We start from the raw sequence: 57,671 nt of genomic DNA, 5'->3' as shown, positions 1-57,671 counted from the left end.
GCACTCAGATCTATAATCTTAGTCTTTGAAAGAATTTCGTCATTAACAAGTGATGCACATAAGCCCTGTGGAGTTGCTGTAAATATAACATCAACCTCATTGGCAAGCTGTTCCATATTGTCGTCCATACATTTTGCATCTACAAGCTTAAACATGTTTCTATATACATCTGAATAATTCTGATCTATGTAACTTCTCGAACCGAGCCATACAATCTCTGCATCCTTATGTCCTAATAATAATCTGACAAGCTCGTTACCTGCGTAACCTGTCGCACCGATAATGCCTACTTTAATCATAACTCCTCCTTGTTTTGCGAAGCAAAATGCATATATTCAAAATTTATGCATAAAATAACGCAAAATGTAAATTGATAACCTACATTATAGCAACTTTTTTTCTTATGTAAAGGATATTTTGAAGAAATTTTATATTTATACATTTTCATTGCATATTTGTGCATAATATGCATAATTTGTTGTTGCATTTTTAAATAAAGTAGTTTATTATAATCTGCAGGTGCATAGCATATGTGTTTTACTATGTAAACTTAATAATATACGGAGGAATATATAATGAAAGAAAAAGTTATTCTTGCTTATTCTGGCGGACTTGACACAACTGCCATCATCCCTTGGTTAAAGGAAACATACAACTATGATGTTGTCTGCGTATGTGCAGACTGTGGTCAGGAAGAGGAGTTGGACGGACTTGAGCAGAGAGCTCTCTCATGTGGTGCTGCTAAGTTATATATAGAAGATATCACTGATGAGTTCTGCGACAACTACATCGTTCCATGTGTTCAGGCACACGCTGTTTATGAAAATAAATATTTACTTGGTACATCAATGGCAAGACCTCTTATCGCTAAGAGACTTGTTGAGATTGCCCGTAAGGAAGGTGCTGTTGCTATCTGCCACGGTGCTACTGGTAAGGGTAATGACCAGATCAGATTCGAACTTACAATCAAGGCTTTAGCTCCAGATATCAAGATTATCGCTCCTTGGAGAGATTCTAACTGGAAGCTTCAGTCTCGTGAAGATGAGATTGAATACTGCAGACAGCATGGTATTCATCTTCCATTCAGCACAGACTGCAGCTACAGCCGTGACCGTAACATCTGGCATATCAGCATGAAGGTCTTGAGCTTGAAGACCCAGCTAACGAGCCTAACTACAAGCATTTATTAGTTCTTGGATGCACTCCTGAGGAAGCTCCGGATGAACCAGAATATGTTACTATGACATTTGAAAAAGGTGTTCCAAAGTCAGTTAACGGCAAGGCTATGAAGGTTTCTGATATTATCAGAGAGCTTAACAGACTTGGTGCTAAGCATGGTATCGGTATCATTGATATCGTTGAGAACCGTGTTGTAGGTATGAAGTCCCGTGGTGTATATGAGACTCCTGGTGGAACAATTCTTTACGAAGCTCATCAGCAGCTTGAGGAATTAGTTCTCGACAGAGACACAACAACATTCAAGATGGATGTTGGAAACAAGTTTGCACAGGTTGTTTACGAAGGAAAGTGGGAGACACCTCTTCGTGAAGCACTTCAGGCATTCGTTGAGAAGACTCAGGAATATGTAACAGGTGAAGTTAAGTTCAGACTTTACAAGGGTAACATCATCAAGGCTGGAACAACATCTCCATATTCACTTTACAATGAGTCAATTGCATCATTCAAGACAGGTGATATGTATGATCATCACGATGCTGACGGATTCATCAACCTCTTCGGTCTTTCACTTAAGGTAAGAGCTATGAAGAAGCTTGAGAACGAGAAGAAGAACAATAAGTAATTAAAGAATATAACAAAAACATCCCCGGCATGGTTATTAATCATGCCGGGGATGTTGCTTTTATAATCCATTATGATTTCCTATCAATTCATAAAAAATTCCCCGCTTATATGTTAATTTTGCAGCTTTTCCTATTCAATCTTATATAGAAAACCATTTTTTGACTGAATATTCCTATAGCGCTACTGATTTTTCTGACTTTATAGGTTAGTTTATTAACTATCATTATAGTCTCATGTGTTTTCGACCTATAAGACTTTCAAATATTCGACTACCTATAGGTATCATGTTGTCCAGATTAATTATATATCATGATAATCTGGCTGATTGGACTTTTTCTCTGCTTTCTCATATGCTAATGTCCAATAACTTATTAACTACAAGGCGGATTGGACACTACAAGCAGCTTATTCAGCAAAAAGTCCAATCTTTCCAGATTTCACAACAATTCTGGACCTTTTACCTCATTCTCTTGCTTGTAAGGTCCAATCCTCCACACTTTCTCACTCAATTTGGACTTCCACATGCCTCTTCACCACCACAGCGTCCAATCCGCCACCACAGTTCCACCACATATTACACTCCACCTGCCAATCCACCGCACAAAAGTCTTCCGTGAGAATGAAGTCAGGCGACTATACAACTCGTTTTCAAGCCGTTGCGAAGACGCCGGCATTTAGTAAGCTGGGACAGTTGGCTTAAAGCCAACAAATCCCAGCGAACTTAGTAGCGCTGCGTCGTAGAACGAGCGCAAGCGTGTTTGAAAATGATATATACAGCAGCCTGTCTCCCACATCCGCACAAAAACCTACCCCTGAAACTTCTCTCTGTCAATCTCCTTCTCTTCCACTTTCCTGTTGACATATGTCCGAAGCAGCGCATAACACACTGAGCTGATTGGAATAAATGTAAGCATACCCATTATACCAAACAGATTGCCACCGATTGTAACAGCAACAAGCACCCATATTCCCGGCAGTCCAACTGAACTTCCGACAACATGAGGATATATAAGATTTCCTTCAATCTGTTGTAATATAAGGAATACTCCCACAAATATAAGTGCCTTTAACGGGCTTGTCATCATTATAAGAATCACACCGACTATACATCCGATAAATGCACCGACAATCGGAATAAGTGCAGTAACCGCAATAATAATTCCTATAAGAAGTGCATAAGGCATTCTCAATATAGACAATGTAATAACAAACATCGTTCCAAGAATACATGCTTCAAGGCATTGTCCTGACAGGAAATTAGAGAATGTAGTGTTGGTAAGTCTTAACACTTCAATAATTTTATCTGCCCTGTTCTCAGGCATGCACACATACATAAGCTTCTTGCATTGCGCTGTAAGCCTCTCTTTCTGAAACAGCACATACACAGAAAAGACAAATCCAATAAAGAAATTAGTGACTCCTGAGAAAAATCCGCTTATTGCACCAATTCCTCCATTGATAATTCCTTTAGTTCCTATTGAAAGGAAATTCATAACATTTGAAAGAACAGAATCCCAGTTGATTGATATGCTGCTTAACTTTTCCTCATACTCAGGATATGCAGACAGCTTGACCTGCAGCCAGTTGATAAGATTATTAACTGCTGTCGGCACCTGTCCTATAAGGTCAGCTATTGTGTTCACCAGTTCAGGCACAACCACAAAAAGTACACCTGCAATAATAGCCAGTATCAAAATCAATGTAAGCATATAAGCAAGCACTCTTATAAGTCTGGGATGCTTCTTCTTACAACGCTTGTCAAACAGCCTGTTAAGTCCTTTTTCAATTGCTTTCATAGGTACATTGAATACAAATGCGATGACCGCGCCAATTATAAATGGCATTACAAGTCCTGCAAGATATGATATAGAATCAAGAATTCCAGTCACATTGTTAAGGGCAAGGTATATTACAATTAGCACTGCGCCTATCGTAATTCCCTTAACAACCTGACTGTCTTTAAAATGTCCTTTGTTCATACAACCCCTCCACTCTTTAAAGTTACTTCTAATATACTATACAGAAGTCCGGGATTCAAACATATTATATAAATTTAAGAATTGTAAAATGTTAGTTATACTGTGCATCAACCATACTCATCATCATTCGCATATTGAATGCTCCCATGAACTTCACTGATGGAAGATATACAAAATGCCTCTTCTGGATTACGCAGTCATCCTCATATTCATCATCATACACTTCAAGTCTCATAACTTCATTAACAAACTGTCCCTTACCCGGTTCAACATTGAATGCACCCTCAATAAATGGTGCGAAGCAGTCACGCTCACCACTCTGGTCAGGATCATATGCAATAAATGTATGAATCATACTTTCATATTTAGTAATAAACAGTCCATTATCTGCACCGCTTTCCTTTAGTGCATTTCTGTAATTGTCCATCTCTTCTTCATACACTGCTGACTGTTTGTTAATAATCTCTTCTAACTCACCCGCAGTCATAGGAATATTTTCTGCAAAGAAAAATGCGAGTGGCTGGATGCTTCCATATAATAAAAAGCAGCTCATATCCGAATTAAGAGTCTGTGATACCTCAAGCTTATCAGTGTCACCCATATACATAAGAACTGCAAAATTGCCCTTAGAAGTAAACTCCTTAAGCATATTAATAGCTGCCTTTAATTCTGTTCTAGAAAAATGTCTCATAATATCCAATTCCTTTTCATTTAAACTATCGTAGATTATATCACCTATGACTGATATTTTCACTTCCAAATTTTACTTTTCAGAAATTTTTCTCTTTCTGTCAGCAATAATAACTATCACAGAAACAAGTGTTGCTGCAGCAATTATTGAAACATACATTACCGCTTTCCGCATCACTGCTCTGTGCTATGCTAGATGTAGAACTCATAGTTGTCGGCTGCTCTGTCGATGGCTGATATGGATTCGTTGTATACAGTCCACTTATATTAAGATGTGCATTAAGAATATTTCTTACTTCCTTCATTCCAGCTTCAAGCGTGCCAGTCTTTTTATTCATATTTTGTGGGTTCATCTTTTTGGACCATTTCATGTCATTTCTCTGCTTTAACGTCCAATCCTAGATTCCTCGACTCCCATTTTGGACTTCAACATGCCTTCCCGCTACTCTAACGTCCAATCTGCCACTCCTTGGCTTCCTTTTTGGACTTCAACATGCCTTCCCACTACTCTAACGTCCAATCCGACACTCTCCAACTCCCATTTTGGACTTCAACATACCTTCTCTCCGCTTTAACGTCCAATCCGACACCATGAAAAACATAACATCCGGCACACAAGAAAACGGCAGCCGCCCTGTTAATCAAACAGGACGGCTGCCTCTATAAAAAGATTAGGAAAGTAAGAAAGCTTTATCACAGAGCGTCGTTACCGGTTTCACCGGTTCTTATCTTGACTGCTCCCTCAATATCCTTGATGAATATCTTACCATCACCAAAACTGTTAGTATTAAGTTCTTCCAATACCTTATTAATTATACCCTCAACTATCTCGTCTTTTACGACAGTTCTTACACTTAATTTAGGTAAAAGATTTATACCCGGAGTTTCATCTCTTGTATATACCTGACCTGCGCCCTTCTGGTGACCGTAACCAAATATTGTTGTAATCATTACACCTCTTGCACCCTCACTGTCAAGAATCCTTTTAAGATTCTCAAGCTTCTCAGGCTTTATAACTATCTCTAATTCTTTCATAATCCATAACCTCTCTTCTATGTTTTTATGATGCCATCTCATTATAGATTTCTTCATACGGCATCTTTGTCCTCTCTGTTTTCACACCCTAATATTCCTTATCACCATCAGGTGTCTTCATCCATACCTTTTCATGCTTCCACTTAATAAGAATCATATACAGCCAGAGGATAAGACCTACACCCATATATCCTGCAAATCCCAACCATGTTGCCTTTCCGATACCGATAGTACAGAAGAATGCGATAATTGCCATAATTATAAGAGAGGCTATCTTAAGTCCTGTTGCACATTTGTATGGTCTCTCCCATTCAGGATGCTTCTTTAAAAGCACCAGTGAAGATATTGAAGTAATCACATAACACAATGCACACGCGAATGCCATCAGGTCAAAGAATGCTGTAATGCTCTGCATTGCAATGAATCCAATACTTACAACAAGAATAAGTATGTTAGGAAGTGTTGGCTGGTTGTATTTATTAGTGTATGCGAACTGCTTTGGAAGGAAATTCTGACGACCCATAGCGTATATCATACGGACGCCTGAATACCAGAAACCAAGTACTGATGTACCAATTGGGAATACAACTCCAACAATACCCATTATAAGGACAAACCATGCAATCTTATCACCGAAGCAGTACTGTAATGCTTCAAATGTGATGAATGGGTGGCAGTCACCGCCATTAGTAAGCTCTGCCCAAGGCATTGCACCTGCAAGACAGAAGTAGAAAATTGTATATATAGCACCACATGTTATAACTGAACCAAGAATAGCTTTCTTCTGGTCCTTAATTGGGAAGTCGCCCTCCTCAACCATTGCCGGTACTGTCTCAAATCCGAAATATGGTGTTATCATAAATGAACAACCGACAACCCATGCAATACCGGTTGCAAAGTTACCACCCCACTGCTTTTCATTGCTGCTTGTAAAGAAATCTGCGAAATTAGCAATGCTCCAGTGTCCGCTGAACAGGAAAAGTAATGAACAGATAAGAATACCTGCGATACCTGCCATAAGCATGAATGACTGAACCTTGCCTGCTACAACATTTTTATAAAGACTGAGTACACACCAGAAGCACAGTACTAATGAACCGACAATAACTGCCTTGCCGCCTGTAAGTCCCAGACCAAACTGATGATTTAACCATTCGATAATTCCAAGTACACCTGCTGCAGGAACGGCTATCCATGCACACATAATAAGCCACGCTGACCAGAAACCTGCATGCTTGTTAATACCTACCGTATTGAATACCAGACACGAACCTGTACTTGGTAACATTGTCGAGAATTCAGCATACACAAATGCTGTCGGCAGTACTGCCAGTGTCATAAGTGCAAATGCCAAGAATGTTCCGGGACCTGTATATGACATGAATATACCATCCCAGTAACACATAAATGTAAATATTGCTCCCGTTGCCATCGCATATACATAAATCAGCTTCATTGATTTAGATAATGCATTTGTTTTCTTTTCGCCCATAATAGCTTCCTCCCTTATTGTTGTTCATGATTTGTTGTCACGAAGATTTCTTATGTGCCTAGCCGAATAATCTAAGATACCTTTCGGCTAATTCCATGGTTCCGTCCATCCAGCCAACACTTAATTCTGCTACCGGACCTGATTCCTGATGAGATGCAAGCCATGCAGTAAGCTGTAATCTTCTCATCATTATAAATGTGTCTATTTCTTCAAAATCCGTATCTGTGAACGGAAGAACCTTCTTATATCCTGCAAGCCATGCATTTACAAGCTTTGGAACAATTGGCTTGTCCTCAATAAAACTAAGTGCAGACGCAAGGTCATGTAAGTGCCATCCAAACCCGCAGTCATCAAAATCAATAACCTTAATCTGGTCGCCCTCAATAAGCAGATTGGCAAGTCGTAAGTCTGCATGGATGAGTCCGAAATTATTCTCATTAGTTCCATATCTTTCAAGTCTTCTCTTAATAATTCTTGAAACCTCTGACAGTATATTTTCAGCCTCCGGGGTCATCTCTGGAAACGCTCTCCAGTCACCCCATGCGGCATGCTCTCCTATTATTGTGTCGTAAGTCCATACCATACGGTCAAGCTTGTCTGTTCCGTTCCATATCTCTGTCTGACGGTGAAGATAAGCTGTTGTCTCGCCGAGATACCTGAACTGCTTTACCATCTGCTCCTCGTTATTCTCATCGGGTGCTTCTCCCGGAAGAAAATCACATATAACACAGAAATATACATTTCCATCCGGTCCTGTAATCTCCTGTATATTCTTACCATCAAGTCCTTTTATAGGATTAGCTACAAGAAGCGGTGTGTAGTCATTAATCTGTCTTAACCACTTCATCTCTGAATTAAGCTCATCCAATGTGTGATAACCCGGTCTGCTTATTCTAAGCACTCCCTCTTTTTCACCTGTTTCTTTGTTCTTGACCATGTAGGTTGCATTCTCCGACAGCACTATGAGTTTCGCCTCACATCTGTCCTGCCATCCGTATTTTTCAAGCGAAGCATTTGCAACCGCATCAAATAAATCAACATTTTCAAATGCCATGTCATTATCCTCCAATCAGAAAAGGCGTACACAAATCTATCCGATTCATGTACGCCTTTGTACTTTTCTTATATTTAATTACTGTCCCATAGATGTTGTTTCCGGCAATGTGCTTCCGCCATCAATAACTATCTGTGTTCCTGTTATGTAGCTTGATTCATAACATCCAAGGAATGCTGCAAGTTCTCCAACCTCCTCAGGGTCAGCCAGCCTCTTTAAAGGAACTGCATCTGCAATTGCCTGTATTGCTCTCTCCGGATTCTCCGGGTCTGACTGCTTTGCCATTCCTTCAACAAGCGGTGTCCTTACATATCCCGGACATATTGCATTAACTCTTATATTCTTATCTGCAAATTCTCTTGCAAGTGCCTTCGTAAATCCTACCAGTGCCGCCTTAGATGTTGCATATGCAACCTCTCCAGGATCAGCAACCATATCTCCTGTTACAGAGCTTGTAACTACGATTGCACCACCACCATTTGCTATCATGCTTGGAATAACAGCTTTTGCCACATTCCATGCACCTTTGACATTAATATCAAGATGTAAGTCCCTATTTTCAAATGTGTCATCTTCAAGAAAGTCTTCAAGAACACATACACCTGCGTTACATACAAGTACATCAATCTTTCCATATGTTTTCTCGGCAGTCTCAACAATTCTTTCAACACTCTTGTAATCAGATACATCAACCTGAACACCTGTTGCCTCATACCCTTCATTTCTTAACTGCTCTGCAAGTTCAAGCACCTTAGGACCTCTTGCTGCAAGCACACATTTTGCACCATACTTTGCATACACTTTGGCGATTCCTTCACCGATGCCTTTGGAAGCTCCGGTAATTACCGCTACTTTTCCTTCTAACTTTCCCATAACGCCACACACCTTTCTTAGTTCCTGAAATGTAAGAAAGGGGCACGAAAGCTTTTCACTTTCGTGCCCCTTTGCACTTCGACACTAACTATAGTCCCAAGTGCGTGAAATTGCAACAATAAAAATATGCGTTTTTCCCTTAATTCATAAGGTGATTTTCTAAAAATTTCTTTATTCGTAAAGTGGGTACTTATCTGTAAGTCCCTTAACAAGTTCCATTGCCTTAGCCTGGTTGGCATCTACATCATCAACAAGCATAGCAATTGCTTCTGCAACAACATCCATATCAGCCTCATTGAAGCCTCTTGTTGTAACGGCTGCTGTACCAAGTCTGATACCGCTTGTTACGAATGGAGAAGCCGGGTCATTAGGAATTGTATTCTTGTTACATGTAATATTAGCTGCATCAAGAAGCTTTTCAACTTCCTTACCAGTCTTGCCCTTGCTTAAGAGGTTAACAAGCATAAGATGGTTATCTGTACCACCAGATACGATATCAAAGCCTCTGTTCATAAGTCCATTAGCAAGTGCTGTTGCGTTCTTAACAACATTTTCAGCATACACCTTAAAGCTTGGGTCAAGTGCTTCCTTTAAGCATACTGCCTTACCGGCAATAACATGCATAAGAGGTCCGCCCTGAATTCCAGGGAATACAGACTTGTTAAGCTTGAACTTCTCTGCTGCCTCTGCTGAAGCAAGAATCATACCACCTCTTGGTCCACGGAGTGTCTTATGTGTTGTTGTTGTTGTCACATCTGCATAAGGAATTGGGCTTGGGTGTGCACCACCGGCTACAAGACCTGCAATATGCGCCATATCTACCATAAGTAATGCGCCAACTTCATCACAGATTTCTCTGAACTTCTTGAAATCGATTGTTCTTGCATAAGCAGAAGCTCCTGCAATAATCATCTTAGGCTTACATTCCTTGGCAATTCTTAATACTTCATCATAATCAATAAATCCGTCTGCTGTAACACCATAAGGAACGATGTTAAAGTATTTTCCAGAAATATTAACTGGTGAACCGTGTGATAAATGTCCACCACAGTCAAGGCTCATACCCATAACTGTATCTCCAGGATTAACAAGTGCGAAGAATACAGCTAAGTTAGCCTGTGCTCCTGAATGTGGCTGTACATTTGCATATTCACAGCCAAAAAGCTTCTTGGCTCTTTCAATTGCAAGTGTCTCAACAACATCGACATACTCACAACCACCGTAATATCTCTTTCCAGGATATCCTTCTGCATACTTATTAGTAAGAGGGCTTCCCATAGCAGCCATAACTGCCTTACTTACAAGGTTCTCAGAAGCGATAAGCTCGATGTGGCTTCTCTGTCTTCCAAGTTCATCATCCATAGCCTTAGCAAGGTCTGGATCATAGTTTAATACTTCATCAAATGAATACATATAACTTCCTCCCATTATACTTTAGTGAAACAAAGTGTCCCTAATTACTTATGATATAATTAAATTACGAATTAGTCAATTTAAAGTTATGAATTCCTGCTTTTTTTAATATTTGTTTCTGTATATCGACTGCAACTCCATATCCCTGCTCCTCAAGTTCATATGTTGATTGTTCAAGTGCCATCTCAAATTTTTCAACCATACTTAAAAAATGCTGCGTTGCTATTCCTTTTCCAAGACCAAGTTTCTTTGCCTCATTCTCAAACGACTTCTGATTTATATTCCTTATATCATATTCGCCATCTATGTTAAGCGACATTTTCTCTGTGCTGCTGTCATATATAACAGTACTTAATAAATCATATGCCGGAGCTAATCTTATTCCTTTTAAATCCTCACTATATAAAAGAGCAATATTTTTAACATGATTATCTGTATTACCTATAAGATAATTAAATATACATAAATCCCATAGCCTTATCTGATCTTCAATTGGATTGCTTGAATAATTTTTTATTAGTTCAAATGCATCTGCTAAATAATCTTTCCCGTTTTTCTCGTATTTTTGTGACGCTGTAATTCCAAGTGCCTGTGCAAAATCCTCCTGATGAAGTCTTAATGGAACTTTCTTCCCCATTAATTCTTTGGATGTATCTAAAATCTTTCTGTCATATCTTTCAGTTGCAAATAAAAAATCATTTTCTTTATCATTAAGATTAATAATAAAACTATCTGGTGTCCTAATTCCTAGTTTTCTTGCTGTCAGCAAACATAACTGTTCATTAGCAACAATCTTTTTTAACCTTACATGGCTCTGCTTTAATATATGTGTACTTGGTGCCAGTCCCGCTGGCTGATACCATTCATTATTATTCCTGTCATAATATAATCCGGTCTTTCCTGATGCCCCAGCCAATGATAAATGTGATTTAATAACCAGTTCCGCTGACTTAGTTGCACCTTCTCTTGCAAATTCCAGCAATTCTTCATGTGATAATAATCTGTAAGAAGATTCTGTTATATTCATATCACCTTCTACTATTCTTATTGCTCCCAGACACTCGCTTCCTAATTCTGAAAGAACTGATATATAATCATTTTCATCAACATGAAGCCAACCCGCAACACACCTTCTTGTATATCCTTCTGGTAAAAGACTTTCAAAAAAGCATCGTGTTCTTTCTGGTGAAAAGCTTCTTTCATCAAGCGGTAAACTGATTGATATTGCTCTTGAAGATTTATCTTCTATATATTCCTCTGAATATGAAAATACAGCATCGTCAGAATTATGCCCTGTAATACTGCCAACATTAATCATATTTCCATTACATTCAATATATACCTCTAAATTTCTCATTATCTCCCCCTTACATTAATATTAATATCAAGTCCCAGAATTGAAATTAACTGCATTACTTTGCCAATCTCAACAGTTGTTTTACCTCTTTCTACATCTGATATAAAACTTACACTAAGACCAGTATATTCTGACAAAAATGCCTGCGTATACTTTAATTCTTTTCTCCTGTTCCTGATTATATTTCCAAGCCCCTCAGAATCAGTTATTTTCATAATATTCACCTCAACGCAAAAAACAAGCCGTACGGCTTTATTATACATATTTTCTCACAAATAAAGCCGAGCGGCTTTGTTTTGATAAAAGCATTATAATATAAGCCGTACGCTTAGTCAATTTTCTTTTGTTACATAATTTCATTTTCTTGTAATAAAATAATATCCTGCGATTATTAATTTATATTGTGCCTTATGGGTATAGTATATATTTATCCAATCAGAACTTTTTGCCTTCAAACAAAAAACGAACCCACCCGAAGATGAGTCCGTTTCATAGTCTTAAACCGGCAGATTCTTCATACTCTCAAGACTTATAACAAGTGTTGATGTATTATGAAGAAGTGCTGAAGTTGTAGGCTGTATGACGCCCGTTACACCAAGTGCAATAAGTGCGGAATTGAATCCGACAATCACACGGTAATTTCTGTTAATCTTCTTAATCAGACTGTCACTTAATTTCTTAAGCATAAGTATCTGGTTAAGATCATCTGCGCCGACAGTGATATCTGCAATCTCTCTTGCAATCTCAGCACCATCACTTATGGCAATACCTACATCTGCTGCTGAAAGCGCTGGTGAGTCATTAATTCCATCACCAATCATAATTACCTTTCGTCCGGATGCCCGCTCTTTCTCTACGAACTTAGCCTTGTCTTCTGGAAGAACTTCTGAATAATATTCAGTAACTCCAACCTTTCTGGCAATAGAGGCGGCTGTTCTTTCACTGTCTCCGGTCATCATGACAACCTTTGATATTCCAGCCTTCTTAAGCCCTTCAATAACCTCCGGTGCTTCTTCTCTTAATGGATCAATTATGCATATAACTGCTGCAAGCTGACCGTTAATTGCCATATAAAGATGTGAGCAGTCATCTGGAAGACTGTCAAATAACTCCTGCTTTCCCGCTGGAATTACACATGCCTCATCCTCAAATACAAAGTGATGGCTTCCTATGATAACCTTGCTTGTATTGATAAATGTTGATATTCCATGTGCAACAATATATTCAACCTTAGAATGCATCTCTTCGTGCATAAGGTTTCTTCTGCCAGCTTCATTAACAACGGCCTTAGCCATTGAATGTGGAAAATGCTCCTCAAGACACGCAGCTATTCTTAACAGCTCATCTTCCGGCATTCCGTTAAATGAATATACCCTGCTTACTGTTGGCTTAGCCTTTGTAAGTGTACCTGTCTTATCAAAAACGATAGTATCCGCTTCAGCAATTGCCTCTAAGAACTTACCGCCCTTGACTGTTGCACTCGCCTGACTTGCCTGTCTTATTGCTGCAAGTACCGTAATAGGCATAGCAAGCTTCAATGCACATGAGAAATCAACCATAAGTATTGACAATGCCTTAGTAGTATTGCGTGTTAACAGATATGTAAGTGCAGTTCCGCCAAGTGAATAAGGTACAAGCTTATCTGCAAGATGCTCTGCTTTTGACTCAAGACCTGATTTTAACTTCTCAGATTCTTCAATCATCCTGACAATCTTGTCATATTTGCTTGAGCCTCCGGCACGCTTAACTCTGAATACTATCTCGCCCTCTTCTACTACAGTTCCTGCAAATACAGAAGTTCCCTCACCTCTTCTTATAGGCTCAGATTCTCCTGTAAGTGAAGCCTGATTAACCATAGCCTCACCACTGATAACAGTTCCATCAAATGGGATTACATTACCCATCCGGATTATTACATTATCTCCGTCCTTAACATCTTTCACAGATACCTGTACTTCTGCATCATCTGTCTTTAACCAGACCTTATTAACGTTAAGTGACATCGTTCTTGCCAGGTCGTCAACCGACTTCTTGTGTGTCCAGTCCTCTATTATCTCACCTATACCAAGAAGAAACATTACTGAACTAGCTGTATTAAAGTCTCTTCTTAAGATAGAAACTCCTATTGCAGTTGCATCAAGAACTGGCACTTCAAGCTTTCTGTCAAGCAGTGTCCTGATTCCTTTATAAATGTACTTCATTGAAGATACCGTTGTTAATACCGCACATACTGGTGCCGGAATAAACAATTTCTTAGTCATTCTCCATAATACCTGATCTGCTAACTTCTCAGTATAGTGTGAATTAATTGCCCTTCCTGATGTTGCAAGAACATCTTCAGGAACCTCTACATTGCTGTATCTGAACTTAGCAATAGCTTCAATCACAGCCTTTCTTGAACATCTGTACTCGACAACTGCATCAGCAGTTCTCTCATACACCTTGGCATTTGTAACGCCCTGCAGATTCTTAAGATAATACTGCAAAGTATCTGCCTGTGTAAAAGTCATGCCAGAAGCATCCATGTGAACGCGGATTCTTCCGGGCACATCATGCTTTATTGTGAATTTCATACTCTATTACGCTTCCTCATTTTCATCTACTGAATCAAGTACAACTTCTTCTGTGTTATACTTTGTCTCATTGATTGTCTTAGCATCAGCATATATATCCTCACAGTTTTCCTGAACAGTTGTAGCTGTCTTCATTATACATGATTTAGCTCTTAAAACTGCTGCTGTGCAGTTAGTATAAAGTTTCTTGGCGTCCTTGCTTGTAAGAATCTTAATTCCAGCTGTTCCAAATAATACACCTGCTGCAAAAAGTCCTGGTTTCTTTAAGTTATCAATTTTCATACTGTGCTCCTCTCTGTCCATATTGGACAATAAATGTTTCTTAAGTTTGACGGTTATTATATTACACATTATGTAACATTTCTACATAAATCCACTTATTGAGAAATCTTCTCAATATAGCAAAAGGAGAGATGAAACAGTTTCATCTCTCCCTTATTAGTAAATATTATTTATTAACTGAAACTGCCTTTTTCCTGTCAACTACACTTGTTATCTTCTGATTCTTAATGTATCCGCAGGCTTCTAGCCCTGACTCAATAATTTTACTCCATTTGCTTTCTGATAAATTAATTGACGAATCATCGTTTAATCTTACAGTATAACCGCCATTATCGTTTTCATCACAAGTTATTCTGTACATATTCTTACGGTTAATTGCACCTATCTCTTCAAGTGTATTAACCATACGATATACAGTAGCAGCTCCTATTTTAGGATCCTTCTTTATTGCCTTGTAATAAATCTCTTTACAGCTTGAGCAGTCCTCTTCAAGAATTACATCAAGAAGCATAAGCCTCTGTTTAGTTATCCTGCAACCCTGCTGCTTGAGACGAGAAATAATAATGTCTTTGTCTTTATCAGGATTTCTGACCACCCGTTACCTCCTTTTAATGGCAGTGTCCTTTGCATTTTCCGCAGTCACCACCACATGTGAACGATTTACCATTTTTCTTGTCGTGTACCATACTGCGTACAATAAGTGCAACTATAATCACCAATATTACTCCTACTATAATTGTTCCCAGCATAATTACACCTCCGATAATATATCATTTAATTACTTTGTTGCATTTAAAATCTTCTTAGAATCAACCTTTAATGTCTTACTTTCCTTATATGGTCTGAATAACAGATAAATGAAACCGACAATTATAAGAATAGCGATTACTGTGAATATGTTAAATGCTGTGTCGCCAGTAATAAGACCAGCAATCTGGTTAATTACAAGACCTACAAGGTAAGCATATCCACACTGGTATCCGATTGCAATCCAGAACCACTTAGTGTTGTTCATCTCTCTCTTAATAGCACCCATAGCTGCGAAGCAAGGAGCACAGAGAAGGTTGAATGCAAGGAATGCATATCCGCTTACTACTGTAAATGTAGCTGCCATGTTAGCATATACTGTTCCCTCACCTGCTGAGTAAAGGATACCCATTGTACCAACGATATTCTCCTTAGCAACAAGACCAGTAATAGAAGCAACAGTTGCCTGCCAGTTACCAAATCCTAAAGGAGCAAATATCCATGCGATTGCCTTACCAATCTGCCAAGAATAGAGAAGTCAATCTGATCATCTGCAAGCATTGTAAATGTTCCATCAACAAATCCGAAGTATGTTGTGAACCAGATAATGATTGTTGAAAGTGTGATGATTGTTCCGGCCTTCTTGATGAATGACCATCCACGCTCCCACATGCTTCTTAATACTGTACCAACTGTTGGAAGATGGTATGCTGGAAGCTCCATAACGAATGGTGCCGGATCTCCAACGAATAACTTTGTCTTCTTTAAGATGATACCTGAGCAGATAATTGAGAATATTCCAAGGAAATATGCTGATGGAGCAACCCATGGAGCACCATCAAAGATAGCACCAGCAACCATTGCTATGAATGGAAGCTTAGCTCCACAAGGAATAAATGTTGTTGTCATAATTGTCATCTTACGGTCTCTGTCGTTCTCAATTGTACGTGAAGCCATGATACCAGGAACACCACAACCTGAACCGATAAGCATTGGAATAAATGACTTACCTGAAAGACCGAACTTACGGAAAATTCTATCCATAATGAATGCTATACGTGCCATATAACCGCAAGACTCAAGGAATGCAAGGAATATGAATAATACAAGCATCTGTGGAACGAAGCCAAGTACTGCACCAACACCGGCTACAATACCATCAAGGATAAGGCCCTTTAACCAGTCTACACAACCGATTGCATCAAGTCCTGACTCAAGAAGCACTGGGATACCAGGAACCCATACACCATAATTAGCAGGATCTGGAGCTGCCCCATCATTATCTATGCACTGTTCAATAGCTTCCTTAACACCGGCTGCATCTGTTGTCTCTGTTGTTACACTAAGATTTTCCTCATCTTCTACATCATAATCTAATGTAAGATTAGCTGGAACTGTGTTTTCAAGTTTCTTTAATGCTGCTACTGCTGCATCTGAATCATAATCGTCTGCTTCTGTATCAATAGCATCTGCATACTCTTCACCTTTATCACCAAGCTGTCGATATATGCTGAGATAATTGCATCTGAATCACCATACTCATCAGCTACTTCTTCGTAAGCAGAAGTGCCGATTCCGAAGAGATGCCATCCATCACCAAACACACCATCGTTAGCCCAGTCTGTTGCCCATGTACCAACTGTTGTAACTGACACATAGTATACGATAACCATTACAACCGCAAATATTGGAAGTGCTAAGAATCTGTTAGTAACTATTCTATCAATCTTATCTGATGTAGAAAGCTTCTTCTCAGACTTCTTTGCAAAACATCCACTGATAATTGAAGATATATATGTATATCTTTCATTAGTGATAATACTCTCTGTATCATCATCAAATTCTTTTTCAAGAGTCTCAATCTCAGCTGAAACATCTGGAACATTCTTCATAAGAACTTTAATCTTATCATCCTTCTCAAGAAGCTTGATAGCAAAGAATCTCTTCTGTTCTTCAACAATATCAAGACCAAGTTTATCTTCTACCGCTGATATTGCTGCCTCAACCTTATCGTCAAACTTGTGAGCGATTGTATTGAGCTTCTTGCTCTCTGCAAGCTTAACAGCCTTTTCTGCTGCTTCCTTGATACCAGTTCCCTTAAGTGCTGATATCTCAACAGCTTCACAGCCAAGGTTCTTTCCTAACTTAGCAAGATCAACCTTGTCTCCGTTCTTTTCCATGATATCAACCATGTTAACAGCCATGATAACCGGAATACCCAGTTCCATAATCTGTGTTGAAAGATAAAGGTTTCTTTCAATATTAGTACCATCAACAATATTGATGATTGCATCAGGTCTTTCGTTAATAAGATAATTTCTTGCTACTACCTCCTCAAGGGTATAAGGAGAAAGTGAATAAATACCAGGTAAATCCATGATAGTGACATCTTTATGTCCCTTTAATTTACCTTCCTTTTTCTCAACTGTAACGCCTGGCCAGTTACCAACGAACTGATTAGATCCGGTCAAAGCATTAAACAATGTTGTTTTACCGCAGTTTGGATTACCTGCTAATGCAATTTTAATTGACATTTGACTACCTCATTTCTTTTATATAAATGTTTATGCATTTGCTAACAAATATTTGACAATTCTTACATTAATTAGATTATGCTAACCTGCATGTAAAAAAATCAGCCTACCTCTATCATCTCGGCATCGGCTTTACGAAGCGATAATTCATAGCCTCTTACTGTAATCTCTACAGGATCTCCCAAAGGTGCTACCTTTCTTACATAGACTTCAACTCCCTTAGTAATTCCCATATCCATAATTCTTCTCTTAACCGGACCATCACCATTTAACCTGGTAACTTTAACGGTCTGGCCTACAGATACATCTCTTAAAGTCATAGTTTATCTCCTTCTTATTTTAGTTTTATATAAGAACTGGCATATTCAGTCCTTTATACCATAATTTTATTAGCCATATCTTTTCCTATGGCAACTCTTGATTCCTTAATGTTAACAATGACATTACCGCCAGCTTTAGAAACAACTGTAACCACTGCTCCCGGAACGAATCCAAGATTCTCAAGAAAACGTCTTATTTCTTCCTTTCCACCAATCCGCTGGATTGTGTATGGAGTTCCTTCATCAATCATAGTTAATGGCATAAGCTCATCTCCTCTTTTTAGCATATTGATAATGTTTTTCATTACCACCTTGGTTAGTATATTCTAATGGTCATTAGATGTCAACAACTTTTGTTATAGTTTTATAATATTTTTTAGAACAGATTAACCCCTGATTGATATAACCAACCAGGGGCAAAATGTGCAATCTTTTCAATATATTACAGGCAATAAATAATTATGCTAATGCTGCCCCAAGTTTTTTGCAGTTTTCAACAGCATCATCATCTGGTGCTTCCTGACAGATTACGCTGTCTGTTGCAAGAACAACACCTGCAGCCTTGCTTCTTTCTTCCCAGTCAGCCATCCATTCGCCGCTTCCCCATCCATATGAACCGAAAAGTGCAATTTTCTTACCGCTAAGGCTTCCTTCTACCTCTGTGAACATTGGCTCAAACTCTGATTCTTCAAGATTCTCTGCTCCCATTGCCGGGCATCCGAATGCGATTCCATCATATTCAGCAACCTTTCCTGAATTAAAATCATTTGCCACAATTACATCAACCTCCGCTCCGGCTCCTTTAGCACCTTCTGCAACTGCGTTAGCCATTGTCTCTGTATTACCTGTTCCACTCCAATAAACTACTGCTACTTTACTCATTATCCAATCTCTCCTTTTTTACTTTTATATGCTTAAACCGTTAATGCAGATATGCTTCTGCCTCGGTCAAAGACTCTTAAATATACTTCTGTGCATTTTCTGTAACGTGCAAACATCTTCTGGCTGAATGCCTCATCACAATACACCTTCCATACCCCACAACATTTGTAATTGCAGCCCTTTTGTCTTATAAACTGGATTACATCTTCCACTGGGTAACTTAAGAACAGCCCTATTTCATGTGGAAAGCATGTGTTCTCCTCCACTCTCTGTTTAAGATGCTTGATGCTTGCTCCAACTTTATAATCTGTATATCCAAATGTTTTCAGTACATTTTGTACTCCTGGCTGTGACAAATCCTTCTCTAATCTGTCAGGTCTGAACACATATAAAAGTGCACTCTTTTCATTTCTCTTTAAAAATGTAACATACACGCCTTTGGCGTTAAGTTTTCTGTTAACACTTGCAAGCTCTCTCCTAAAATCAGATATATTATCATATCTGTAATTAAAAAGGTTGCCAGTCTTTAATCCGGCAAGCGTCGGAGAACACTCTTTTATAACTTCCCGCTCAATTCTTCCCAATACATCTGTACAGACCATTTTTCTTTTCCTTCCATATTGCACTTTATTGTCTTTTTATTAGCATGCCTTGCTTTCGCCTAAATATGCTTCTAAAACACTTGTAAGCGATGCCGCACTGCTTGAATGTGTTCTCACAATATCAACATCATTCTTCTTAGCCTCTGTAACAGCTGATAAAACCATCTTATGAGAAACCGTATTAGTAAACAGTATCATAAGATCCGGTGTTCCAATCTGCTTGGAAAATCCGCTTTTTTCCTTAACAAATACCTTCGCCTTGCAGCCGTGTTTCTTACATATCTGCTGATACTGGCGTTCCATACATTCATTTCCACCAATAATAACTACGCTCATATGCCTATCCTTTCATCTGACTTACTTTCGTTAGCTTTATCTAACCTATGTCTATAAAATAACGGGCACCCTAACTGGATACCCGTTACATCAGTTAGCTTTAACTAACTATTAAAATATCATCTTTGTATGTATCTGTCAATACGTTTTTATAAATTATCTGTCAAATGGTGCATCGTCATCATTATTGTCAAAGTCATCAATATCCGCATGACCATCTGAATGATCATGACCATCAATCATATTCTCTCTGTTGACAACTCTCTTGATATCTCTCTGCTTCTCCACAAGATCTGATAACAGCTCTTTAGTAGCCTTAGGCCTCTTGATATTCTTAATTTCAAAGTCACCCATCGTCTTGTCTCCAGAGCATACTTTAATAGTTCCTACTCCGACAAGTCTCTGCATGAATGAGCGCTCCAATGAAATATCCATAATCCGATACAGTCTTACCTCATCATCTTTAACACTGAAAAATCCTTTGCTTATAAAGAATCTGTCCTTAGATACACTGTATCTTGTAAATGACCATGGAAGTCCGAGGAAGAGAATTCTCTTCCTGTCCTTCCATAATATATCTGTGCTGACTTTATCTCTTGCCATAATATCCCCTCCAATTCTAATGGCACACTGCTGACATATTCTATGTATTACTTGAAGTACTTAACACCTGATTCGAATATCTTAATGTCCTGCTCACCATATATATTAATAGCAACACTGTCGCCGCGTCTCTCAGAATGTGCCATCTTACCGAGCATCTTCCGTCTGGGCTTGTGATACCTTCAATAGCCATGTATGAACCATTGATATTCCACTCTTCATCCATAGATACATTACCGTCAAGGTCACAGTACTGTGTAGCAACCTGTCCGTTAGCAAAGAGCTTATCAAGCCATTCCTTAGGAGCAACAAATCTTCCTTCACCATGTGAAGCTGGGTTGCAGTATACTCCGCCAAGTTCAGCATTAGCAAGCCATGGGCTTAAATTGCTGACAACCTTAGTATATACCATCTTAGATATATGACGGTTAATTGTATTAAATGTAAGTGTAGGTGACTGTGCATCCTGTCCTGTAATCTTACCATTAGGTACAAGACCAAGCTTGATAAGTGCCTGGAATCCATTACAGATACCAAGTGCAAGACCATCTCTCTCATTAAGTAGCTTCTCAACTGCTTCCTTCATCTTGGCATTACGGAATGCTGTCGCAAAGAACTTGGCAGAACCATCTGGTTCATCACCTGCTGAGAATCCACCAGGGAACATAATAATCTGTGCCTGGTTAATAGCCTTCTCAAATTCATCTACAGACTCTCTGATACTCTCAGCATCAAGGTTCTTGAATACCTTAACGATTGTATCAGCACCGGCTCTTTCAAATGCCTTGGCACTATCGTACTCACAGTTAGTTCCTGGGAATACCGGGATAAATACTGTTGGCTTGGCAACCTTATTCTTGCATACATGTACGCTTGGTGCTTCATATAACTTGCTTTCAACCGGTGTAGTTTCCTTAGAAGCCTTAGTTGGGAATACACCCTCAAGGGTATCAGCCCATACGCTTAATGCTTCTTCTACATTAATTGAAACTTCCTTGTATGTGAACTTACCATTATCCTTAACAGTACCAACCTTAGTATAGGCTGTAGTAATCTCTCCAAGCTTATCTGCTGGAACTTCTGCAACGATACAGCCATAAGCTGGTGCAAAGAGGTCATCTTCCTTAACATCTGCACTGATCTCGAATCCTAACTTGTTACCAAATGCCATCTTGCTGAGTGCTGGTACAAGTCCGTTAGCATCAAGAACATATGCAGACACGATTGCCTTCTTCTGGATAAGCTCATGTATTGCACTGTAAAGAGCCTTAACCTGTTCAAAATCCGGAAGGTCATACTGATCCTTCTTAATATCAAATCTGACTAATACATCACCATCATTCTTAAGTTCAGGAGTGATAATATCTCCTTCCTTAGCTACATCAATAGCGAATGAGCAGAGTGTTGGTGGAACATCAATATGTTCAAATGTTCCTGACATACTGTCCTTACCACCGATTGATGGAAGTCCGAATCCCATCTGTGCTTCATATGCACCAAGAAGTGCAGCAAATGGCTGGCTCCATCTTTCTGGATCTTCTGTCATTCTTCTAAAGTATTCCTGATATGTGAATCTTATCTTACTGAAATCACCACCGGCAGCAACAATCTTAGCTACAGAATCTGTTACAGCATAGATTGCTCCATGATATGGGCTCCATGATGAGAGATATGGATCAAATCCATAAGACATCATAGTTACTGTATCGCATGAACCCTTAAGCACTGGAAGCTTAGCAACCATGCTCTGTGTCTCTGTAAGCTGATATTTACCACCATATGGCATATATACTGAACCGGCTCCGATAGAACCATCAAATCTCTCAACAAGTCCCTTCTGTGAACATTCGTTAAGGTCTGCTAAAGTCTTTAACCACTTACCGCGTACATCTGTAACCTTAACCGGCTTAAGATAATCGTCTTCCTGTGAAGGAATATCAACTACAACCTTAGTCTCCTGATGAGCACCATTAGTATCAAGGAATGCTCTTGAAATATTAACGATATCTTTGCCTCTCCAGTTAAGAACAAGTCTTGGCTCTTCTGTTACAACAGCAACCTCAACTGCCTCTAAGTTCTCTTCAGCAGCATACTGAAGGAATTCCTTAACATCCTTAGGATCAACAACAACTGCCATTCTCTCCTGAGACTCTGATATAGCAAGCTCTGTTCCGTCAAGTCCTTCATACTTCTTAGGAACTTTATCAAGATCTACCTTAAGACCTGCTGCAAGCTCACCAATTGCAACGGATACACCACCTGCACCAAAGTCATTACATTTCTTAATAAGCTTAGTAACCTCTGGTCTTCTGAAGAGTCTCTGCATCTTACGCTCTGTAGGAGCATTACCCTTCTGAACCTCAGCACCACAATCCTCAATAGACTTCTCTGTATGAACCTTAGATGAACCTGTAGCTCCGCCACATCCATCTCGTCCTGTTCTTCCACCAAGAAGAATAATGATATCTCCCGGGTCAGAATTCTCTCTCTTAACTGCACTTCTTGGAGCAGCAGCTATAACTGCACCAATCTCCATTCTCTTGGCAACATAATCAGGATGATAGATTTCTTTAACATATCCTGTAGCAAGTCCGATCTGGTTACCATATGAACTGTATCCGTGAGCTGCACCTGTGACAAGCTTTCTCTGTGGAAGCTTTCCATGAATTGTCTCTGATACCGGAACAGTAGGGTCTGCTGCACCTGTAATTCTCATTGCCTGATATACATATGTACGTCCTGACAATGGATCTCTTATAGCACCACCTAGACAAGTTGCTGCGCCACCAAATGGCTCAATCTCTGTTGGATGGTTATGTGTCTCATTCTTAAAGTTAACAAGCCATTCCTCTGTCTTTCCATCGATCTCAACCGGAACAACAATTGAGCAGGCATTAATCTCATCAGATTCTTCCTGATCAGCTAACTTACCCTCAGCCTTTAACTTCTTAGCACCCATAAGTGCAAGATCCATAAGGCATACGAACTTGTCCTTACGGTCCTTATATATTTCTGCTCTGTCTGAAAGATACTTGTTATATGTAGCTTCCATAGGGGCTTTATAGAATCCGTCCTTAAACTTAACATCTGTAAGCTCTGTTGCAAATGTTGTGTGACGGCAATGATCTGACCAGTATGTATCAAGTACTCTGATTTCAGTCATAGAAGGATCACGCTTCTCAACACTAGCAAAATGTTCCTGAATGAACTTAAAATCCTTAAATGTCATGGCAAGTCCTAAAGAATCATATAATTCCTTTAACTTATCCTCTGGCATATCCTTGAATCCGTCAAAATATAAAACATCAGCAGGAGTCTTGAACTCAGTAACTAAAGTTTCTGGAATATCCTCTGCTGCCTGTCTTGAATCAACCGGGTTAATGCAGTGTTCCTTAATCCTGTTCTTCTCCTCATCAGTAACAGTTCCTGTCAATACATAAGTTACAGCAGTCTTAATAACCGGTGTCTCATTCTCGTTAAAGAACTTAACACACTGCTCTGCAGAATCAGCTCTCTGGTCGAACTGTCCTGGAAGATACTCTACAGAGAACACGAAATCGTCCTTTCCTGCTGGAAATGTTCCCTCATAAACATCATCTACCGGTGGCTCAGAAAAAACAGTAGTAAGTGCCTTCTTATATGTTTCTTCTGAAAGATTCTCAATATCATAACGGATAAGAACTCTTACATCTGTAATAGTCTTTATTCCAAGATATCCTCCTATCTCCTCAAGTAATTCTTTCGCATTAACTGCAAATGGTTTCTTTTTCTCGACAAAAACTCTCTTTACGCCGCTCATATCTTCCTCCTGAGATTAGTTATATTAATTATTAATATTTAATCATTGTATCACAATAAAACATATTTTCAAACAACTATTCATGCATTCTTCTTATTATCTTGTAAACAACCTGATTACCCATTACGGTAGGACCTGTATGTGCAAAGAAAACAATACCGTCTGTCTGTGATATTATCTCACTCTTAACAGTACCCTCGCATGGATCAAGAATCTGTGCTATAAGCTCACCATGATATACAGGGTCACCCGGCTCTTTAAGTCTCTTGTAAAATCCTGCATCATAAGTCTTGACTGCCATAAGGTCAAATTCGTTGATAACACTTGCAATATATCCACTGTGATTGTTGTACTTAAGAATACCCATTCTGGTTAAAAACCTGAGAACAGATGACACAGCCTGTCTTGCAGACTTCTCATCAATCATATCTGTGCTGTTAGTATATATTGAAAATGCATTAGTACCATTCATCTGCCAGTTATAATTAAGTGTCACTGTATCCATTGGCTTCGGCTTTCTAATAACAACGTACTGAAGTCCGAACAGATTGGCAAGACTCGCACTCTGGAATCCCGTATCCATCATCTTTACATGAGGAATAAAATCACCCGGCATATAAAAGCTTGCAAAATGTATGCCATAACTGTAACCCTTAATTCTGTCAAAAAGTGTTCCTGCTATCTGCTTGGTTGTATCTCCATTAACATCCCCAGGAAAAGCCCTGTTAATATCAGAATTATCTGTGGGCCAGAATCTCTTTCCAACATTCATGGAAAATCTGTTAACAGATGGGATAACAAGAATCTCATGATTGTGTGATATTGCGCCATGAGCCTCAAGCTCTTTAAGTGCTTTAACAAGCTGCGAACATATATACAACTGCTGTATCTCATTACCTCTTAATGCACCAACAATACATGCCGACTTCTCACCACCGCCGAATCTATAGCCTTCTATCTGATAATCTTCTCTATATATACCCTTTAACGAATAAATAATCTCTTTCTTCATTATCTGCCACCATAAACTCTTGCTATAAGAGCCCCCTTATGTACTACCGGATTCTCTCTTAATGTAAATATAATTCCGTCTGTAGGTGATTCAATTCTCTGGATTATCCTTCCCTCAATAGGCTCAATAATATCTCCTATATGAGTTCCTATTCCAATCCTTCCCATAGAATCAACTGCTGATACGAATATTCCGCTTTCCTTAGCAGTAAGAAATGTAACCTCACCCTCTGTAGAAATAATAGGTTCATTCACATTCTTTGGCTCATCATCCCATATTCCCATATGAGACATAAGGTTAAATATACCGTCAACAATATCCCTGCAATACTTAGGTGTAATTCTGTTCCCAACACCCATCTCCGTAACAAGAGTAGGCACACCAAGATGGTTAAGACTATAGGCAAGAGTTGCATCCAGCACAGTAATTGAAGAATATATCCACACAAATTGTGCATTCATCATCTTCGCATAAGGAAGAAGCTTTTCCTGCGTATCATCATTAATCCTTACCTGCGGCATTTCATTTACAAATATATTGCTTGAATGGATATCAATACACAGGTCACTTCCAATAATATCTTCAATAATGCCTGCTGCCACATATTCAGCCATCGCTCCATTATTATCGCCAGGAAAAACCCTGTTCATATCAAGGTCAAACATAGGAATTCCTCTTGAACCCGTATCAATACCAAGAGGGTTAATATCAGGATAAATGTCAACAATTCCTTTAAGCTTATCCTTTTCTCTCTCAATTCTTCTTATAATCTCATAACATATAAACTGGCCATCAAGCTCATCACCATGAGTACCTGTAACAATTGATATTCTTGGTGCGCTGTGGTTCTCATCTCTATTCATAAGTCTGTTCTTCCTGACTACCAGTCTTTCATGAACTGGAAGCTCAACAGAAACAACTTCTTCTATCATATCATTCTCCCATAATTCCCCGGATTATCAATATCCGGACCTTATTAATATCTGCTTGAATTTTATCACACATGAAATATGTCTACAAGTCTTGTTCGTCCCAGAAATCGCGTATACATCTGTCGGCATTGCCAAGTGTCACCGGATATATCCTGTTCCACTCCCTAGGATACATGCTCTCATACTCTCCAGTCATGAATCTGTCATCCAGAAGTGCAATAACGCCCTTATCTGTATCAGTTCTTATAACTCTTCCTGCTGCCTGAAGAACCTTGTTCATCCCCGGAATAACATAAGCGTAAGAATACCCATTTTTACCGAATTCATCAAAATAATTCCTTAAAATGTTACGTTCCCTGCACACCATTGGAAGCCCTGTTCCAACAATGACAGCTCCAATAAGGCTCTCATCCTTTAAGTCAATTCCTTCGGAAAATATTCCTCCAAGCACACAGAAGCCTGCAAGCGAAGCCCCTTCTGGAAGTTCCTCGTAAAATGCTGATAAGAAATTTTCCTTGTCAGCTTCCTTCATAAAACGTCCCTGTACAAGCACATTAACACAGCTTTCTGGTAAAAATGTATCTTCTCCACCACATTCGGTCACATTAACACCACTTTTCCACCTGAAGCACTCAAGAACACTCTCCATGTAAGAATATGACGGAAAGAACACCATATATCTGCCGCTTCTGCCAGAAATCATATGCATAATATAATCATGTATCTTGGCAAACTCCCTTGCATTTCTTCTTGTATAACGGCTTGTCACATCAGTGGCCACGACAATTCTCTTATTATCAGGTTCAAAAGACGAATGTGCATACACCGCCCTTTCTGACACATCACCAGAAAGCATTTCCTTAAAATAATTCACCGGAAGAAGTGTAGCTGAAAAGAATACCGTACTTCTGCCCTGTGAAAGTCTCTCACTTATGTTACCTGATGGGTCAACACAGTACAGATGAACAAGAAAGTTTCCATCGTTATCATGCTCATTATAGTATACATATTTTTCATCAGCACAGTCATACATATTAAGAAAATGTCTCAACACAAAGAAAAACTCGAGCAGCTCATTAGTCACTGGCTCGCCCTTATGTCTCTCCATGAACTTCTGCATAAGTCCCATGACACGTTCAAGGCTGGCTGGGAATGTGCCAAGACCGCTCACAACCATGAATGTATCACACTGTCTTTTATATTCGAGCAACTGCTTGTTACATCTGTCAAGTGCACCTGCAAGCCGCTTGTCCATCTCCTTGACAAGCTTCTTAGCCGCAAGAAAATCTTCTTTTTTCAACACTGCGCTGTACATTTCTCTTGCTCTGTCCACAAGGTTATGTGCTTCATCCACAAGAAACACATAATCACCCTTCGCACCATTGCCAAAATACCGCTTAAGCGACGCATCCGGGTCAAATACATAATTATAATCACATATAATTCCATCACACCAGTACGAAACATCAAGTGACATCTCAAACGGGCAGACCTTATGCCTGTTGGCATATTCCATGACATTATCCCTTACAATAACCATCTGGCTCGTTATTATGTCATACACAGCATCATTAATCCTGTCAAAATGTCCCTTGGCATACGGACATGCAACAGGGTTACAGTTACGCTCATCAAGTGGACATATTTTGTCCTTAGCTGTAAGAGTAACAGTTCTCATATGAAGCCCGTTATCCCTCAGAATAGCATAAGTATCCTCTGCAACAGTTCTCGTTATCGTCTTGGATGTCAGGTAAAATATCTTGTCTGCCATCTGCTGTCCTAACGCCTGCACAGCCGGGAACACAGTAGACAACGTCTTTCCGACACCTGTAGGTGCCTGAATATATAGATTGGTATTATCTTCAATAGCCCTGTATACACTCACGCACAGATTCTTCTGTCCCTCCCTGTATTCATAAGGAAACTTAAGTTCTCTGATTGATTCCGTCCTTTTTAGTCTTTCATCAAATGTATAATCAGTCCATCTCTTAAAGCCTGTAATCAGCTTATTAAACCACTCTTCAATACGTTCAAATGTGTACTCTTCCAGAAACTTGTTGATTGTCTCAGGCTCAGGAGTAACGTAAGTCATCTGGATTCCAATCTTTGACAGCTTCTTCTGGCTTGCATATATATAGCCATACACCAGTGCCTGGGCTTTATGCACATAGACCGGTTCTTTCAGCAGAGAAACATCTGTCTGCATAGTCTTTATCTCATCAATTATTACATCGCTCTCCGGCTCTTTATTGCCATTCTCATCATAATTAATATCTGCAATAATACCGTCAGCCCTGCCTTCCACCTGTAATACATACTCAATCCCTAAGTCAGATACAAGCGGTATCTCAATCTTTAAAGGCACTTCGGCATGATACATAGTGCCCATGCTGTGCTGGATTTTCCTGTGAATCCTTGCACCCTCCTGCATGATTTTCACATCATTGCTGCCGGTATTCCTGTTGTCAATATCACCTTCTGCACACATGAATTCCACAAGATTTCTTACAGATATTCGAAAGCAGTTTCCATTTACAGAGTACATACTATCTCCATTCAATAATGTTCTTCAATATCGTATATATAGCATTGCCTGTCTTTCCGACTCTTTTCACCTGTTCCATGTAATTAAGCATTGCAAGTACGCTGGCAGCAGTCTGCCTGTCAATATGAGCCGCATTTGCAAAATCTGCTGAAGTAAAGTTATTCTCAAGCCCTTCTGGTACAAACTGCATATAATCCTGCGGGCAGTCCAGCTCTATAACCTTTCTTATCCCCACCGGAATCCTGTCATAGCGCACACTCCCGCGCTTCTTATCGTAACTCCAGCCATTAAGAAGCTTATATTCTTCTATATCAATCAGCAGCAATGTAACCTTAAGATTTGGATTTTTTAAAAATGCTTTAATCTTATACAGCTCAAACATCGCGTCATACATGGAACACCGCTTCGGAGACTTTCTTCTTGAAGTAATATCCCCAGTCTCCGGCTCTATCCAGCTTAAATACTTCTCATAAGGCATAGGGTACACAACTCTTACCTGATATTCATTCAGGAACACTGACAACTTATCCCTTAACTTGTTAAGCTGCCTCGTCTGAATCTCAATTATCCCATGTTCATTATATATATCAGCATAATAACCGTCTATTGCAACCTCATGATTATCTTCATCTGGTTCATAATACATTTTTAATACCGCATGCAGTGTCTTTTCCGATAAAGTGCCTATCCCCTTGTCATTATGGCTCTTGCCGATTATCTTTTCCTTCGCTTCATCGAAAGCCCGGCTGTCTATATATTCTATTGGTTCATTGGAAGATTTCTTCTTCGGCATGGCTTATTCCTCATCACAACATATGTTCTATCATGTTATCAAGTATCTTACGATTGTCCGAAAAAATCAACCCTATGTGACAAATGCCCTGATATATTATAGAAATCCATTCTATAACCATCAGGGCATTAAGCATTTATTTACTTATCTTCATCGTCAATATCAAACAACTTTAATTCTTCAACATCATTCTTGCCGGATTTGTCATCACCGTAAGATTTGTATAGTGAATCATCTTCGTCAAAACCAGTATCCGCATCGAAGCCAGCGTCCTCGTCATCCTCACTGTCTTCATCATACTCTTCTATCTCTTTCTCAGTATACTCATCAAGGTCAACTCCATCTTTAGAAGCCATATTAAATACCTTCTTAACCTTAGAAAGCTTAGCAGCCAGTATAATTGTGACAATGATAAACGCTACGATTATCACACCAAGTATTGTAATTATTGTAAGCCAGAACCTGTTACCGCCAAATGTCTTATTATTATCAGCTTTGACAACTGTATCAGCATTTGTTGTCTTAACAACAGAATATGCCTGTATAGTTCCATCACTTACTCTGTATCTGAACCAGCCTTTCTCGCCAAGTGAGCTTACTCCGTAGAACAGGCAGTACTGTCTATCGGCATCCATAAGCACCTGTACCTCTTTACCGTTCATGGTAAACTTTGTAAGAGCATAGCCAGCCGGTTTCTCTAGCGAGTTCGTTATAGGCAGAACAACGTATGTTATCTCTGGTTCTGCAACAGTATTGTATGGTGAAAATGTTTTCGCAGTCTCATCATAGATGTAGAACCCGCCTTTTCCATCTTCACTTTCAAGATACATAAGGATAAGACCTGTCTTTATGCCTTTAACCGCATTTATCTTCTGACCATTATAATCATAGTCAATCTCCTGATATCCATCTGGAATTGTGATTCCTGAATAATCCTTTACAACCGAATATTTCTTTCCATCTATTGTAACTGTTCCATCGTCATTAACAGTCTGGGTTGATGTCTCAGTAACCTCTTCTGTCTTTGACTCAGCCTCTGTTGTTGCTTCCTGACCATCCTCAAGTCTTGTTGTATATATTATATATTTCTTAACTGAACCATCTTCTGCAATAACTGTAATTGTTGTTGTATTGCTTCCCGGGTCCATTCTTCTACCGCTTATGCTTATCTTGGCAGCATTGTCATTAGCGGCAGCACTTACAACAAGCTCTGTAACATCAGCATTAACAGTTGCATTGTATGTTGTCCTGTCTGGTGAAAATGCTGGTGAAAGCGTTCCCGGACTTATCTCCAGGGACTTAAGCGTGTTGTCTGATGAGTAGCTGGCTGGAGCCTTTGCTGTGACCTTTCCAGATGAGGAACTGCTGACTGTTGCACGTTCACCATTAACAGATATCTTTGCATCACCTGCAACACTAAGCGTCGTTGTTCCTGCTGCAATAACTTCAAAATTCTGCGAAATTGATACTGTAGATCCACTCGTCATCTCAAGAGCTGAAAACATCACAACTCCACTATTAGCTTTATCAACCGGACGAATTATAGAATTATCATAAGAAACATTAATTGTCGCTCCATCTATGTCTTTATCAGCAGATATAGTAACTGTTACTGTAACTTCACTTCCAACTGTACCACTTGCCGAACTAATAGATACAGAAACCTGCTCATCAGCCTTTGCATAATATGCAGGAACTAATGATATACCCATTATAAATATTCCTATAAAGGCAATTAATCTTTTTATATTTTTCATAGTAATCCTTTCATATGTTACTTACTGATTCACATCTCCTAAACCTAGAATATATCTCTTTATAACAACAAAATCGAATAAATCTATTTCTCCATCTTTATTACAATCTGCAGCCTTCCAATATATTCCGGATGGTTCTGAAATTCCCAATATAGACCTTTTAACAACTACAAAGTCAAACAAATCAACTTCTCCGTCACCATTAGCATCCCCATATAAAACAATCTCATATCTGCTGACCTCTTCGCCAGAAGAATTATATGTTATAAGAATATCTCCAGTACCGACTAATCCATCCTTCTCATTGCCATTCTTATTAAGTATCTTAGAATAAGCACCATTATAATTATCAATCTTATCAAGTACATCCTGGACATAACCTGATACAGTTAAACCACTTATGTATTTTTCATCTTCATCAACTGATAATGTTGTTGAAAATCCCGGATAAGCAACATCCGGTTCTGGATCTGGTTCCGGTGTTGGATCAGGTTCTTTATCCTGTCTTACAATAGTTATAGTATAGTCCTGATCATCGCCATTAGCTGCCGTAACAGTAATTGTAATATCATTACTTCCAACTGAAAGATCATGATACCCCAGTCCACTTACATCTGCAGAAGAATCAAGTGCTGAACCGCCAACATATACAGATGAAGTATCATAATCAACTATAAGACTATACTCTGTTGTATACAGACTAAATGTCGGTGTTAATGAATAACCTTCAACATATAAGTCAGATAATCTGTTATTAGGGCTGCCGTCTCCTGTTGGAATTTCACATACATTTTCAGGCATATTCTCATATACAGGTATTCTGAATATAAATGCTATATTGTTCTTATTACTGTCGCTATACCCCTGTGCGCTCTTAACTGATTCACTTCTTGGAGCAAGTACATTGGTCATATACTGATGACCTCTTCCAGTCATATCAAACTTTTCATAATAAAGAGTATTCTGACCTCTGTTTATATAACTTTTCCCAAGATATATTGCTCCACCAATAATAGATTTCATTCTTGTATTCCAAGGTCTTAATGTAGATGAATCTGGATAAGAAGCATATTTAAGTCCATTCTGGACTGCTGTCAATCCTCCACTAGCATATGCCCCTATATTGTAATAATTATAATAACCCCAGTAGTAGCCAGACTGTGTTCCTGATATGCTGCTTCCATATCCACTGTTACCCTGCTCCTGTAATATTCTTGAAGCAAGATGATATGGGCTTACCCCTGATTCCTGTCCTGCAAGCAGCAGACCGGTTATATATGTATAATTTCTTCCATCATATCTCAGGTCATGGCTTGAATTTTCCATAAATGTACCATCAACCATACTCTCAAGGCCGCTCTCATCCTGTAATGAACTGTCAAATGAAAGATTTTCAAACATAAATATATTATCTGCATTAAGGAAGTTTCTAGGGTCAAGTGCATATTCAACAAGTGCAGATGATGCCTGAACCCAGCCACCTGAATCAAGCTGTGTATACTTTCCTGATTCCCAGTCATAGCAGCCATCAGCAACCGATTTCCATGATGACTTTGCTGAACCATATGTAAGGCTTCGGCCAATCACATTCTGGTTTTCCAGAACATCAGACCAGTCTTTTCCATTATGGTCCGCCACAAACACCCAGTTAGGATACTGCGCATGAAGCTGTCTTAAACCATCCTTATAACTATCCGGGAATCCCTGTGAGTCAAGGTATTCCTCAAAATCCGCATCCGGCTTATAATCATTTCTTTTATCAACAGTTATGTAGCCACCATATATATAGCCTCTTTCATAGCTGCCATTAAGATAAAAACCTATGCCATACCATGTGTCGCCGTCATCGTCAGTTGTCTCTTCGTATATATCAAACTTAAAGCCACCATCCACCTTGGTAATGACTGAACCACTGACTGGTGATGTCCTTATACGAAGATCTGTAACATCATAATTAACATGCCCCTGACCAATAGCTTCCTCCGCCTTGGTATTAAGCACAGAAGTAACCGTAAGGCATGTCAGCACAAGCATACATAACATGACACCAATTGCGGCTATTCTTTTTGCACTACATTTGTATCCTGATTTCATGTAATCACCTGACTCCTGAATGTATAGTATTAGTTTCTTCCAAATTCTGAAAGCTTTAAGCCCTCATTTCTCTCAAGTACCATATTAACAGACCAGCTATTGGCAAATACCAGAAGCGGATTGCCCTTAAGGTCTTTAATCTTCTTCATATCTGATGTACCAACAATTCTGTTCACATCAATTTCCTCAGGATTCTCAATCCAGCGGATATGCTCGTATGGAAGCGGCTCAAGTCTGATATCAACACCGTATTCATTCTTAAGACGGTATTCGAGAACTTCAAACTGAAGGACACCAACAACTCCAACGATAATCTCTTCCATTCCTGTATTGAACTCCTGGAATATCTGAATCGCACCTTCCTGTGCAATCTGGTTGATACCCTTAATGAACTGTTTTCTCTTCATAGTATCAATCTGTCTTACTCTTGCAAAATGTTCCGGTGCAAATGTAGGTATACCCTCAAATGCAAATTTCTTGTTAGATTTGCAGATAGTATCACCGATAGAGAATATTCCCGGATCAAATACACCGATAATATCTCCTGCATATGCCTCATCAACAATATGTCTCTCCTCCGCCATCATCTGCTGAGGCTGGCTGAGTCTTATCTTCTTGCCACCCTGTACATGGTTAGCTCCATTCCGGCTTCAAACTTACCTGAACATATTCTCATGAAAGCAATTCTGTCTCTGTGTGCTTTATTCATATTAGCCTGAATCTTGAATACAAATGCTGAGAAATCCTCAGTAAATGGATCAATAACTCCCTGATCAGACTTTCTTGGAAGCGGAGAAGTTGTCATTGATAAGAAATGCTCAAGGAAAGTCTGTACACCAAAGTTAGTAAGCGCTGAACCGAAGAATACCGGTGTAAGGTCACCAGCACTTACCATTTCCTGGTCAAACTCTGCACTTGCTCCGTCTAACAGTTCAATATCTTCATGAAGCTTATCATAGAAAGCATCACCAATTCTGTCCTTAAGAACAGCCTCATCTGACGCGTCAACAATCTCAGTATCGACTTCCTTCTGTCCATTCATTGCTGCCTTGAATAAAGAAACATTTTTCTCTTTACGATCATACACGCCCTTGAATTCCTTACCGCAGCCGATAGGCCAGTTAATTGGGCATGTAGAGATTCCAAGTACGCTTTCAATCTCATCAAGAAGCTCAAATGGATCATTAGCCTCTCTATCCATCTTATTAATAAATGTAAATATAGGAATGTGTCTCATAACACATACCTTGAAAAGCTTGATAGTCTGTTTCTCAACACCCTTAGAAGCATCAATAACCATGACCGCAGAATCTGCTGCCATCAGAGTTCTGTAGGTATCCTCTGAGAAATCCTCATGTCCCGGAGTATCAAGAATATTAATACAGTAACCTTCGTAGTTGAACTGAAGACAGAAGAAGTTACCGAAATACCTCTTTCCTTCTCAATCTCCATCCAGTCAGAAACCGCATGCTTGGCAGTCTTCTTACCCTTTACAGAACCTGCAAGGTTAATAGCTCCTCCATAAAGCAGGAACTTCTCTGTTAATGTTGTCTTACCAGCATCCGGGTGAGAGATAATGGCAAATGTCCTTCTTTTCTTAATTTCACTTTCTAAACTCACTGTTTTACTCCTTTATAACATAATACAAAACATAAGCCTGTGACGCAGTCTTTAGCTTCACAGGCTTACTCTAATCAATAGTCTTGGAATTATTCACGGTTAAGACCGAACTTGTATGAAACCTCCGACTTGTCATCAATTCTTCTGAAAATGTTGACTACTCTGTCCATAACCTTCTCGAAATCTTCCTCATTCTCAACCTCAACAGAAACAACCTGTCCGTCTTCCTTAATAACTGCGTCCTTAACAAGTTCTAAAGCCTTGATATCTTCCTCAGTCTGGGCAATCTGCTCAGGTGTTGTTAACATCTTTGATTTACTCTTATACTTAACAGCGTATGTTCTTGTCATCATATCCTCCTATCGGCTCTTCGTAGCAATATAATCTCATATGTCATTATATTATATATCAAGAATTAGAATTATGCAATGGGTTGAAAAATCCGATGTAGATTTTTTATCTTTCTTCCGTTTGAAATTGTATTTATGAATCACTCATGATTGTTGTTCAGACTGTAGAATAAGTCAGTGGCAACCACTCTACATGTACTCAAAGCTAAGTTTGAGTACGGCAAAAGCATAATGCCTACGAAAATGTATTTTTTACATAATTTAGTAGTCTTTGGCAACTCGCCGGCTTCATTCAAGATAAAATACATATGGCACTACCCGTAAAAAAGGACTGACACCCTAACGACTCTCAATCGTCAGAGCACCAACCTTTCCATGACCAATCAGTCAATCATCCAATTATACAGTTAGTATTTAATTACTTGTCTTAACATTCATTACTGAACTTCTTACGACCTTACCTTCAGCGTCCTTGACATCAATGTAAAACTCTCTGTCTCCGGCACTTCCGGCTGTCCATGTTATCTTGTTGTTAGCATTATAATTCTGAACAAGACCCCAAGTCTTAGTTGTCTTGTTGTATACAATAAACTTGTACTGATAGTTTCCTGCTCCGCCTGTTGCAACACCGCTTATTGTAACCTTACCGCCGACTTTATTGGCATTTGTGCTTATTGTGGCAGTAACTCTCATACCATTTCCAACATTAACAGTATTAACAGCACTTCTTACAACCTTATCGCTTTCATCCTTTACATCAACATAGAACTGTCTTGTTCCTGCTGCTCCTGCAACCCATGTGCATGTATTACTGCTGCTGTAATCCTGAACCTTACCCCACTGCTTTGTTGCTGTGTTATAAACGATGAACTTATACTGATAACTTCCGTTTCCTCCTGCAGCATTAGCAGTAAGCTTTACTGAAGCGCCCGGATTAACCTGTGATGCCGATGATTTAAGTGATACATTAAGACCTGTCTGTGTACTAATATTCATTGCTGCACTTCTTGCAACAGTTCCGTTTGAATCCTTAATATCAACATAAAACTTTCTGTTACCTGCTGATGCTCCGGATGCATTCCATACGCATGTATTCTTACTGCTGTAATCCTGAACAATTCCCCATTTACCTGTATCTACATTGTAAACAATGAATTTGTACTGGTAGTTACCGCTTCCATAATTACCTGATGCTGTAAATTCAATGTTATTATTTACATACTTATATGACGCCTTAGCTTCAAGCTTCTTGTTAATGCTTATGAGTGCAGAACTTAATACTTCCTTTCCTGTACTGTCCTTAACCTTAACATAGAATCTTCTTGAACCAGGTGAAGATACCCATGTAAATCCGCTTGTCTCACCGTAATCTCTAACAACGCCCCATTTGCCTGTATCTTCATTATAAACAACAAGCTTATACTGATAATCTGAAGAACCGCCTGATGCATTTGCCTGAATATTAATAACATCTCCATCCTTAGCACTTCCTGATGGTGATATTACCGCATTAATTGACAATGGCTGTGAATAATTCTTGAATGTTATTCCATTTGTCTTAGCATAACTTTCTGCCTCAGATCCAGCTTCACCTTCAATTACAAATGTTGATTTAACATTGTAGAATGCATTTTTTTCTATTGTTCCAAGTGTAGAAGGAAGTGATGCAATTGAAAGACTATTATTATATCCAAAAGCATATGCACTTATAGACTGGTTATTATAACCATACATTCCTTTTTCCAATGAGAATTTTTCAAGGCTTGTACAACCGCTGAATACATAATTATCTATGCTTACATAATTACCAGGTATTGATATACTTGCTAATGAAGTACAGTTCTGGAATGCATATGAGCTTATCTTAGCATCTGTATCACCTTTAGCTATTATTACATTTTTTAATTTGGCACATCCATCAAAAGTATTTCTGGAAATGTTCTCCACTGTTGATGGAATTGTGACAGATTCCAGTGTATTACAATACTGGAATGAATTATTACCGATTGTTTTTACACCTTCTGGAATTACAACCTGTGGTAATGAAGAGCATTTATAAAATGCATAACTTCCTATTGAAGCCAATGTTGTAGGGATCTTAACATCTTTTAATGATGTACACTCACTAAATGCATAACTTCCTACGCTCTGATTAGCAAAATCATACGAACTCTTCTTATACTCAAAACCTGTAAGACTTGTACAGCCTTCAAATGCACTATCACCTACGCTGTTATAATTACCCGGTACAACTACATTTTTTAACATTGTACAATTCTTAAATGCTCTATCGCCAATTACAGCCTCAATATTCTTATCTCCTGCAATATTAACAGATGTTAATTTTGAACAATTCTCGAAAGAACCTCCATAATATGTTCCTCCAATACTGCTCACTGTAGAAGGAACATTTACAGATGTAAGATTCTTGCAGTCCATAAATGCAGCTGCAGCTATCTTAGTAACTCCCTCTGGTACATTCAGCTTATCAATGTTAGTATTGCGGAATGCATGTGTATCAATTGTTTTAAGTCCTTTTTCAAGTGTTACGCTTGTCAAAGATTTGCAATCTCTAAACGCTGAACTGCCTATTGTATGCTCAATGTTATTAACTGATTCATCATACTTTACGTTCTTTAATGATGTACAATTCTGAAATGCGCCATCACCAATTTTGCTGTAATTACCAGGAATAACAACTGATAAAAGAGACTGGCATCCGCTGAAACAATCCTGTCCAATAACCGCCTCTGCAATTCCCTGTTTAAATGTTATATTTGTAAGACCAGTACAGTTCTCAAATGCTCCTGCTGTATAACTGTCAGTCACCTTTGTTACTGTAGATGGAATCTCTACTGACTTCAAAGATTTACATGACTGAAATGCTCCAGACTTAATAGTAACAAGTCCTTCTGGAAGTGTCAGCTTTGACAGTCTTGTACAATTAGCAAATGCATTCTGTCCAATAGACTTTACTCCAGCCGGAATATTAATCTCTGCAATCATACTGTCATTGTAAAATGCCTCTGAATCAATGCTCTCAAGACCTGTACCTAATGTAACCTGTGCAAGAGACTGGCATCCTTTGAAAGCATAAGATGCAATTTTATGAGTTATTCCCTTTACTGATGGCGAATAAGTAAGAGTTTTTAAACCTTTACAATTTTCAAAAGCACTCTGCTGTATTTCACTATAATTACCCGGAATCACAATTGAAGTAATTGCTGTACAGCCTGAATATGTATTACCGCCCATTGTAGCAGCCTGAATTCCTTCTTTTATGGTTACAGATGCTAATGATGTGCAATCTTGAAATGCTCCTGTACCATAGTCGCTTCCAATTGTCTTTATTGTCGAAGGTATTGTAATCTTATTTAAAAGCTTACAACCGTTAAATGCTCCACTTCCAATTGTTGTAACACCCTCTGGAATATCTACAGATGTAAGCGATACACATTTTGAAAATGCTTCATAGCCAATATTTGTCAGTGAATCTGGTAATGATACACTCTCTAACGATGCACAACCACTAAATGCATTATTATCAATCTTTTTGTTGTTTCCATTATTAGAGTATGTAAATTTCTTAAGTGAACGGCAATCTTGAAAAGCATAAGAATATATCATCGTATAATTCCCTGGCACCGTAATCTCATTTAAAGAGGTACACCCTTTAAATGAATTGCCACCAATATAAGCATTCTGCGTACCCGCTGCAATAACAACTGTCTTTAAGTTAGCACAATTTTCAAATGCTCCTGTATTATAGCTACCTCCTATTTTAGTTACCGAGGCTGGTATCTTAACACTTGTTATCTTATTGTTATTGCTGAATGCTCCATACTGAATTGCATTAACAGTATAACTGCCTATTTTTTCTGGAATAACGATATCCGTACTCTCCCCATCATACCCGGTAATCGTCGCATATGAACCACTTGTTGAATAATATAGTCCATTATAAGATGCATCACTTGACGCATACAGTTCTACTGCATAAGAATTATCTCCACTTACCTGTGATGCCATAACTGGCGACACCATTACATCTGATGTCATAATAACTGTTCCCATTGCCAGCGACATTCCTGTCGCAACAGCTCTTTTTATCTTCTTTTTCATAATCCCCTTTCTGTTTCTCTATGAAACATTAAATATTTTTCATACAAATGATACACCTGCTAACATCTATTAATCAAGCAATTTAGTCAAATATATAGTAAAAATTATCACTAGTAATTACACCACATGTACATAAAACTAAATTAGAGTGATGCAAAAGCATAACACCTACGAAAATGCCGTTTTTATACAATCTAGTAGGTTTCCATACCAGTGTTTCATCACTCTAGTGCAGCTAAAGACCTACTAAACAACTGCCTTAAGCAAATATAGTAGGTCTTTTCATCAAACTATTGACATGCTGGAAGAAAAAACACAAAAATCCCGTCGCAAAACACCCACGAAATTCATAACAACAATTGAATTAGTAGGCTTCTTGCAAGTCTTTGTTTTAATTCAAGATAAAAAAGACATACGCAATTATTCATATAATAAGCGTTAGTAGGTTTTTCGGCAAAACACATAAACAAACACAGCAACTACGCAAAAAAGAGCCAGCACCCCAACGACTCTCAATCGTCAGAGCACCAGCCCTTTCCATAATCAATTATTTAATTAACCAATTATTCAATCCGCCAATTATTAATTGCTAGTTTTCACATTCATAACAGCACTTCTGACAACATTCCCATCAGCGTCCTTAACATCAATATAAAACTCTCTGTCTCCTGTGCTTCCGGCTGTCCATGTTATCTTGTTATTAGCGTTGAAGTTCTGAACAAGTCCCCACATCTTAGTTGTCTTGTTGTATACAACCATCTTGTATGTGTAGCCTGCCTTACCGCCTGACGCTTCTGCTGTGAAAGTTATCTTATCTCCCGGCTTTGATGCCTTGGCGCTTACTGTAGTCTTAACTGACAATGCCCCTTCGCTGCCGATTGATACATTGACAACCTTGCTTCTTGTAACATTGCCGTCAGCGTCCTTGACATCAACATAGAACTGTCTCGTCCCGCTGCTTCCGGATGTCCATGTGAATGTGTTCTTACCGCTGAAATCCTGCAGCTTAAACCACTGGTTAGTTACCGGATTATAGATTAAAAACTTATATGTGCAGTTACTTATACCAGCTGAAGCCGTAAGAGTAAGCTTTTCTCCTGCTGAAAGCGCAGCTGCACTCGCCTTGAGCTCCGCAACAGGCTTAGATACTACAACAATATTATTAACTCTGCTTCTTACCACATTGCCGAGGCCGTCCTTAACATCAACATAGAACTCCCTGTCGCCGGCATCGCCCGCAGTCCATACAAATGTGTTGTTTTCAGAATAATCCCTGAGTTTAGCCCATACCTTAGTTGTTTTATTATAGACAATAAACTTATAAGTAAAGCTTCCGTTTCCACCCTTTGCCAAAGCCGTGAAAGTAATCCTCTTTCCGCTTATAGGACGTGAACCCGCATCATTACTCATTTCGCATGACAATTCATCATTGCTTCCTGAAACATTTATCTTCACTTCATTGCTTCTTACAACCTTGCCGCCTGCGTCCATGACATCAACATATATCCACTTTTCACCCGCATATTCAGGTGTCCATGCAAATGTGCTGTCAGCAGTGTAATCCTTTAACTTAGTCCACTGTTTTGCAATCGGATCATACATAATATATTTGTAAGTATATATGCCTGTGCCTTCATTGCTCAAATGAGTACTTATAGTTACTGTACCGCCTTTTTCAATCTCCGACTGGTCTGCCTCAGCTTTTACCTCAAGATTATTGTTCTCATCAACTTTAAAATGTACAATCTCCGTGAAATTATAACTGCTTCTGTTACTTGCAATATCAATAACATCCATGCACCTCAGTCCCCATATACCCGGTGCTGAACCCTTAGGAAGAATAACATTAATATCATACTCTTTCCATTCTGCAGGATCACCCTCAAAATATGTCTTATCATAACTATCTGAATAGAACCAGTAATGATGAATATTTCCCTGAGGGTCTAAAAGTTCATATCCGCCATAATTAAAACCTGACAAATCATCCCTTATGTAAACCTTTATAGCCACCTTTGTCTCGCCATCCGGATTCTCTGGATGTGTAGGAACTGCTGATATAGATATCTTGTTGACATCCAGCTCCGGTGCTTCATAATCAGATTTATCACTCACATATTTAAATGTCGTATAACTCTTTGCTCCTGAACCATCCTTATAGAAATTATAACGTGCAATATTTCCTGCCTCATCCGCAATCTCAATATGCTTAACTGCATATACGCCAGATGACTGATATTCAGAAAAATCAAACTGAACAGTACATATTCCAGTTGCCTGATCAATTATTCCCCAGGCAGCCTTTGAGTAAGAATCTGTTGATTCATTTGCAATCTCACAATAACAGCTGTTAATGCCTTCCTTTAACTTAACGTTATCCTGTGCCTTAAACCTTACAAATACATGAGTAACAGTATGCCCTTCACCAATGTCCTCTGTTGTTGTGTCTATATGCATAGAATCATCAACATACTCAGGTGCAGTTGTATCTGCAAGCGGATTATTGATGCACAGTTTCCAGCCAAAATTATTATCATTACAGTATCTTTCATTGCCGGCATTATCGTGTAAAGTTAATGACGTACATTTCCAATAACCGCAGTTAGAATATCTGCTGATGTCAAATGTACCTGACAATTCGGAATTATCCCCATCTACCGGATAAAGCCATGTCTCATACATCTGATTTCCTGTGGAGTCAGTTATACGCATCAAAGCGTTGTCTGCACCATATTGAGAATCACCGTGTGTATCAAGCTTTATAGTAACCTTAACCTGCTTGTCTTCCTCGGCTTTACCTGTAGTTTCCAGTTTCATATCAACAATTCTTCCCGGATATGCGTAATCTGGATATAGATTATATACATCAAACTGCAGATCTCCTCTTATCTGCGTTTTGTATATTTCGCCATTCATAATGTAATCTCTTATAAAATTATATTTTTCAATGGCTCTCGCCTCAAGCTTATCTGGATTGACAATATATGAAGCTACAGATTCTGCCATATCCTCATCAGGATTGATGTCATGTCCATAGGCTGAGACAAACTCCGTCTGCTTGCTTGTTGACCAGCCGGATGCAGCAGTTTTATCCTCATGCCATCCGCCTATCTCTTTCCATTTGCTCTTTAACGAATCCGAAAAAAGATACTTCCATAAAAAATGTGTCTTCTCATGCAGTATCAGCCTGAATGTATCTGATATCTGCTCCCCTGTAAATGAAGATTCCATAAATTCAATATATCCCGGGTCATTATTAACCCATGACACAGCTGCTGCCTCTGGATAAATAGGATTCTTAGTACCATCTGTTCTTCTGACAAGATACTTCAAACCATCAATTTTATGAAATCCCTCCGGCATCTCCTGAAACATGCTGAGAATAGAAACCAGCTCCTCCGACTTAAACATCTGGAAAGCCGCCTCAGTTTCATCAGTTACGCCTTTAGTAAGCTGCTCATAGTCCTGAATCTTAATTGAACAGCCGAATTTATTAGTCAAAATATAATCAACAGCATCAACATCCTCACCTGAACGTGTTACATAACGAACAAGTGCGTTATACAATCTGTTTGAAAAATATGTACCAACAGTTTCATTTACCTTAGCTTTTCTTGGTACTGAATTATTAAAAGCATCTATTGATATCTCAACAACATCAGTCTCATCACCATATGTAATTAATAAATCGTTATTGATATGCTTCTTTGTGAGAACCCATTTGCTCTGTTTAGTATTATAGTTAGGTATATCACTGTATAATTCATAGAATCTCGCCGCATAATCCGCACTCCACGATTCTTCCTCATCACTTAATATAATTCCATATTCATCATATAATTTTACAGAAGCCGATGAATCACTTGGATACATATCTGAATCCATAAATTCCACTTTCCAAGGTTCCACTATACCGGCACTTTCCTCATATCCAAAATACGTCTCGTCCGCTTTCCACTGATAATAATAATCAGTGTCACTCATCTTCGAAACCGTTAATTGGGGAATCTCATTTACACCCTCACTAACAACAACCTTCTGCGGGTCTGGAATACTGTATCCTGCTGTGTCTATCTTAATAAAATATGTTCCGCAGGCTATATCGTTAAATGCATAACCCCCATCCGCATCTGTCTGTGCATTATAAGAAATGTAGTTGTTATACATAACTACCGTTATAGTATCATTATCCTGTATACCAGTTACTGTTCCAACAGCTCTGGTGCTGCTTTCATCTTGTACAGACGCATTAACAGCGTAATAATTACTGTTTACAACACACGTTGCTATAATTAAACATACCAGTAGCTTCTTTGCAAATGTTTTAAAACTCTTCATGGCATCTCCTCCTCGTACGGTTATTTAATTGTTTCACATATTGCTTTATTGATATGTTATCACTATATGTACTTTAGTTCAAGGTTATAATAAAAACAGCTGCAAAAATTCTTTTATAATGCTAAAGCCGGAGTGATTATTCATCACTCCGGCTTAAAATGCATGCTGCCGCCTGCACTATTGTCTGGTAATCTATATTCAAATTCATTGTCGCTTGTAAAGTCACATTCTGATGAATAACTATTACTTGCTGTATTGATGTAATGAAGACAATATGTATATCCAGGCACACCGCCTTTGCCCTGAGCCTTAATCTTCACAGTATCACCCACAGATGCTGTAGTACAGCTTGCTGATACTTCAATATCAAGAACTGATGTATCTCTTACAATCACTTTGCCTGTATTACTTCGTGTAACATTGCCGTTTGAATCTTTAACATCAACATATATATTTCTTTCTCCGGCTGAACCAGCTGTCCATACAAATGTACTATCACTGCTGTAATCACGAAGCATATACCACTGTTTAGTTGATGCATTGTCACTTGGACCATCTATCCATTTTACGAATGTGAGGTCTGTTGAATATATATAGGTTTCGTTGCTTGGATTAACAGCATTATCAACATCTAATATTCCATTTTTAAAATCAAATATCCAATTATTAATTACTTGTCTTCACATTCATCACTGAACTTCTGACAACCTTACCATCAGCATCCTTGACATCAATATAGAATTCTCTGTCTCCGGCACTACCTGCTGTCCATGTTATCTTGTTATTAGCGTTAAAGTTCTGAACAAGTCCCCAAGTCTTAGTTGTCTTATTGTATACAACCATCTTGTATGTGTAGCCTGCCTTACCGCCTGCTCCTTCTGCTGTGAATGTTATCTTATCTCCAACCTTTGTTGTGCTGGCATTTACAGCTGCCTTTACTGATAAAGCTCCTGCTCCGCCAATTGTTACATTAACAACCTTGCTTCTTGTAACATTGCCATTTGCATCCTTGACATCTACATAGAAATGTCTTGTTCCGTTGCTTCCAGCTGTCCATATGTATGTGTTCTTGCTGCTGAAATCCTGTAACTTAAACCACTGGTTTGTTGAAGGATTGTAGATTAAAAACTTATATGTGCATCCACTCTTATCAGTTGAAGCTGTAAGTGTAAGCTTGCCTCCTGCTGAAAGTGTTGTTGCACTTGGTGTAAGTACTGCTGTCGGCTTACTGCTTTCAATCTTAACATTCATCGCCTTGCTTCTTACAACATTTCCATCTGAATCCTTAACATCAACATAGAAATCTCTGTCTCCGGCACCGCCCTTTGTCCATGTGCATGTGTTCTTATTGCTGTAATTCTGCACTACTCCCCATGTTCCTGTTGTTTTGTTATATACAATAAATTTATATGTATAGTCAGATGAACCTCCTGTTGCATTGGCTGTGAATATAACTTGATTATCTGATTCATTCTTGCTGGCTGTGACAGAAAGTTTCTCTTGTCCAGTAAGTGTAACTGTTGCTGATGCTCTTTTTACATCACCTAATGCATCCATAACGTCTACATATATAATTTTATTCCCAGAGCCTGTCATACCAAGTGTATATGTATTTGATGAACTATAATCTCTGAGAAGTGTCCACTTACCTGATTTAGGATTGTACATTATAAACTTATATTTATAATCATATGCGCCACCCTTAACATTTGCACTAATTTTTTTACCATCTAACGTGTTAGTTGTAGTAATACCAACATACATCTTTTCTGGAATATATTTATATGTATGCCCTTCTGAAACCCCAATTGATGACACACTGTCATATTCTATACCTGTCGTTTCATCCATCCATTTTTTACCAGATCTAATTCCAGATTTAAACTGTTGTACAAATGTGTCCTTATCCTCAGGAAATTTAGCAGGCATTTTTACAGATACAAAACTGTCTGCATAAAACATTTTATCTATCTTAGTAACTTTGCTCATATCAAAGCTACTCATATCTAAATTATAAAGTTTACGACAACCATAAAACATCTTTGACATATCTGTTACATTACTGGTATTGAAGTTTGTTACATCAAGACTCTCTAATGTCATATTTCCAAACATATAAGACATATTAATAACATTTGATGTATCAAAATTTTCCACATCAAGACTCTTTAATTGTGTAGCATTGCCAAACATACAACTCATATTAGTTACCTTAGATGTATCAAAATTACTTACATCAAGTTCCTCGCATTGTACTGATTGAAACATACAAAACATATTCGTAACATTACTTGTATCGAATTTACTTACATCCAAATATTTTAACGATTTACAAAGTGAAAACATCAGGCTCATATCTGTAACATTACTTGTATTAAAGTTACTTACATCCAGCTCTGATAAAGATTTGCATTCAGCAAACATACAAGACATACAAGTTACTTTTTCAGTATTAAATCCACTTACATCTAGTGATGTCAATGATGAACATCTAGCAAACACACTAGCCATTGACATTACATTTTTAGTATTAAATCCACTTACATCTAATGATGTTAATGAACTACAACCAGCAAACATAAGAGACATATTAATAACATTTTTTGTGTTAAAGCTGCTTACATCCAACTCTGATAAAGATTTGCAATTATAGAAAATACCTAACATATCATACACCCTAGCGGTATTAAAACTGCTCAAATCTAACTTTGTTAATGATGAGCATCCATCAAACATATAAGCCATCGTTATTGCATTGCTTGTATCCAGATTATTAAGACCTTCTATTGTCTTTAAAGATGACATATTCTGAAACAATCCATACAATGTATTTCCTTCATCTAATGTAATTCTTCCAGATATAACCACCTTTTCAATACTTGAAACATAACTTCCCCATGTTCTTGAACCTTTAGCTGTTCCGCCTCCAATCGTAAGCGTTCCATTATCATATGTCCACTTACAGTTTCCCCACGAACCCGTATACACTTCACTATCAGCTTCCTGAACATTCACCGTTTCATTGCCATCCGCTAATACATTCACAGCTGTGTATGGCATGCTTCCTGCAAATATTACCGCAGCCGATGCAGCTGCCAGACTGCTTTTTAATAACTTTTTCATATAACATATTTCCTTTCCTCATATTTTGAATTAATCATATCATGCATGACAATATTTTTCTATGTTTAATTAAATCGCAGTTATATTCTTTATATTTATTTTGTATTTGTTTTCTTGACTTATTTATATTTATGTATTATTATTTTTAGTATATTATATATGGTGCATCATTTAACATTTTAGAAAGGCGATTTATGAGAAAGAATAACATTAAGAAAAAGATTGATAAACCTGATACAGCCATGAAACCTTCTGGCGTAACAATGAACGCTTTGCCGACCTCTTCAATGCCGTAGCGTTCAATGGCAGGCAGGTTATTAATCCTGATGAACTCACTGAGATGGACACTGACGTTTCAGGCATCATCCAATTCACTGATTACAATGAATCTCTTGTCAGGACAAGAGATATTATCAAAAAGTTCTACAATGGTATTGAATTTACCATTCTTGGACTAGAACTCCAGACCAATCCGCATTATGCCATGCCTGTAAGGGCTTTACTTTATGACGGACTCGGTTATCTTAAGGAATGTAATGAATTCCGTAACCTGCACAGGACAGAGAATGACTTTGACTCTGATAAAAGTTTCCTGTCCGGCATTAACAAATCAGACAAAATCCACCCTATAATTACGCTTATCTTCTATTATGGAGAATCTCCATGGGATGGCCCAGTCAGGTTATCTGATATGATGACAGATATCCCAGAAGAACTGCATCCATTATTCTCTGACTACAAGATAAATCTTGTACAGATACTTGATTCCGGGCGTTATCAATTTTATAATGAAGATGTGAAAAGTGTATTTGACATCACACAGAAGATATATACTAAGAATCTTCAGGGATTGTCTGAAGAATACACTAATAAACCTATTGATAGCGAAATCATTAATCTGATAACCACAATAACTGGATTTTCCAAGTTGTCATATATATTTAATGAATCAGATAATGGAGGTGAAACTGCCATGTGGAAATGTGTTGAAGAGATGGAAAATGAATGGGTTCAGAAAGGAGTTGCTGAGGGGCAGCGTATAGGTGAACGCAATGGCGAACTTAAAGGCATGCAGAAAGAACGCCAGACTGCAATTATTACAATGATTGAACTAGGACTTACCAAAGAACAGATTCTTACTAAATACTCAGAAGAAGATTATTTAAAAGCTGAAAAGGCTCTTAATAATAAGTAGTAAACAAGCGGAGTTACAGCAAAGATGTTTCCTATCAAAATTGCCTATAACCCCGCTATATTTATATGCTCCGCTTCAATTAATTACTCGTCTTAACATTCATAACCGAACTTCTGACAACCTTACCGCTTGCATCCTTAACATCGATATAAAACTCTCTGTCCCCAGCACTTCCGGCTGTCCATGTTATCTTGTTATTAGCGTTGAAGTTCTGAACAAGTCCCCATGTCTTGGTTGTCTTGTTGTATACAACCATCTTGTATGTATAACCTGCCTTTCCGCCAGTTCCTACTGCTGTGAATGTTATCTTATCTCCCGGCTTTGATGTGTTTGCACTTACCGCTGCCTTTACTGATAACGTTCCTTTAATTGTCACATTGACAACCTTACTTCTTGTAACATTACCTTCAGAATCTTTAACATCTACATAGAACTGTCTTGTTCCATCACTTCCTGCTGTCCATGTATATGTGTTCTTACTTCCGAAATCCTGTAACTTAAACCACTGGTTAGTTGCTGGGTTATAGATTAAGAACTTATATGTACAGCCACTCTTATTAGTTGAAGCTGTAAGCGTAAGCTTGTCTCCTGTTGAAACTGTTGATGAACTTGGTGTAAGTTCTGCTGTCGGCTTATCAATCTTAATATTGACCGCCTTACTTCTTACCACCTTGCCTGTACTGTCTTTAACATCCACATAGAAATCTCTGTCTCCAGATGTTCCTTTTGACCATACAAGTGTATTATTCTCTGAATAATCCTGAATCCTTGCCCATGTATCTGTTGTCTTATTATATACAAGGAACTTGTATGTATGTGTTCCCATTCCACCTTGTGCATCAGCTGTGAATGTAATTGTGCTTCCGCCATCAGATGCTGTCATAGAAGCTTTAAGTTCATCTCCAAATGTTGTACCATCTGTATTAATTCCATAAAAAGTAATCTTTTTATTACTGCATACATACCATAACACCATTCCATTATAAACAATTGGTTCACAATCTGAAAGTTGTCCGCTCATTGTACTAATGTCACTTATAAGATTACCATTTCCATCAATATAAGCATAATATACTGTATTATCATTTTTAATTGTCCACATAACCATGAACTTATTATTGTTTATCTTCACAAGATATGGAGATGTAACATTATATTTACCGCTTATATCTGTAATCTGATTAGACTTTACTGTTCCATCTTCCTTAGATTGTGTAAGAATATATATATTTCTTAAGCCTTCCTGCTTTTCCTGATCAATAGAACTTGCTGCAACAATATACGAAGTATTGCTTATTTCAAAGCCTCCTATTGTCGCATTCGTTGTATTATCTCCTATCTGTCCTGATATTGTAAGTAAATCCGTAACATCACAACTATTATTTACAACTGCATGCTGATTACTATCCCACCAATATCTTATATTAGAGCAGAACTGTCCTTCAGTAAAATCTGTATTATATTTAATTAATGCCAGACTTCTAGGATATGCATCTCCATGGTCTACAGCTATAATATGATTACCATCCGTCTTGATGAACTGATTAAATGAATGACTTACATATCCATATGAACTATTACTTACATTAGTAAATGAATCTGTAATCTTCATAGTACTTTCATCAAGCTGAATTGTAACATTTGCCTGATGATGATATCCATCTTTTGTTTTATACATTTCATGTGCTGTTCTTATAAAAAGATATCCTGATGCTTCTGTCATTCTGAGGCTTCCTACATCAAATGGACTATATGTGTTACAATCATACAGCCCTGTTGATGTAATTCTGTTCCAGTTCTTATCGTATTTAGTTATTCTGAAACATTCAACATTCGCCGACTCATCCGGATTATTCTGTCCTGATACAATATAATAAGCATCTTTTCCAGCATAGAATCCTCCGAATAAGCTGAGTTCCTTATCAATTGTTTTGCTTTCTAACAGATTAAAATCAGAATCATAATATTCAACATAATAGCCTTTGCTTCCTGAATATACTCTCATCAGCCGTCCATCATCACAGCCTACAAGATATGACCTGATAACAGATGCCCATCTGCTGTAATCATGCGAATATGATGTAGATATAAAATCCGAACTGGTTACAATCTCAGCACCCGCCATCACCACTGACGATGACACAATAACAGTTACAACGCTTAATACCGCAGCAATTCTACTCAGTATCTTTTTCATACTTTTTGCCTTCATGTATTAATTCTCCTTATCTGTTGTCCATTAATATTTATGCATTTATCTTCATCATCCTTTTTAATTTACAGATAACTTTATGTATAAATATTGTTATCTTGGATTCTTTTACATATCCTGCTAACTTTGTTATATCATAAGTATCTATGTTATTAAAGAACATTTCTCTTTTTTTATGCATTGATACAGAACGTCTTGAATCAGCTGAGGGTGGAAGCGCTTTATCAGTCTCAACATGCTTTATCTGCGATTCACCTGCTATTTTCTGTATCAATTCCCTGCCTTTATCAGAATGTATAAGAACAACTGATATTCCTCTGTCATCATCAAGCTCTGGCAATACATTTTCAACTCCCCAGAAATCCCCGATTGTAATATCACTGTTTCTGTTTATATCCTTAAATCTACAGTCATGACATGATGGACGCAAGCATATGTTCTTAAGAAACATCTGCATAAATATATCTTCATTAAGGTCTTTGCAATACTCTTTTCCATTATCGAATTCCAGTTTTACACTAAACAGGCGCCAGCCCTTGCTCTTATCTCTGAAGCTTATCTTTCTTACTGCTGCCCCAGCCTGTTTCTCCTGATAGTCAAGATATTTCTTCCATAACTTCGGGCTTGGAACTCCATGACACAGTATGTCTATTGTAATAAGATTATCATACTCTCTGCCTAGAATATTTTTTAATGCCTCTATTTGACATGCTGTTCCCGAATAAAGCACAAGCCTGCCTTTTTTTAATTCATTCTGTGCTTCTGTGTATGTATTCTCTGTATTACTCTGCAGATATTTGCTGCCTCTGAGTTTTTCAAGTCCTTCAGTGCTCTCCACTCCAATATGATGAACCATCATATTCTCGTCAAATGAAGCCCCAAATACAATTCCGCCCTGCTCTATAACTAACTGGGCTATAAGGCTGAATACACCGCCCGATGAACTGTTCTTTCTGATATCATCATCCTTAGCAAGTATTCCAAGAGTCTCTGTCTTTCCTGTCTTAGAAGTCTTATTAAGAATCGGACAGACTTTTTCGCACATTCCGCATCTTACGCATTCCTGAATCTTGATTTCAGGATACCAGAAGCCTTCATTATCTGCTTTCATCTTAATACAATTAACAGGACACTGCACCTCACATGCTCTGCATCCACAACAGTCCTTTTTATCAATTATATTAATCATATCTTTCCCCGTTCTTTCTTCTTACATTAATTTCTTTAAAAATGTAACCTTACCCTTAAGCATTTTATCTGCAAGTGCTACAGTCTGCTTAAATTCATACGTTCTGTAATATACAGCCAGATATATCACATTAGGAACTATAAGACATATAACACCCTTTATAATAATCTGCATTACTGCTCCTGCATTAACCAGACTGCATAAACCATATGTTACAACTGCAGCTACTGCAGTAACGGCAACATATAATAACAATTTCTTTACATACTGCATCATCTGGTCTTTCGTAAATATTACTGTAAAGAGGTTATGTAACAGCCACGGCATGCCTATAAAAAGCGTAGATATTACTGTCGATATAATTACTCCGTATATACCCCAGAACTGTACCATCAAAAGATTCATTATAAGATTTGCCAGTGCCGTTACAAGCGGTCTGAATCTGTCTTCGTGCCACATTCCTGCAGCATCCTTATATGTTGTAAATAACTGGTTGACCTCATACACAAAATAATATATGCATAAAAACACTACTGCCAGAAAGTTTAACTTCAACTCACTTCCAACCCATATCTCCATAAACGGCTGATACAGACACAGCAGACATATAGCACAGAATCCCGCTATCCATGTTATTATAAGTGTGAATTTTCTAAGATCTGCAAAATTCTTTTCTTTGGTTTCAACGATTATGCTGTTTCCAATTCCCGCAGTACATGCTGCAAATATAATTGTCACAATGCTAATTATTGAATTCATTATAAAGAAATAATTCTGATATATTGCAAGCATTGTCAATCCAAGAAATGCTGATATTACTATGGTATCAGCTGAATTAACTATTACCACGCCTAACTTGGAGGTGAATAAATCCCTTATTCTTCTGTTAATACCTGATATAACTTCTTTTGAAAGATTTCCATCAGGTCTGTAATCAGGATACATGTGGGTTGTTACAACTGCTGTAAGTATATTTGTCAGTGCCTGCGCTGCCAGCGAAACAATTATATAAGCATAATAATTCTTTAAAAAGCATAACGTAAAGAACTGCACTATATACTGTAATGTATTGGTAACAAGAGTAACCTTGCTTGCCACATCTGTTCTCTGATGTGCATCAAGCAGGCAGTTCTTATACGCAAACAGCCAGTACGAAAGCACTGTAACCGACAGATTTAATATGTACAAAACATATATATTAATATCCGCTGGAACATCGCTTTTTATTAATTTCGGAATAAAAGGCACAAGGCATAATCCTAAAAATGCTATTATTATTCCAATTACTCTGTAATATGTGCGGTACAGCTTCATTAATGCACATATCATTTTCTTATCATCTACTGCTATCGGCTTGTACATGCTGTACACCATAGCACTTCCAACACCTAATTCAGCCAGATTAAGAACCTGTAGAATAGATGTGAATAAGCTGTTAAGTCCCAGATACTGGATACCCATGTAATATATCATAAGTGTACGCATGATAAACGGCATAACTATCTGATATATCTTAAGCATGCATCCAAACACTATGTTACGGCCCGCATTTTTCGTTCTGTCTATTTTCATTTTTAATTATTTCCACCCTTATGATTTAAAAGACTGTCTTTTATAAATGTTATTGATTTCTTTCTCTGCTCATTAATCATATTATCAAATGTGCTAAAATCAATATCATTAATATTACCGTCAAATACCTGCTCCTGTGCATCTATTAATCTGTCAGACAATCCATATGTATTAAGTAAATCAACTACTCTGGAATTCATTGACTTAATTCCATCTGCACTCTGCCTTGTGAGTGTATAGAAAGGCCTATGGAATATTAACGAAAATACTGTTGCATGGAAAGAGTCTGTAATTACAACTGATGCGCCTGCAATATAATCTATAAAATCTTTTGGCGAATAATCCATTACCGCTTCATCCGCAAACTCTTTATCCTCATCCCTAAAATAATTGATTGCATGTGCAAAATTAATTATTTCCATAGATGTTTTTCTGCTTAATTCTTCTGCAAACTCTCTGTTTGCTTTATCTTGTCCAAGAAAATATGTAAATATATATGATTTTTTATCACTCTTATTATCTTCTTTATGTACTAATGCTTTCCAATCCTCATCTGTAAGCATAAGTGTCGGGTCTAATACAACCTGCGAATCAATTCCTGTATATTTTTTTATTATGTCTGCTGCCGACTTTTCTCTTACTGATACCGAATCAAAATTCTTAAGCCCACCAAGCATTTCAACAAACCAGTCCTTAAAACCACTGTTCTTTCCAATACTTGCCGCATATGAAATCTTAGGATAGTCATCCGGTACAAACTGAAGCATATTTATCATCATGTTATTCTTATCAATATAATCATCATTCCATACCTGATCACTTCCAACTATATATCCTGAATAATCTTTAAGACTTTCCTTTATATTGTCCGGTGTATATATCTGACTGCTGTGAGGTATCTCCTGCATGAAATCTCTCATATGCTTCTGACGCTTTTCTATATCAGCTGATATCACATTTTTACGCCATTCCATCTCTCGGTTATGCTTTGTTGCCTTTATCTCTGCTGCCGGATTCTTTATCATACGGATTGCTTTGCTTGTTAATTTTCTGCTAAAGCTGACAGACTCTTTCTTATAATGCCACACTGACAGCTGTTCTGACTCAATTCCGTTATCTTCAAGTGTCTTTTGTAATGCGTAGGCCTGAAGAAGCCCGCCAATATTATAATTGTTATAATATAAAGTTATAATTCCAATCATATATGTCCTCATTTATACACTTAATAAATTACTAATATTCTGAAATAATACAGGAGATACTCTGTATATCGCTAAATATATTCTATATTTCTTTCTCAGCAGATGTTTCTGCCTATTAAGATACTGTACGGTTTCTTTTCGTATATCACAGATTTTCTTCTCTTTTGCATAGGCAATTAACGTCTTCATATATAAATCCTCTAATACTGCATCATATTGAATTTCTTTGTTAATGCCATATCTGATATAATATTTTCTATCTCTTCCGCTGCGAGATTCCACGAATCCATAACCTCTGCTGTCACTTTATGACTAAGACTTGTCTCATTATTAATATTATAGTGATATAATCTATCGTGACAGTATATCCCCTTATCAATATGCTCCATATATCTGCAGCAAAACAGCATGTCCTCCCACATAATGTATGAATTATTAAATCTTATATCAAACTTTTCAATTATTGATTTCTTAAATAACTTATTCCACAGATATCCATAACACGCCTCTTCTGGCGGATAGCCTGGCATAAACATCCTTTTTAATACATCAAGCCTATCACAGCTGACTTCGCCCTTAGAATCACTGCCTGTTTCTGAGTCATCCGATATGCTGTATCCGCATATTGATACATCTGCGTCAGCAATTCCATTTACTAATTTTTCAACAAACACCGATTCTATCCAGTCATCCGAATCCACAAAACATATATATTCGCCATCAGCATACTGCAATCCTGCATTTCTTGCACTTCCTGCCCCGAGGTTCTGCTGATGAATAACATTCACCTGTTCATAATCTGCTGCATATTCATCGCATAAAGCAGCAGAACCGTCTTGTGAACCGTCATCTATAAGTATTATCTGAATATTATGATATGTCTGTCCTAATATACTTTTTACGCATCTGTCAAGCCAGTATTTACTGTTATATACAGGAACAATAATTGACACCAAATTATTTACCATATATCAATCCTAATCCTTTATCTTCTCATACTCTAAAAAAAGTTCCCCATATTTTACATATAAATGGCAAAAAAACGCATCAAATATAATCATTCCTATAAGATAATATATTATCGCTCTTGCAAATACCATTTCAAAGAATTTATTAGAGAAGAAACTAAATACTATCGAAAATGAAATATATGCATACAAAAGGAGTCTATAATCTACATTTCCGCCACATCTTGTAAACTTAATCTTATCGTATATTTTTTGACAAAACATTCCCAATAGTCCCATTGATATAAATACGCCTATTATTCCAAAATCATTATACAATGGCATAAGCTGAGTATATACATTTCCAAGAATTTTTCCATCTATCCATCTATATTTATATACCTTAGGTACCGCAAAATATTCAGAACCAACCATTTCATTAATCCATTTATAAGTATCATAAAATGTAGTTCCTCCAATAACATCTGTCTTCACTCTGCCATCTTTAATAAAAAGTTCTAAATTCTTTAAAGGTGCTCCAATGTAGTTAGCAATCAAATCAAAAACTGTTATATCAGATAACTTTCTACCCTGTATTGAAAAAAGTATATTAAAAACAATTACTGCCAATATAACTATCAATATTCCTTTACACAAATTACTTATATTAATATTTTCCTTCCAGCCATTATATCTTTGATAAAGTATTATATAAACAACAATAAACGCAACTATATACATAAAAAATGTTGTACGTGTTCCGCTGAGCAAAGCCCCCATCATACCAACTGCTATATTTATATATACCAATTTGTTATTCTTTTGTTTTGTTATTATATTATTAACAGCTAAATATATCATATAATATATTCCTGGCATATTAAGAATTATTCCTGCATTAACAACACCCGAGCTATATATACTTTCTCCATTTTTTCCAGCATTATAATATTCTCCTATTATTTCTGATATATTAAGCAAAGAAAAATCCCCTATTGTTTTAGCAATAGTAATCAAAAACATACCATATAAAGTAACTTGAAAGACAAGATATATAAACAATTTAAAATCACTTATAATTATTGGTTCAAAATGATATGCTATTGGTTCATTAGCATTTCTATCAAGCGCATATGTAATAAAACTGAATATAGAAAACCCTAACAAACCCGTAACAACAATCAACAAAAGTCTATAATCCGAGAATTTCCAAGTATTAGCATATACACAACAACATAATATTGAAACCGCAAATGCTGAAGTTATCAAAAAAGATGGCGCAGTTATATCTTTATCAAATAGAAACACATTAATAATTAATAACACTATCACACAAGCCATTAAAATGTATATCATTGTTCATATATCCTTTTCAATCTTAATCTTCCTCATTATTGTTCATCTTATGTAACATAAGATATAACCGTAAATATGGAAAAGGTACTTTAATTATATATTTTAAAAATCCTAATTTCCATTGTGATTCCGATAAGTCAGATAGACACATTTTAGGATTCACAATATACTTTCTTAATTTCTGTGGTTTAGCAAGATAATTTCCACAACCATTATTGAAGAAGATAAAATCGCCAAACCTTCTCACATCTTCCATATTAGGATTTGTTCCAGTTTCATATATATATTTAAACAGTATCTCTTTGTCACTGTTAATATACGCCGAAACCTTGCTATCCTTAAACGCTCTTACAAAGTCAACCGCACCGGTCTGAATATTAAGTACTTTCTTGGCTTCATGTGACAACTCTTTATCTTTAACATATTCATATTCATATCTTACAGAAATAGTTTTACCATCTTTTTGAGTTTCGTAACATTTTACTGATCCTGCTTGCTCTAAAAAGAGAGTTTCAAACAACGGTCTGAAAGCAATAACTATATCGGTATCAGTATCATTATTAAGGCAATCAAACAAATATCCTTTTGCCTTATATCCATTTGCGCCCAAATTTTGTTTTGATTTCTTAGATAATCCTAAATAATAACCAGTTATATCATTAGATATTCCTTGATTATTAAGTGTTTGGATAAGATTTTTCTGCATAGAACCACCCCACCCTATATCAACAATTGCAATCTTTTTACTAAAATCAAACTGTTTAAGATATTTAATAAGCTCTTTCAACTCTTTATTAGAATTATCCACTACATCCTGTTTAATTTCTTCATAAAACTTTATAAAATCATTATTATATATTAATTCATCACTACATCCTGTTTAATTTCTTCATAAAACTTTATAAAATCATTATTATATATTAATTCATCTCTTTTAT

Annotated in this window: 41 protein-coding genes and 4 pseudogenes (1 of these 45 running past the window's edge); 2 read left to right on the top strand and 43 right to left on the bottom strand. The window is 37.7% G+C overall.

What is annotated here, in order from left to right:
* Positions 1–299: the 5' portion of an N-acetyl-gamma-glutamyl-phosphate reductase gene (gene argC, locus DW963_RS05615; protein WP_055288071.1), read on the bottom strand. 748 nt of this gene lie to the left of the window's left edge; only the first 299 of its 1,047 coding nucleotides appear in the window; its start codon is at positions 297–299; the stop codon falls past the left edge of the window.
* 276 nt (positions 300–575) lie between these two features.
* Between argC and DW963_RS05605 the strand changes: the two are divergent.
* Positions 576–1,801: pseudogene (locus tag DW963_RS05605) on the top strand (argininosuccinate synthase).
* Positions 1,802–2,609: 808 nt separating this feature from the next.
* On the opposite strand, the gene DW963_RS05600 reads toward DW963_RS05605, so the two are convergent.
* From DW963_RS05600 to DW963_RS05435, 34 genes and pseudogenes are all read right to left on the bottom strand, one after another.
* Complete coding sequence (locus tag DW963_RS05600; RefSeq protein WP_117914186.1) at positions 2,610–3,782, bottom strand: AI-2E family transporter; 1,173 nt, start codon at positions 3,780–3,782, stop codon at positions 2,610–2,612.
* A gap of 91 nt (positions 3,783–3,873) precedes the next feature.
* Positions 3,874–4,473: a hypothetical protein gene (locus DW963_RS05595; protein WP_117914185.1), complete on the bottom strand. Its 600-nt coding sequence runs from the start codon at positions 4,471–4,473 to the stop codon at positions 3,874–3,876.
* A 100-nt stretch (positions 4,474–4,573) separates the two neighbouring features.
* Positions 4,574–4,843 (bottom strand): hypothetical protein, encoded by a 270-nt coding sequence (locus DW963_RS05590; RefSeq protein WP_117914184.1) that lies wholly within the window; start codon positions 4,841–4,843, stop codon positions 4,574–4,576.
* 322 nt (positions 4,844–5,165) lie between these two features.
* Positions 5,166–5,507: a P-II family nitrogen regulator gene (locus tag DW963_RS05585; protein ID WP_117914183.1), complete on the bottom strand. Its 342-nt coding sequence runs from the start codon at positions 5,505–5,507 to the stop codon at positions 5,166–5,168.
* Positions 5,508–5,595: 88 nt separating this feature from the next.
* A complete protein-coding gene (locus DW963_RS05580; RefSeq protein ID WP_117914182.1) occupies positions 5,596–6,999 on the bottom strand; it encodes an APC family permease in 1,404 nt (467 codons plus the stop codon).
* A 58-nt stretch (positions 7,000–7,057) separates the two neighbouring features.
* Positions 7,058–8,053, bottom strand: a complete 996-nt coding sequence (locus DW963_RS05575; RefSeq protein ID WP_012738832.1) for a phosphotransferase enzyme family protein — start codon at positions 8,051–8,053, stop codon at positions 7,058–7,060.
* Positions 8,054–8,131: 78 nt separating this feature from the next.
* Positions 8,132–8,926, bottom strand: coding sequence for an SDR family oxidoreductase UcpA (ucpA, locus tag DW963_RS05570; RefSeq protein ID WP_055288127.1), 795 nt, complete (start codon positions 8,924–8,926; stop codon positions 8,132–8,134).
* 171 nt (positions 8,927–9,097) lie between these two features.
* Positions 9,098–10,339 (bottom strand): serine hydroxymethyltransferase, encoded by a 1,242-nt coding sequence (glyA, locus tag DW963_RS05565; protein ID WP_117914181.1) that lies wholly within the window; start codon positions 10,337–10,339, stop codon positions 9,098–9,100.
* Between the two features lie 64 nt (positions 10,340–10,403).
* Positions 10,404–11,696: a type II toxin-antitoxin system HipA family toxin gene (locus DW963_RS05560; RefSeq protein ID WP_117914180.1), complete on the bottom strand. Its 1,293-nt coding sequence runs from the start codon at positions 11,694–11,696 to the stop codon at positions 10,404–10,406.
* Positions 11,696–11,911, bottom strand: a complete 216-nt coding sequence (locus tag DW963_RS05555; RefSeq protein WP_117914179.1) for a helix-turn-helix domain-containing protein — start codon at positions 11,909–11,911, stop codon at positions 11,696–11,698. The genes DW963_RS05560 and DW963_RS05555 overlap by 1 nt, the downstream gene beginning before the upstream one ends.
* A 282-nt stretch (positions 11,912–12,193) precedes the next feature.
* Positions 12,194–14,269, bottom strand: coding sequence for a heavy metal translocating P-type ATPase (locus tag DW963_RS05550; protein ID WP_117914178.1), 2,076 nt, complete (start codon positions 14,267–14,269; stop codon positions 12,194–12,196).
* 6 nt (positions 14,270–14,275) lie between these two features.
* Positions 14,276–14,551: a DUF6110 family protein gene (locus tag DW963_RS05545; protein ID WP_049777859.1), complete on the bottom strand. Its 276-nt coding sequence runs from the start codon at positions 14,549–14,551 to the stop codon at positions 14,276–14,278.
* A gap of 166 nt (positions 14,552–14,717) precedes the next feature.
* Positions 14,718–15,146, bottom strand: a complete 429-nt coding sequence (locus tag DW963_RS05540) for a Fur family transcriptional regulator (protein WP_117914177.1) — start codon at positions 15,144–15,146, stop codon at positions 14,718–14,720.
* 13 nt (positions 15,147–15,159) lie between these two features.
* Positions 15,160–15,300 (bottom strand): FeoB-associated Cys-rich membrane protein, encoded by a 141-nt coding sequence (locus tag DW963_RS05535; RefSeq protein ID WP_012738824.1) that lies wholly within the window; start codon positions 15,298–15,300, stop codon positions 15,160–15,162.
* Between the two features lie 29 nt (positions 15,301–15,329).
* Positions 15,330–17,832: pseudogene (feoB, locus tag DW963_RS05530) on the bottom strand (ferrous iron transporter B).
* 101 nt (positions 17,833–17,933) lie between these two features.
* On the bottom strand, positions 17,934–18,152 hold the full coding sequence (locus tag DW963_RS05525; protein ID WP_117914176.1) for a FeoA family protein: 219 nt from the start codon (positions 18,150–18,152) through the stop codon (positions 17,934–17,936).
* A gap of 53 nt (positions 18,153–18,205) precedes the next feature.
* Entirely contained in the window at positions 18,206–18,415 is a 210-nt protein-coding gene (locus DW963_RS05520) for a FeoA family protein (RefSeq protein ID WP_022097505.1), read from the bottom strand.
* A gap of 196 nt (positions 18,416–18,611) precedes the next feature.
* Complete coding sequence (locus DW963_RS05515; protein ID WP_117914175.1) at positions 18,612–19,034, bottom strand: flavodoxin; 423 nt, start codon at positions 19,032–19,034, stop codon at positions 18,612–18,614.
* A 32-nt stretch (positions 19,035–19,066) separates the two neighbouring features.
* Positions 19,067–19,636 (bottom strand): DUF3793 family protein, encoded by a 570-nt coding sequence (locus DW963_RS05510; RefSeq protein WP_117914174.1) that lies wholly within the window; start codon positions 19,634–19,636, stop codon positions 19,067–19,069.
* 39 nt (positions 19,637–19,675) lie between these two features.
* Positions 19,676–19,972 carry a DUF2325 domain-containing protein gene (locus DW963_RS05505; protein ID WP_117914173.1) on the bottom strand — a complete coding sequence of 99 codons (297 nt, stop codon included), beginning with the start codon at positions 19,970–19,972 and terminating at the stop codon, positions 19,676–19,678.
* Between the two features lie 156 nt (positions 19,973–20,128).
* Positions 20,129–20,575: a PH domain-containing protein gene (locus DW963_RS05500; protein WP_022097508.1), complete on the bottom strand. Its 447-nt coding sequence runs from the start codon at positions 20,573–20,575 to the stop codon at positions 20,129–20,131.
* A gap of 47 nt (positions 20,576–20,622) precedes the next feature.
* A pseudogene (locus DW963_RS05495) lies at positions 20,623–24,374 on the bottom strand (phosphoribosylformylglycinamidine synthase).
* Between the two features lie 76 nt (positions 24,375–24,450).
* Positions 24,451–25,386 (bottom strand): M14 family metallopeptidase, encoded by a 936-nt coding sequence (locus DW963_RS05490; protein WP_012738815.1) that lies wholly within the window; start codon positions 25,384–25,386, stop codon positions 24,451–24,453.
* Positions 25,386–26,318, bottom strand: a complete 933-nt coding sequence (locus DW963_RS05485) for a M14 family metallopeptidase (RefSeq protein ID WP_117914172.1) — start codon at positions 26,316–26,318, stop codon at positions 25,386–25,388. The genes DW963_RS05490 and DW963_RS05485 overlap by 1 nt, the downstream gene beginning before the upstream one ends.
* A gap of 82 nt (positions 26,319–26,400) precedes the next feature.
* Positions 26,401–28,863, bottom strand: a complete 2,463-nt coding sequence (locus DW963_RS05480; protein ID WP_286169070.1) for an ATP-dependent DNA helicase — start codon at positions 28,861–28,863, stop codon at positions 26,401–26,403.
* Position 28,864: 1 nt separating this feature from the next.
* Positions 28,865–29,656, bottom strand: coding sequence for a DUF8091 domain-containing protein (locus tag DW963_RS05475; RefSeq protein ID WP_117914171.1), 792 nt, complete (start codon positions 29,654–29,656; stop codon positions 28,865–28,867).
* A gap of 140 nt (positions 29,657–29,796) precedes the next feature.
* Complete coding sequence (locus DW963_RS05470; protein ID WP_158568626.1) at positions 29,797–31,368, bottom strand: cadherin-like beta sandwich domain-containing protein; 1,572 nt, start codon at positions 31,366–31,368, stop codon at positions 29,797–29,799.
* 66 nt (positions 31,369–31,434) lie between these two features.
* Complete coding sequence (locus tag DW963_RS05465; protein WP_117914169.1) at positions 31,435–33,507, bottom strand: dockerin type I domain-containing protein; 2,073 nt, start codon at positions 33,505–33,507, stop codon at positions 31,435–31,437.
* A 29-nt stretch (positions 33,508–33,536) separates the two neighbouring features.
* Positions 33,537–35,127, bottom strand: a pseudogene (locus DW963_RS05460) (peptide chain release factor 3).
* A gap of 89 nt (positions 35,128–35,216) precedes the next feature.
* Positions 35,217–35,480 carry a hypothetical protein gene (locus DW963_RS05455; RefSeq protein ID WP_147347582.1) on the bottom strand — a complete coding sequence of 88 codons (264 nt, stop codon included), beginning with the start codon at positions 35,478–35,480 and terminating at the stop codon, positions 35,217–35,219.
* Between the two features lie 411 nt (positions 35,481–35,891).
* Positions 35,892–39,599 (bottom strand): leucine-rich repeat protein, encoded by a 3,708-nt coding sequence (locus tag DW963_RS05450; protein ID WP_117914167.1) that lies wholly within the window; start codon positions 39,597–39,599, stop codon positions 35,892–35,894.
* A 582-nt stretch (positions 39,600–40,181) separates the two neighbouring features.
* On the bottom strand, positions 40,182–43,937 hold the full coding sequence (locus DW963_RS05445; protein WP_117914166.1) for a hypothetical protein: 3,756 nt from the start codon (positions 43,935–43,937) through the stop codon (positions 40,182–40,184).
* A gap of 143 nt (positions 43,938–44,080) precedes the next feature.
* Positions 44,081–44,455: a hypothetical protein gene (locus DW963_RS05440; RefSeq protein ID WP_117914165.1), complete on the bottom strand. Its 375-nt coding sequence runs from the start codon at positions 44,453–44,455 to the stop codon at positions 44,081–44,083.
* 148 nt (positions 44,456–44,603) lie between these two features.
* The gene (locus DW963_RS05435; RefSeq protein WP_117914164.1) at positions 44,604–47,060 is read right to left on the bottom strand and encodes a BspA family leucine-rich repeat surface protein; all 2,457 of its coding nucleotides are present in this window, start codon (positions 47,058–47,060) and stop codon (positions 44,604–44,606) included.
* A gap of 340 nt (positions 47,061–47,400) precedes the next feature.
* Here DW963_RS05435 and DW963_RS05430 point away from each other — a divergent pair, with 340 nt between their 5' ends.
* Positions 47,401–48,255 (top strand): hypothetical protein, encoded by an 855-nt coding sequence (locus DW963_RS05430; protein ID WP_117914163.1) that lies wholly within the window; start codon positions 47,401–47,403, stop codon positions 48,253–48,255.
* A gap of 79 nt (positions 48,256–48,334) precedes the next feature.
* On the opposite strand, the gene DW963_RS05425 is transcribed toward DW963_RS05430, so the two are convergent.
* The 8 genes from DW963_RS05425 to DW963_RS05395 are packed head-to-tail and all read right to left on the bottom strand — an operon-like array spanning position 48,335 to position 57,541.
* Entirely contained in the window at positions 48,335–50,467 is a 2,133-nt protein-coding gene (locus DW963_RS05425) for a hypothetical protein (RefSeq protein WP_117914162.1), read from the bottom strand.
* A 34-nt stretch (positions 50,468–50,501) separates the two neighbouring features.
* A complete protein-coding gene (locus DW963_RS05420) occupies positions 50,502–51,656 on the bottom strand; it encodes a Coenzyme F420 hydrogenase/dehydrogenase, beta subunit C-terminal domain (RefSeq protein WP_117914161.1) in 1,155 nt (384 codons plus the stop codon).
* Positions 51,657–51,677: 21 nt separating this feature from the next.
* Positions 51,678–53,228, bottom strand: coding sequence for a lipopolysaccharide biosynthesis protein (locus DW963_RS05415; protein WP_199669360.1), 1,551 nt, complete (start codon positions 53,226–53,228; stop codon positions 51,678–51,680).
* Positions 53,229–53,230: 2 nt separating this feature from the next.
* On the bottom strand, positions 53,231–54,430 hold the full coding sequence (locus tag DW963_RS05410; RefSeq protein ID WP_158568625.1) for a polysaccharide pyruvyl transferase family protein: 1,200 nt from the start codon (positions 54,428–54,430) through the stop codon (positions 53,231–53,233).
* A gap of 12 nt (positions 54,431–54,442) precedes the next feature.
* A complete protein-coding gene (locus DW963_RS13265; protein ID WP_158568624.1) occupies positions 54,443–54,619 on the bottom strand; it encodes a hypothetical protein in 177 nt (58 codons plus the stop codon).
* A gap of 11 nt (positions 54,620–54,630) precedes the next feature.
* Complete coding sequence (locus tag DW963_RS05405; protein ID WP_117914159.1) at positions 54,631–55,398, bottom strand: glycosyltransferase family 2 protein; 768 nt, start codon at positions 55,396–55,398, stop codon at positions 54,631–54,633.
* Positions 55,399–55,407: 9 nt separating this feature from the next.
* The gene (locus tag DW963_RS05400; RefSeq protein WP_117914158.1) at positions 55,408–56,733 is read right to left on the bottom strand and encodes an O-antigen polymerase; all 1,326 of its coding nucleotides are present in this window, start codon (positions 56,731–56,733) and stop codon (positions 55,408–55,410) included.
* 22 nt (positions 56,734–56,755) lie between these two features.
* Positions 56,756–57,541 carry a hypothetical protein gene (locus DW963_RS05395; protein WP_117914157.1) on the bottom strand — a complete coding sequence of 262 codons (786 nt, stop codon included), beginning with the start codon at positions 57,539–57,541 and terminating at the stop codon, positions 56,756–56,758.
* Positions 57,542–57,671 lie beyond the last annotated feature (130 nt).

It is taken from the genome of Eubacterium sp. AM46-8 (assembly GCF_003466705.1).
Lineage (GTDB): Bacteria > Bacillota > Clostridia > Lachnospirales > Lachnospiraceae > Lachnospira.
This window is presented reverse-complemented; position numbering and strand designations above follow the sequence as displayed.

Excerpts from the sequence above, each read along its gene's own strand:
- DW963_RS05455 (WP_147347582.1), bottom strand. The coding sequence starts at position 35,480 with ATGATGACAAGAACATACGCTGTTAAGTATAAGAGTAAATCAAAGATG.
- DW963_RS05480 (WP_286169070.1), bottom strand. The coding sequence starts at position 28,863 with ATGTACTCTGTAAATGGAAACTGCTTTCGAATATCTGTAAGAAATCTT.
- DW963_RS05475 (WP_117914171.1), bottom strand. The coding sequence starts at position 29,656 with ATGCCGAAGAAGAAATCTTCCAATGAACCAATAGAATATATAGACAGC.
- DW963_RS05535 (WP_012738824.1), bottom strand. The coding sequence starts at position 15,300 with ATGCTGGGAACAATTATAGTAGGAGTAATATTGGTGATTATAGTTGCA.
- DW963_RS05550 (WP_117914178.1), bottom strand. The coding sequence starts at position 14,269 with ATGAAATTCACAATAAAGCATGATGTGCCCGGAAGAATCCGCGTTCAC.
- DW963_RS05555 (WP_117914179.1), bottom strand. The coding sequence starts at position 11,911 with ATGAAAATAACTGATTCTGAGGGGCTTGGAAATATAATCAGGAACAGG.
- DW963_RS05465 (WP_117914169.1), bottom strand. The coding sequence starts at position 33,507 with ATGAAATCAGGATACAAATGTAGTGCAAAAAGAATAGCCGCAATTGGT.
- DW963_RS05440 (WP_117914165.1), bottom strand. The coding sequence starts at position 44,455 with ATGCTTCGTGATTACAGCAGTGATAGTACATTTGTATGGACAGCTGGT.
- DW963_RS05470 (WP_158568626.1), bottom strand. The coding sequence starts at position 31,368 with ATGGGTATATCATTAGTTCCTGCATATTATGCAAAGGCTGATGAGCAG.
- DW963_RS05430 (WP_117914163.1), top strand. The coding sequence starts at position 47,401 with ATGGACACTGACGTTTCAGGCATCATCCAATTCACTGATTACAATGAA.
- DW963_RS05590 (WP_117914184.1), bottom strand. The coding sequence starts at position 4,843 with ATGAAATGGTCCAAAAAGATGAACCCACAAAATATGAATAAAAAGACT.
- DW963_RS05435 (WP_117914164.1), bottom strand. The coding sequence starts at position 47,060 with ATGAAAAAGTTATTAAAAAGCAGTCTGGCAGCTGCATCGGCTGCGGTA.
- DW963_RS05510 (WP_117914174.1), bottom strand. The coding sequence starts at position 19,636 with ATGGTCTGTACAGATGTATTGGGAAGAATTGAGCGGGAAGTTATAAAA.
- DW963_RS05525 (WP_117914176.1), bottom strand. The coding sequence starts at position 18,152 with ATGACTTTAAGAGATGTATCTGTAGGCCAGACCGTTAAAGTTACCAGG.
- DW963_RS05450 (WP_117914167.1), bottom strand. The coding sequence starts at position 39,599 with ATGAAAAAGAAGATAAAAAGAGCTGTTGCGACAGGAATGTCGCTGGCA.
- DW963_RS05595 (WP_117914185.1), bottom strand. The coding sequence starts at position 4,473 with ATGAGACATTTTTCTAGAACAGAATTAAAGGCAGCTATTAATATGCTT.
- DW963_RS05580 (WP_117914182.1), bottom strand. The coding sequence starts at position 6,999 with ATGGGCGAAAAGAAAACAAATGCATTATCTAAATCAATGAAGCTGATT.
- DW963_RS05485 (WP_117914172.1), bottom strand. The coding sequence starts at position 26,318 with ATGATAGAAGAAGTTGTTTCTGTTGAGCTTCCAGTTCATGAAAGACTG.
- DW963_RS05515 (WP_117914175.1), bottom strand. The coding sequence starts at position 19,034 with ATGAGTAAAGTAGCAGTAGTTTATTGGAGTGGAACAGGTAATACAGAG.
- DW963_RS05575 (WP_012738832.1), bottom strand. The coding sequence starts at position 8,053 with ATGGCATTTGAAAATGTTGATTTATTTGATGCGGTTGCAAATGCTTCG.
- DW963_RS05520 (WP_022097505.1), bottom strand. The coding sequence starts at position 18,415 with ATGCCATTAACTATGATTGATGAAGGAACTCCATACACAATCCAGCGG.
- DW963_RS13265 (WP_158568624.1), bottom strand. The coding sequence starts at position 54,619 with ATGAAGACGTTAATTGCCTATGCAAAAGAGAAGAAAATCTGTGATATA.
- DW963_RS05545 (WP_049777859.1), bottom strand. The coding sequence starts at position 14,551 with ATGAAAATTGATAACTTAAAGAAACCAGGACTTTTTGCAGCAGGTGTA.
- DW963_RS05500 (WP_022097508.1), bottom strand. The coding sequence starts at position 20,575 with ATGGCAAGAGATAAAGTCAGCACAGATATATTATGGAAGGACAGGAAG.
- DW963_RS05490 (WP_012738815.1), bottom strand. The coding sequence starts at position 25,386 with ATGAAGAAAGAGATTATTTATTCGTTAAAGGGTATATATAGAGAAGAT.
- glyA (WP_117914181.1), bottom strand. The coding sequence starts at position 10,339 with ATGTATTCATTTGATGAAGTATTAAACTATGATCCAGACCTTGCTAAG.
- DW963_RS05560 (WP_117914180.1), bottom strand. The coding sequence starts at position 11,696 with ATGAGAAATTTAGAGGTATATATTGAATGTAATGGAAATATGATTAAT.
- DW963_RS05425 (WP_117914162.1), bottom strand. The coding sequence starts at position 50,467 with ATGAAGGCAAAAAGTATGAAAAAGATACTGAGTAGAATTGCTGCGGTA.
- DW963_RS05410 (WP_158568625.1), bottom strand. The coding sequence starts at position 54,430 with ATGATTGGAATTATAACTTTATATTATAACAATTATAATATTGGCGGG.
- DW963_RS05600 (WP_117914186.1), bottom strand. The coding sequence starts at position 3,782 with ATGAACAAAGGACATTTTAAAGACAGTCAGGTTGTTAAGGGAATTACG.
- DW963_RS05505 (WP_117914173.1), bottom strand. The coding sequence starts at position 19,972 with ATGAGCGTAGTTATTATTGGTGGAAATGAATGTATGGAACGCCAGTAT.
- DW963_RS05415 (WP_199669360.1), bottom strand. The coding sequence starts at position 53,228 with ATGAAAATAGACAGAACGAAAAATGCGGGCCGTAACATAGTGTTTGGA.
- DW963_RS05400 (WP_117914158.1), bottom strand. The coding sequence starts at position 56,733 with ATGATATACATTTTAATGGCTTGTGTGATAGTGTTATTAATTATTAAT.
- DW963_RS05420 (WP_117914161.1), bottom strand. The coding sequence starts at position 51,656 with ATGATTAATATAATTGATAAAAAGGACTGTTGTGGATGCAGAGCATGT.
- DW963_RS05585 (WP_117914183.1), bottom strand. The coding sequence starts at position 5,507 with ATGAAAGAATTAGAGATAGTTATAAAGCCTGAGAAGCTTGAGAATCTT.
- DW963_RS05445 (WP_117914166.1), bottom strand. The coding sequence starts at position 43,937 with ATGAAGAGTTTTAAAACATTTGCAAAGAAGCTACTGGTATGTTTAATT.
- ucpA (WP_055288127.1), bottom strand. The coding sequence starts at position 8,926 with ATGGGAAAGTTAGAAGGAAAAGTAGCGGTAATTACCGGAGCTTCCAAA.
- DW963_RS05405 (WP_117914159.1), bottom strand. The coding sequence starts at position 55,398 with ATGGTAAATAATTTGGTGTCAATTATTGTTCCTGTATATAACAGTAAA.